54 protein-coding genes and 1 other RNA gene (1 of these 55 only partly in view) are annotated in these 57,671 nt (G+C 35.8%); 16 read left to right on the forward strand and 39 right to left on the reverse strand.

From position 1 onward, the window contains the following. From BW936_RS13755 to BW936_RS13795, 9 genes are all read right to left on the reverse strand, one after another. A protein-coding gene (locus BW936_RS13755) for an Ig-like domain-containing protein (protein ID WP_076549042.1) crosses the window boundary here: on the reverse strand, positions 1 to 4,151 show its 5' portion. 1,885 nt of this gene lie to the left of the window's left edge; 4,151 of the gene's 6,036 nt are visible here — the first part of the coding sequence; it begins with the start codon at positions 4,149 to 4,151; its stop codon lies beyond the left edge, outside the window. Between the two features lie 84 nt (positions 4,152 to 4,235). Beyond that, complete coding sequence (locus BW936_RS13760; RefSeq protein WP_076549045.1) at positions 4,236 to 4,700, reverse strand: phage tail protein; 465 nt, start codon at positions 4,698 to 4,700, stop codon at positions 4,236 to 4,238. A 12-nt stretch (positions 4,701 to 4,712) separates the two neighbouring features. Continuing rightward, positions 4,713 to 5,273, reverse strand: coding sequence for a peptidase associated/transthyretin-like domain-containing protein (locus BW936_RS13765; protein WP_076549049.1), 561 nt, complete (start codon positions 5,271 to 5,273; stop codon positions 4,713 to 4,715). A gap of 530 nt (positions 5,274 to 5,803) precedes the next feature. After that, on the reverse strand, positions 5,804 to 6,331 hold the full coding sequence (locus tag BW936_RS13770) for a 1-acyl-sn-glycerol-3-phosphate acyltransferase (RefSeq protein WP_076549052.1): 528 nt from the start codon (positions 6,329 to 6,331) through the stop codon (positions 5,804 to 5,806). 65 nt (positions 6,332 to 6,396) lie between these two features. After that, complete coding sequence (locus tag BW936_RS13775; protein WP_076549364.1) at positions 6,397 to 7,524, reverse strand: iron-containing alcohol dehydrogenase family protein; 1,128 nt, start codon at positions 7,522 to 7,524, stop codon at positions 6,397 to 6,399. Between the two features lie 2 nt (positions 7,525 to 7,526). Then, on the reverse strand, positions 7,527 to 8,228 hold the full coding sequence (locus tag BW936_RS13780; protein ID WP_076549054.1) for an HAD family hydrolase: 702 nt from the start codon (positions 8,226 to 8,228) through the stop codon (positions 7,527 to 7,529). After that, positions 8,219 to 8,932: a 3-deoxy-manno-octulosonate cytidylyltransferase gene (kdsB, locus tag BW936_RS13785; protein ID WP_208611130.1), complete on the reverse strand. Its 714-nt coding sequence runs from the start codon at positions 8,930 to 8,932 to the stop codon at positions 8,219 to 8,221. The genes BW936_RS13780 and kdsB overlap by 10 nt, the downstream gene beginning before the upstream one ends. A 26-nt stretch (positions 8,933 to 8,958) precedes the next feature. Further along, on the reverse strand, positions 8,959 to 9,528 hold the full coding sequence (locus tag BW936_RS13790) for a DUF4126 domain-containing protein (RefSeq protein WP_076549059.1): 570 nt from the start codon (positions 9,526 to 9,528) through the stop codon (positions 8,959 to 8,961). Positions 9,529 to 9,591: 63 nt separating this feature from the next. Beyond that, positions 9,592 to 11,025, reverse strand: a complete 1,434-nt coding sequence (locus BW936_RS13795) for an ATP-dependent DNA helicase (protein WP_076549062.1) — start codon at positions 11,023 to 11,025, stop codon at positions 9,592 to 9,594. 101 nt (positions 11,026 to 11,126) lie between these two features. On the opposite strand from BW936_RS13795, the gene BW936_RS13800 reads away from it, so the two are divergent. From BW936_RS13800 to BW936_RS13810, 3 genes are read left to right on the forward strand one after another with little or no spacing between them, the layout of a single operon-like run. Further along, positions 11,127 to 11,777: a hypothetical protein gene (locus BW936_RS13800; protein ID WP_076549064.1), complete on the forward strand. Its 651-nt coding sequence runs from the start codon at positions 11,127 to 11,129 to the stop codon at positions 11,775 to 11,777. Further along, entirely contained in the window at positions 11,755 to 12,591 is an 837-nt protein-coding gene (locus tag BW936_RS13805; RefSeq protein ID WP_076549067.1) for a DUF3822 family protein, read from the forward strand. The genes BW936_RS13800 and BW936_RS13805 overlap by 23 nt, the downstream gene beginning before the upstream one ends. Further along, complete coding sequence (locus BW936_RS13810; protein ID WP_076549070.1) at positions 12,591 to 13,127, forward strand: RsmD family RNA methyltransferase; 537 nt, start codon at positions 12,591 to 12,593, stop codon at positions 13,125 to 13,127. The genes BW936_RS13805 and BW936_RS13810 overlap by 1 nt, the downstream gene beginning before the upstream one ends. A 97-nt stretch (positions 13,128 to 13,224) precedes the next feature. On the opposite strand, the gene rnpB is transcribed toward BW936_RS13810, so the two are convergent. Next, an RNA gene (gene rnpB, locus BW936_RS13815) (RNase P RNA component class A) lies at positions 13,225 to 13,533 on the reverse strand. A gap of 110 nt (positions 13,534 to 13,643) precedes the next feature. Here rnpB and BW936_RS13820 point away from each other — a divergent pair. Further along, entirely contained in the window at positions 13,644 to 15,485 is a 1,842-nt protein-coding gene (locus BW936_RS13820) for a DNA polymerase III subunit gamma/tau (protein WP_076549073.1), read from the forward strand. Here BW936_RS13820 and BW936_RS13825 read toward each other — a convergent pair. The 7 genes from BW936_RS13825 to BW936_RS13855 are packed head-to-tail and all read right to left on the reverse strand — an operon-like array spanning position 15,480 to position 22,238. Continuing rightward, positions 15,480 to 15,827 carry a transmembrane 220 family protein gene (locus BW936_RS13825; protein WP_076549076.1) on the reverse strand — a complete coding sequence of 116 codons (348 nt, stop codon included), beginning with the start codon at positions 15,825 to 15,827 and terminating at the stop codon, positions 15,480 to 15,482. The two genes, BW936_RS13820 and BW936_RS13825, sit on opposite strands and share 6 nt — an antisense overlap. A 6-nt stretch (positions 15,828 to 15,833) precedes the next feature. Continuing rightward, positions 15,834 to 17,207, reverse strand: coding sequence for an alkaline phosphatase family protein (locus BW936_RS13830; protein WP_076549079.1), 1,374 nt, complete (start codon positions 17,205 to 17,207; stop codon positions 15,834 to 15,836). A 1-nt stretch (position 17,208) separates the two neighbouring features. Then, positions 17,209 to 18,402: a metabolite traffic protein EboE gene (gene eboE / locus BW936_RS13835; RefSeq protein ID WP_076549081.1), complete on the reverse strand. Its 1,194-nt coding sequence runs from the start codon at positions 18,400 to 18,402 to the stop codon at positions 17,209 to 17,211. Between the two features lie 5 nt (positions 18,403 to 18,407). Then, positions 18,408 to 19,568, reverse strand: coding sequence for a 3-dehydroquinate synthase (locus BW936_RS13840; protein ID WP_076549082.1), 1,161 nt, complete (start codon positions 19,566 to 19,568; stop codon positions 18,408 to 18,410). A 7-nt stretch (positions 19,569 to 19,575) separates the two neighbouring features. Continuing rightward, positions 19,576 to 20,475, reverse strand: a complete 900-nt coding sequence (gene eboC, locus BW936_RS13845) for a UbiA-like protein EboC (protein WP_084182091.1) — start codon at positions 20,473 to 20,475, stop codon at positions 19,576 to 19,578. Between the two features lies 1 nt (position 20,476). Continuing rightward, the gene (locus BW936_RS13850) at positions 20,477 to 21,385 is read right to left on the reverse strand and encodes a TatD family hydrolase (protein ID WP_076549084.1); all 909 of its coding nucleotides are present in this window, start codon (positions 21,383 to 21,385) and stop codon (positions 20,477 to 20,479) included. A gap of 1 nt (position 21,386) precedes the next feature. After that, a complete protein-coding gene (locus BW936_RS13855; protein ID WP_076549087.1) occupies positions 21,387 to 22,238 on the reverse strand; it encodes an EboA domain-containing protein in 852 nt (283 codons plus the stop codon). Between the two features lie 122 nt (positions 22,239 to 22,360). Here BW936_RS13855 and miaE point away from each other — a divergent pair, with 122 nt between their 5' ends. Beyond that, entirely contained in the window at positions 22,361 to 22,942 is a 582-nt protein-coding gene (gene miaE / locus BW936_RS13860; RefSeq protein ID WP_076549089.1) for a MiaE family protein, read from the forward strand. A gap of 7 nt (positions 22,943 to 22,949) precedes the next feature. On the opposite strand, the gene BW936_RS13865 is transcribed toward miaE, so the two are convergent. The 12 genes from BW936_RS13865 to BW936_RS13920 form a co-directional block, all read right to left on the reverse strand. Then, a complete protein-coding gene (locus BW936_RS13865) occupies positions 22,950 to 23,840 on the reverse strand; it encodes a Ppx/GppA phosphatase family protein (RefSeq protein ID WP_076549091.1) in 891 nt (296 codons plus the stop codon). A gap of 21 nt (positions 23,841 to 23,861) precedes the next feature. Beyond that, on the reverse strand, positions 23,862 to 25,919 hold the full coding sequence (gene ppk1, locus BW936_RS13870; protein ID WP_076549093.1) for a polyphosphate kinase 1: 2,058 nt from the start codon (positions 25,917 to 25,919) through the stop codon (positions 23,862 to 23,864). Continuing rightward, the gene (locus tag BW936_RS13875; RefSeq protein ID WP_076549371.1) at positions 25,916 to 26,404 is read right to left on the reverse strand and encodes a SixA phosphatase family protein; all 489 of its coding nucleotides are present in this window, start codon (positions 26,402 to 26,404) and stop codon (positions 25,916 to 25,918) included. Before BW936_RS13875 ends, ppk1 begins: the two co-directional genes overlap by 4 nt. A gap of 14 nt (positions 26,405 to 26,418) precedes the next feature. Further along, positions 26,419 to 27,066 (reverse strand): pyridoxamine 5'-phosphate oxidase, encoded by a 648-nt coding sequence (gene pdxH / locus BW936_RS13880; protein ID WP_076549369.1) that lies wholly within the window; start codon positions 27,064 to 27,066, stop codon positions 26,419 to 26,421. 77 nt (positions 27,067 to 27,143) lie between these two features. Then, positions 27,144 to 28,049, reverse strand: a complete 906-nt coding sequence (locus BW936_RS13885; protein WP_076549096.1) for a ribonuclease Z — start codon at positions 28,047 to 28,049, stop codon at positions 27,144 to 27,146. A 41-nt stretch (positions 28,050 to 28,090) separates the two neighbouring features. Beyond that, positions 28,091 to 28,423: a ribonuclease Z gene (locus BW936_RS13890; protein ID WP_076549099.1), complete on the reverse strand. Its 333-nt coding sequence runs from the start codon at positions 28,421 to 28,423 to the stop codon at positions 28,091 to 28,093. Between the two features lies 1 nt (position 28,424). After that, entirely contained in the window at positions 28,425 to 29,351 is a 927-nt protein-coding gene (locus BW936_RS13895) for an aspartate carbamoyltransferase catalytic subunit (RefSeq protein WP_076549101.1), read from the reverse strand. A gap of 4 nt (positions 29,352 to 29,355) precedes the next feature. Then, positions 29,356 to 29,895, reverse strand: a complete 540-nt coding sequence (pyrR, locus tag BW936_RS13900; RefSeq protein WP_076549104.1) for a bifunctional pyr operon transcriptional regulator/uracil phosphoribosyltransferase PyrR — start codon at positions 29,893 to 29,895, stop codon at positions 29,356 to 29,358. 113 nt (positions 29,896 to 30,008) lie between these two features. After that, positions 30,009 to 30,737, reverse strand: coding sequence for a LytR/AlgR family response regulator transcription factor (locus tag BW936_RS13905; RefSeq protein WP_076549107.1), 729 nt, complete (start codon positions 30,735 to 30,737; stop codon positions 30,009 to 30,011). After that, positions 30,734 to 31,768 carry a sensor histidine kinase gene (locus BW936_RS13910; RefSeq protein WP_076549109.1) on the reverse strand — a complete coding sequence of 345 codons (1,035 nt, stop codon included), beginning with the start codon at positions 31,766 to 31,768 and terminating at the stop codon, positions 30,734 to 30,736. The genes BW936_RS13905 and BW936_RS13910 overlap by 4 nt, the downstream gene beginning before the upstream one ends. A 7-nt stretch (positions 31,769 to 31,775) precedes the next feature. Then, positions 31,776 to 32,117, reverse strand: a complete 342-nt coding sequence (locus BW936_RS13915) for a DUF4907 domain-containing protein (RefSeq protein ID WP_076549112.1) — start codon at positions 32,115 to 32,117, stop codon at positions 31,776 to 31,778. Positions 32,118 to 32,191: 74 nt separating this feature from the next. After that, positions 32,192 to 33,184: a Kelch repeat-containing protein gene (locus tag BW936_RS13920; RefSeq protein ID WP_076549115.1), complete on the reverse strand. Its 993-nt coding sequence runs from the start codon at positions 33,182 to 33,184 to the stop codon at positions 32,192 to 32,194. A gap of 241 nt (positions 33,185 to 33,425) precedes the next feature. Here BW936_RS13920 and BW936_RS13925 point away from each other — a divergent pair, with 241 nt between their 5' ends. Then, the gene (locus tag BW936_RS13925) at positions 33,426 to 34,766 is read left to right on the forward strand and encodes a DUF4270 family protein (protein ID WP_076549117.1); all 1,341 of its coding nucleotides are present in this window, start codon (positions 33,426 to 33,428) and stop codon (positions 34,764 to 34,766) included. Next, entirely contained in the window at positions 34,756 to 36,006 is a 1,251-nt protein-coding gene (locus BW936_RS13930; RefSeq protein ID WP_076549120.1) for a BamG family beta-barrel-assembly machinery protein, read from the forward strand. The genes BW936_RS13925 and BW936_RS13930 overlap by 11 nt, the downstream gene beginning before the upstream one ends. A gap of 363 nt (positions 36,007 to 36,369) precedes the next feature. On the opposite strand, the gene rpsA is transcribed toward BW936_RS13930, so the two are convergent. Next, positions 36,370 to 38,205, reverse strand: coding sequence for a 30S ribosomal protein S1 (rpsA, locus tag BW936_RS13935; protein WP_076549123.1), 1,836 nt, complete (start codon positions 38,203 to 38,205; stop codon positions 36,370 to 36,372). A gap of 264 nt (positions 38,206 to 38,469) precedes the next feature. Here rpsA and BW936_RS13940 point away from each other — a divergent pair, with 264 nt between their 5' ends. Continuing rightward, positions 38,470 to 38,850, forward strand: coding sequence for a LysM peptidoglycan-binding domain-containing protein (locus BW936_RS13940; protein ID WP_076549126.1), 381 nt, complete (start codon positions 38,470 to 38,472; stop codon positions 38,848 to 38,850). Positions 38,851 to 38,899: 49 nt separating this feature from the next. Here the strand turns inward: BW936_RS13940 and cmk are convergent, their stop codons facing one another. Further along, the gene (gene cmk / locus BW936_RS13945; RefSeq protein ID WP_076549128.1) at positions 38,900 to 39,595 is read right to left on the reverse strand and encodes a (d)CMP kinase; all 696 of its coding nucleotides are present in this window, start codon (positions 39,593 to 39,595) and stop codon (positions 38,900 to 38,902) included. Between the two features lie 28 nt (positions 39,596 to 39,623). Further along, on the reverse strand, positions 39,624 to 42,074 hold the full coding sequence (gene lon, locus BW936_RS13950) for an endopeptidase La (protein ID WP_076549373.1): 2,451 nt from the start codon (positions 42,072 to 42,074) through the stop codon (positions 39,624 to 39,626). 244 nt (positions 42,075 to 42,318) lie between these two features. On the opposite strand from lon, the gene BW936_RS13955 reads away from it, so the two are divergent. Genes BW936_RS13955 through BW936_RS13970 form a run of 4 tightly spaced genes read left to right on the forward strand, consistent with a single transcriptional unit; the run spans position 42,319 to position 45,257 of the window. Next, a complete protein-coding gene (locus tag BW936_RS13955; RefSeq protein WP_076549131.1) occupies positions 42,319 to 42,873 on the forward strand; it encodes an RNA polymerase sigma factor in 555 nt (184 codons plus the stop codon). Then, positions 42,873 to 43,436, forward strand: a complete 564-nt coding sequence (locus BW936_RS13960) for a hypothetical protein (protein WP_076549134.1) — start codon at positions 42,873 to 42,875, stop codon at positions 43,434 to 43,436. Before BW936_RS13955 ends, BW936_RS13960 begins: the two co-directional genes overlap by 1 nt. Continuing rightward, complete coding sequence (locus BW936_RS13965; RefSeq protein WP_076549137.1) at positions 43,417 to 44,508, forward strand: DUF4097 family beta strand repeat-containing protein; 1,092 nt, start codon at positions 43,417 to 43,419, stop codon at positions 44,506 to 44,508. Before BW936_RS13960 ends, BW936_RS13965 begins: the two co-directional genes overlap by 20 nt. A 23-nt stretch (positions 44,509 to 44,531) precedes the next feature. After that, a complete protein-coding gene (locus BW936_RS13970; RefSeq protein WP_076549140.1) occupies positions 44,532 to 45,257 on the forward strand; it encodes a head GIN domain-containing protein in 726 nt (241 codons plus the stop codon). 47 nt (positions 45,258 to 45,304) lie between these two features. Here the strand turns inward: BW936_RS13970 and BW936_RS13975 are convergent, their stop codons facing one another. The 4 genes from BW936_RS13975 to glgB form a co-directional block, all read right to left on the reverse strand. Beyond that, positions 45,305 to 46,636, reverse strand: a complete 1,332-nt coding sequence (locus BW936_RS13975; RefSeq protein WP_076549143.1) for an MFS transporter — start codon at positions 46,634 to 46,636, stop codon at positions 45,305 to 45,307. 60 nt (positions 46,637 to 46,696) lie between these two features. Then, a complete protein-coding gene (locus tag BW936_RS13980) occupies positions 46,697 to 47,506 on the reverse strand; it encodes a M48 family metallopeptidase (protein ID WP_076549146.1) in 810 nt (269 codons plus the stop codon). A 36-nt stretch (positions 47,507 to 47,542) separates the two neighbouring features. Next, positions 47,543 to 49,945, reverse strand: coding sequence for a glycoside hydrolase family 31 protein (locus BW936_RS13985; RefSeq protein ID WP_076549149.1), 2,403 nt, complete (start codon positions 49,943 to 49,945; stop codon positions 47,543 to 47,545). Between the two features lie 83 nt (positions 49,946 to 50,028). Then, entirely contained in the window at positions 50,029 to 51,924 is a 1,896-nt protein-coding gene (glgB, locus tag BW936_RS13990; RefSeq protein WP_076549151.1) for a 1,4-alpha-glucan branching protein GlgB, read from the reverse strand. Between the two features lie 174 nt (positions 51,925 to 52,098). On the opposite strand from glgB, the gene BW936_RS13995 reads away from it, so the two are divergent. The 4 genes from BW936_RS13995 to BW936_RS14010 all read left to right on the forward strand — a co-directional run bounded on the left by BW936_RS13995 (position 52,099) and on the right by BW936_RS14010 (position 55,215). Continuing rightward, entirely contained in the window at positions 52,099 to 52,662 is a 564-nt protein-coding gene (locus tag BW936_RS13995) for a hypothetical protein (protein WP_076549154.1), read from the forward strand. 158 nt (positions 52,663 to 52,820) lie between these two features. Then, on the forward strand, positions 52,821 to 53,318 hold the full coding sequence (gene msrB, locus BW936_RS14000) for a peptide-methionine (R)-S-oxide reductase MsrB (RefSeq protein WP_076549156.1): 498 nt from the start codon (positions 52,821 to 52,823) through the stop codon (positions 53,316 to 53,318). A 196-nt stretch (positions 53,319 to 53,514) separates the two neighbouring features. Further along, positions 53,515 to 54,906, forward strand: a complete 1,392-nt coding sequence (gene lpdA, locus BW936_RS14005) for a dihydrolipoyl dehydrogenase (RefSeq protein ID WP_076549159.1) — start codon at positions 53,515 to 53,517, stop codon at positions 54,904 to 54,906. A gap of 21 nt (positions 54,907 to 54,927) precedes the next feature. Continuing rightward, a complete protein-coding gene (locus tag BW936_RS14010; protein ID WP_076549162.1) occupies positions 54,928 to 55,215 on the forward strand; it encodes a DUF3817 domain-containing protein in 288 nt (95 codons plus the stop codon). On the opposite strand, the gene BW936_RS14015 is transcribed toward BW936_RS14010, so the two are convergent. From BW936_RS14015 to BW936_RS14025, 3 genes are all read right to left on the reverse strand, one after another. Continuing rightward, positions 55,212 to 56,399 (reverse strand): PQQ-dependent sugar dehydrogenase, encoded by a 1,188-nt coding sequence (locus tag BW936_RS14015; protein WP_076549164.1) that lies wholly within the window; start codon positions 56,397 to 56,399, stop codon positions 55,212 to 55,214. The two genes, BW936_RS14010 and BW936_RS14015, sit on opposite strands and share 4 nt — an antisense overlap. Positions 56,400 to 56,464: 65 nt before the next feature. Then, positions 56,465 to 56,881, reverse strand: a complete 417-nt coding sequence (aroQ, locus tag BW936_RS14020) for a type II 3-dehydroquinate dehydratase (protein ID WP_076549166.1) — start codon at positions 56,879 to 56,881, stop codon at positions 56,465 to 56,467. Positions 56,882 to 56,950: 69 nt separating this feature from the next. Continuing rightward, positions 56,951 to 57,469 carry an outer membrane beta-barrel protein gene (locus BW936_RS14025; RefSeq protein ID WP_076549169.1) on the reverse strand — a complete coding sequence of 173 codons (519 nt, stop codon included), beginning with the start codon at positions 57,467 to 57,469 and terminating at the stop codon, positions 56,951 to 56,953. Between the last annotated feature and the right edge of the window lie 202 nt (positions 57,470 to 57,671).

Here is a 57,671-nt window from a genome sequence, read left to right on the forward strand (position 1 = left end):
GCAACGCCATCTGTAGTCTCATGGTCGGTGGTTAATTTAACTTGTACAATATTGGACGTAAAGTCGTTACAGTTCCCAGTATTCGGCTCAGTAATAGTCACACTACATTGAGATGTTGCCCCCTTGGCATCGGTAATGATCACTTCATGAGATCCTACCGTTAACGCCGTATTCAGCTCATCCGTAGAACCATCGCTCCAAAGATAGGTGAAAGGCTTAAAACCTCCATGTCCATGTACACGGGCAGCTCCATCCTTGCCGCCACGCACGCTAACATTTTGTACCAAATTGGTCCAACAATATAATTCTTTAGCTATATCTATCTGACAAGTGGTCTTACAACCGTTAGAATCGATGACCGTTACACTATGCATACCATACGTTAATGCAGTAGCTGTCTGTGTTATTTCACCATTGTCCCATATATAGGTGAATTGATCCGTACCGCCTTCAGTATTTACGGTGGCAACACCATCTGCCGTCAAATGATTTGTACTCAATACATCTTGTTGAATAGAACACACCAACGGTTGATTATTGGTAACCGTGAAGGTTTCCGAGGTCATCGTACACCCATTTTCATTAGTCACCTCTACGGTGTAGCTACCCTCCAGAGCGGTGATAGTCTGTGTAGTCTCCCCACTAGGAAACCATAGGTAACTGGAATACCCCGCACCGGCATCAAGGACCACCCCATCACCGTCATGGCAATAGCTTTTATTTCCTTCAATTTCAACTAAAGGTGTAGGATTCACCGTCAAGGTCGCCACTTCACTAATAACCGAACAATCATCGGTATCATCGTCTGGAGTACCGTTGTCCGAAGTTACTATGACCCTATACTGGTTGCCATTTGCTATTGTACCTGGTCCTGTGAAAAGCCAGTTTGGCAAGTCTCTATTTAAATTGGAAAAACTACCAGTACCTTGAAAATTTAATTGCCATTGATAGCTCAAAATACCATTACCAGTAGCCTTTATAAAAATCTCCCCTTCATTACCACTACATAATGATATATCTAGAGGTTGTGTTTCAATGGCTACGCTGCACGGTTCTACCTCATGTTCTACCGTTACCGTTGATGTACAGATGGCCACATTACCTGCTTCATCTACAACAAGTAGTTCCACTACATTGGTTCCAATATCGGCAGCTGTAAAGTCTATACGCTGTGGCAACATCCCAGGTGCTCCTCCATTACCGACTACTATGGTAATCTTGGTTTCACCTACGTTGGCACCGCTGCCGTCAAATGCTTTTAAGTATATCTCATAGGTACCATCTACATTTGGATCAAAGGCCTTACCGGCCTGTTCATTGAAGAAATCAAGGTTCCATGAGTTCTGTGCAACATTGTTTGCTGCCAATAATCCTACATAAGATGCTGGGCCCGCAGCCGTAGTACCGCCGCCATTGACCGTCATATTATTACCAATGGCATGGTCTGCTAAAGGTAAATTAATAGGATCAAATATATAATAATCAGTGCCCGTACTGGCATCATAATCAATACCCATTTCATAGGTAAGACCGTTTAGCTTATTACCCAAAGTGCCCGTAGGGTCTGTGTTTATGCTCCACTCAAAATTCCAACTTGCCCTGGTCAACGATGTTCCGCCCGCTATGGCTGCATGTAAGTATGTACCATCTCCGTTGCTATTAAATGTGTTCTGTGGACTTGGATAACGCACCTTTGCCCGAAGCCCTAGTTCCACACTGCCCGTTTGATTCACTGTAAAACCGCCGTTTGCATTCCCGGACCCGAAAATGACCTCCGGAACAATGTTCTTGTCAAATACTCTTGCTACCCTACGCTGAACGCCGTATGAAACAATGGCAACATTATCTGTTGAACCGTTATCTATTTGTGAAATTTCCAAGGTTGCATTGTCAAATTCGTCAAGCACAACGGTAACGTCCTGGCACGCAGCCATTGGGGGAATGTTATCTATTGGCGCAACAGTTGTAAAGTGCCAATCAACCCCTGCATTTAAACCTCCAAAACCATTGCCTTCTACATCTTCAAGTGCTCCAGCTGACACCCCCACCGATATATTAGCATTTGCTGGCAGATCTAACTCTGGATCTATAGTTAAGACATTTCCACTTATAGTCACTTGAGAATCGGTTAAAGGAATAACTCTAAGCAAACCTGCATCTTGATAAATTGAAATAACTCCTCCAGCTCCCTGTATGGACTCATTAAAAGTAATTATTAAATTAGCATCAACGGCAACATCGATTGCTCCGTTTAAAGGAGAAAGGGATACAACCGTGGGTGGCGTAATGTCTACACTACTTACTACAACATCAAAAGAACAACTATACGTTCCACTGGTCATGGTCACTGGTGTAGTACCTAAACCAATTGACGTACCTGGTGCAGGAGATTGTACAAGTGAGCCCAATATCATAGTACTGGTGACCTCTTGTCCAAAAGCAAGTGACCATAGGACCCAACTAGGTTCAGTACTGACTGTAGTTGCCCCTGCCCCAAAGTCTACCGTCACTAAATGGGTAAAATCAGGTAATGCCACCGTACCGCTTGCATCGGCATAAAGGCTTTGGTTATCGGGACAAATTAAATTTCTATCGGTTATTATAACTGTTATCAGTTGAACACAGCTTGAAGAATTTCCATTAGTATCAGTGGCGGTCCAAGTTCTAGTTAAAAGGCTTTCAGTAGTCCAGCTATCGGAATTGGTGACAGTAAGCACTCCGGTGCCACCAGTTGCGGTTGCCGTTCCTATACTGGAAGGATCTATTGAATCGCCCACATTTACAGTAACATTGGTTGGACATATAATTATAGGGGAATTGTTAATAACGTGAAAGGTCAGCACCACATCCTGCTCTTCCTTAAGGCTCACCCTAACTCCGTTTGTAATTGGATTGGTTGTAGCACCAACACTTACATCAATCAGATCTATTTCCCAATTTACTGGTAAAGCGGTTGTTATATCGTAATCCCCAACCACAAGTGACAAAATTTGAATATTATTAGTACGCGTTGGGTTCGAGGTATTATCATCATCCAAGATAACATTCACATCGCTAAGACCGGGTCTTGTTAAATTAAAAGGAAAGTCCGTTCCATCAGAAGGTGTTGATTCTAGCAATACACGTATGCTCCCCAATTCCACAACATTGGTCACCGTAATTAAAATATTCTGAACTTTATTTAAGCCTCCGCTATCGGTCACAGTTACCTGAACCTCATATACATTATCGCCAGATGCATCAGTTGGTATTTCAAAGTCAGGGCTGCTATTAAACGTTATAATACCTGTATCGGCATCAATGGTAAAAAAAGCTTGATCTGCACCGCCTGATAAATTATAAGTTAAACCTGCACCTTCTGCATCATTATCATCTGTTGCGTTTATATCAATAGCTCCTACTTGGTTTTCTTCCGCATTTGCAGTATCTAAACTTGTTACTAAAGGCGGTGTATTTACTGGACTTACGGTTATTGCTCCTAGATTAACATCTATTGTTCCTGGAAATACATTATCATTATCACTAATCCAATTTGCGGGATTATGCAGAATAGCACGTATCTCTTCAAGAGTTCCTGTCAATGGACATAAACCTATGGAACAACTAAACTGCCAATTATCTTGTTCTATAGGAAACCGTATTGCTGTATCACCAGTAGTCAGCGCATCTGGTAAAGCTGATGTTGTATTGGTCGTTGCAGCACCGTCCCAATTAGCATCGTCACTACCATTATCAACAACATTTAAATGTAGTCCCGCAACAAAAATAGGGTTAGCTATTGTACCTTGGATAGCGAACAGTTGGTCTCCCCTAACAGTAAACGCAGCTGCTGGTGGGCTTAAATTCTCAAAACTCAGAATTACAACCTCACCAGCACTAAATGCAGACTCAGCTGTCCAAGTAAACTCACCATCACCACGTGCTAAGGGTTGTACAAAGCCCGAACCATCATTCCAACCCCTATCCGTAAAGGTTATGGTAGTGTTAGTTGCTATGTCTTTTAGTATTACAAACGCGAAAAAATCGTTAAAATCTTGATCACCATCCGTGCTTACGCCTATAAAAGCTATGTCGCCTGCAGATAACGAAGTCTGCGCAAATGCAATGCATGTAGTTAGGCAAAATGCCAATAATAACATAATATTTTTCATATTGTTGGGTTTAGGTTGGTGAGTTGAACTCTTTTTTTAGCTTCTGGATGGAAATATGCCTACTACTGCTATAATAAAGTTTACCTATTGATATGGTTGCATATTATTTACTGGTTGATTACCACCCACATTATTTTGTGGCAAAGCCCCCATTATGGTATCTGAAATGGTACCGAAACCATCAAAACCTGCACCTGCTATAAAGTTATTAGCAGGTACTTCCGCATTAGCCTCTTCTTTCGCAGGCAAGGATACAGCATGGTTATGTGCCGGTAACTGATTTTCATTTAATATATTTATTTCAGCCCCTGATTTCTGTCCTAACGGTCTTGGTACCAAGCCTGGTCCTTGGCCTGCATGCATAGGAAGCCTACCTCGCAAATCTGGGAGTCCGAATGTAGTTCTTCCGTCACCTCCATAGATGGTCCCCAATATTGAAAAAAGTGCCGTGTTTGAATTAATAGCTAAAAGTTGCCCGTCACATAGTGCCCAACCTCTTGGTGCAAAGTTTCCTGCGAACATGATTATTGTTCCTAAAATAGGGTCCATAGTTATTTAGATTTAATGGTTAATTGTAAAATTGAAATTGATTATTGATTTATTTAAGACAGTAGAGAACGTAGGAAAACGCATATTTTCAGCTAATTGCTGATTATTCTCCCAGTGTTCTCCAGTAATATGTGCCCCCAGATCACTAAACAACAGTTCTGTAAACATGCTTCTACCTTCATGTGAAACTTTAAAATAAATACGGTGTTTTTTTCCTGGTTCCCGGTTGGGCCAATCCGTAATAAATGTATAGGCACCATCATCATCTGTAAACATTTTACCGCGATGTCTGTAAACCATCTTTTCCGGAGATAAATGCCATACCTCTATCATGGCATTTGGAATAGTAGTTTTTCCTGTGGCATCATATAATTTACCGTATACCGATACTTCTTTACTTAAATTAGATGTTCGTAAATCTGTTTTTACATCTGTATACGAGGTATAACCCTTAAATGGTAAGCTATTAGCTCCTATTTCTTTTGCTATTGCTCTGGTTGGAACACAAATAAGACCTGTTGCCATCAACAAAGACTTACCAAGAAAAAGACGTCTTGGGTAATTTTTTTCCATTCTAGTTAATTTAGGTTAATAGATAACTAGACCAATTTCAAGGATGATGTGGGTTTAAAATAAAATATGCATAAACAAGTCCATCGAATTATGGAAGGAGGGAAAAACCAGTTCTAAATAGTTTAATTTAATTATTCTGAATTTAACATTAAAAAAGTGTACCCTAATGACCAAAAGATGTATTTTTCGACGAACGGCTCATAAAACAAGTTGAAAAACATGTCTTAGAAGTAATAATTCCACTTTTCCAAAAAACAAAAACCATTAGGAATTCTGATTAAATAAAATTACCCCGCTGTAGCACAATTTTTGTAAAGCACCCTGAATTAAGTTAACATAGGCGTTATAAACGACTAAATAAGCATAGCAAAGAAACTCAGGACAAGCTCGCGAGGCATGAAATTGAGAACATAATTAATATTTCCAAGGAAGCGTCTGAGAATTTACATCTCAATTATCAAGTAAAAAATGGTCGGTCAAAAAAGTTATAAGTCTAGCTGCTATAAAACATCTTAAAAGCACATATGGAATCAATGTTTTCCTTCTACTCCATTAAAAAAAGCATGGTACTTTTTGAAATCGGCTTCCTTATCTTCTGTTGGGAATAGAGGTTCTGACAATTTTATTTCTTTCTTGCCGTAGTCAAAAGCAACAAGTAAAATAGGGACATTGGCGGTTTTGGCTATATAGTAGAATCCTGTTTTCCATTTTTCTACTTTTTTTCTGGTTCCTTCCGGAGAAAGTGCCAACCTAAACTTTTTTCTTTGGCTGAAAATCTCTGCTGTAGCTTTTACTGTGTCATTAGTTTTCCTGCGATCTATAGGTGCACCGCCTGTACACCGAAAAAACCAACCAAAAGGTGCCTTGAACAAGCTCTTCTTTCCTACATAATTTATTTCTTCATCCCAAACTGCACGTACTAATAATCCCAAGAGAAAATCATACCAGCTGGTATGTGGCACTACAATAGCTACAAATTTATCTAAATAGGATGGAAAGGTTCCTTTCAGCTCCCATCTCAAAATTTTAAAATAAATAAATTTAGCTATTTGCTTCATATAATTAAAATGAGGATCCACCTATTAAACAACCCCTACCGATTAAATAACCGAAGCCAAACGCTTTAAATTTTTTGATAAATAGTTTTTAGCTTTTCGGGGGTAATTATGGATTTCCACTGTTTGCCTAATGCATTTTCCCATAAAGGCTCCATACCTAAGGCAACTGTAGTCATCGTATTCATTTCTTCATCAGACAAGTTAGCACAAACTCCTTTTGGCAACTTTACTTGATGTTTTTGGAGCATTTTATTAAAAATTTCTACTCCCTCTGAATAAAATTCTTCTAAATATTGAAAAACCAAACAATTACCTATGCCGTGTTTTACTCCCAACACATACCCCAAACCATAACTCATTGCATGCGCTACACCAACTTGCGAATAGGCTATGCTCATACCACCATGCCAAGATGCCATCATCAACTTCTCTCTACTTTCAGATTCTTCTATATCTTCTAAAAATACTTCTTTACAGAGTTCTAACGATTTCTCTCCATAACTTTGACTGAACGCATTTAAAAATGTTCCATTTAGTGATTCAACACAGTGAATGTAACAATCCATACCAGTATAAAACCATTGTTCTTTTGACACTCCCTTAGTTAAATCTGGATCTAATAAAACCTGATCAAAAGTAGTATAATCTGAGTTTATTCCTAATTTCTTATCTGGCCCCAATAACACCGTAGTTCTGGATACTTCTGCTCCAGTGCCACTTATAGTTGGTATACCTACATGATAGATTGAAGGTTTATTGACCAAATCCCACCCTTGATATGCTGATGCACTACCCTTATTGGTTAGCATAATTGCAACCGCTTTTGCCAAATCTAACAAGGTACCGCCGCCAATACCGATAATACCCGATGGCAATTCAGTAAACTTTTCTTGTATCATTTTAACAAGAGCATCTACTTGTTCTGTTTTTGGCTCTTCTTCAGCAGAAATCAAAATAATTTGATCACAAAAAATGCTAGGTATTCTACCAATAAGTTCCGTATTTTCAAAAACATCATCTACCAAATAAATCATTGGTGCTTCAGAATGTTTTCGTTTTGTCATTAAAATATCGCCTAGAGTGTTAAAACTTCCTTTACCATAGACAACTCTTGGTACCATTGGGAAATTTCTAAACTCTTCAGAAGCCTTTGTTGGTATTTTCTTCAATGCCATTTGTTTATTCACGTCCATTTTCATTTAACATATTCCAAAATATCCATCAACGTAGATATCGTAATATATCCTTTATTCTCTACCGGTGCGTTTACCTCTTCATGTTCCCATGTGGTATGAAATGGTACATGTACAGCTCTCGCTCCTATTTCAACTAGCGGTAAAACGTCTGACTTTAACGAATTTCCTATCATTAAAAACTCACTTGGTGCTATTTGCAAATGTTCTAGCAGATCGGTATAATTCTTTTCCTTTTTATCACTCAGCACTTCTACATGATGAAAATATTCTGATAATCCTGACCGTTCTAATTTTCGTTCTTGGTCTAAAAGGTCTCCTTTTGTCAAGACAATTAATCTGTATTTACCTTTCAAGCTATTCAAAACATCTTCTACTCCATCCAATAATTCTACAGGCTGAGTGATCATTTCTTTGCCTAAATCTAAAAGCGCTCCAATGGTTTTTGATGATATCTGATTGTTTGAAAGCTCTAAAGCACATTCAATCATGGAAAGCACAAAACCTTTTATTCCATAACCATATAAATCTAAATTCTTTATTTCTGTTCTAAAGAGCTCTTGATCTATTTTATTTTTGGTTTCGTACTTTTCTAACAAATTGGCAAACTTATCTTCAGTATCCCTAAAATAGGTTTCGTTTACCCACAGGGTATCATCTGCATCAAAACCAATTACATTAATTCCGTCAAAATTTATTTCCATGCCGCTTGAGCTTTCTTTAAGTCCTCAGGAGTATCTATTTCTATGCCCTGAACATTCGTTTCTACCATTTTAATCTTCTTACCATATTCTAAATAACGAATGGCTTCAATTTTCTCCGTTGCTTCTAATTGTAACATTGGTAAACGTTGAAAATCCATTAAAGCACTTTTTCTAAAGGCATATATACCTTTATGCTTATAATAAACGGTGTGCTCACTTTTTGCTCTTGGATAAGGTATAGGTGACCGTGAAAAATATAATGCAAAATCTCTATTATCTACTATTACTTTTACGGTATTAGGGTTATTAATTTCTTCATCATCCGTGATTTTAACCATTAAAGATGCCAAATCAATTTCTTTATGAACGTCATCTTCAAAAACCTTCATTACCCCTTCTAAACTTTCTCTATCCGTAAATGGTTCATCTCCTTGTACATTGACAATTATGTCGACATCCATCTGCATTACGGCCTCTGCGATACGATCACTACCACAATCATGTTCTTTTTTACTCATGATTGCCAAACCACCTGCTTTAATGATAGTGTCATAGATAACATCACTATCTGTTACCACGTACACTTCATCAAATAATTTGGTATGCACTGCAGCTTGATATGTTCTTAAAATGACCGGTTTACCAGCTAAATCTTGCATTAGTTTTGCAGGAAATCTAGAGGCCGCATAACGGGCAGGTATCATTGCTATTTTCTTCAACTACTTCTATTTTATGTTTTTGCCTTTGGTCTTAAGCTTCTATATATCCTAAAAACGATCACCAAGATGATAATCACCAAAACCGCTGCTAAGATAGGTGCAAATATTGAGGCGACCGACACTACTACTGCGGTAGCGGTTTCTACCGTTGTTATCACCGGGTTAGCCAAGCCACCTGTTGTGGCGGTAGATGCCAATCTACCTGTTGCACCAGCTCCTTTTATAGCCGTTGCAGTTCCTCCACCGGCAATTATTGCCAATGACCAAGTAATTACAGGGTCTAAATCCGCTACTGTTGAAACCATTACCGCAGTACCTGCTATTGCTGCTAAAGGTACTGCTATACTATCTAACAAATTATCAAACCAAGGGATAAAATAGGCGAATATCTCTAACAATGTAGCTATTCCTAAAGTTAGTACAGCTACCAGACTTCCTATCCACTGCCAATGATCATTTAACTCCCATACGCCAAAATAGGAAGCCAAACTCAAGGCAAACAATGGTAGAAATACCCTAAACCCAACAGATGCGGCCAACCCTATCCCTAAAAATATACTTAAAACCGTATCTGTTGTCATATGCTATTTGTTATTGGGGAAATATTTTTTTTAGGCATCATTAATTACTAAAATAACGTTTTCTTAATCAAGAAAAAAATCGTCCTTAAAACCAATGAGATACAATTTACTCTTTGCCCTAGTAACTGCAGTATACAACCAACGCAAGTATTCTTTATCTATACCATTTGGCAAATAAGGCTGTTCTATAAAAACGGTGTTCCATTGTCCCCCCTGAGATTTATGACAGGTTATGGCATACGAGAATTTTACCTGTAAACCATTAAAATACTTGTTATTCTTAACCCCCAAAAACTTCTTGTATTTAGAACTCTCATGGGCAAAATCTTTCATTACTTCTTGGTACAGCCTATTACCATCTTCATAAGATAAGGAAGGAGATTCTGCGGTAATGGTATCTAACAACAATACTGTTTCAAACGGAGCCATGTTAGGGTAATCTACCATTTTAACTTTTACCTCTGCAAACTTAAAAGTGTAGATTTCCTTAATATCGAATATTTCCAGAATCTCAATAATATCTCCGTTTGCAATAAACCCCGCTTCTGTGCTTGGCTTTAACCAATAGTAGTTATTCTTAACTACCATCATAAAATCGCCAACGGCAATATCGTTCTCTAAAAACAGTATACGTTCTCTTATATTCTGATTGTAAAGATTTGCACGTTTATTGGAACGTACAATAAATGCCGTTTCCTCTTTCCCGTTTTCTGAATACGAACTATCAATGGCTTCTTGTATTTCATTACCATCAATTAATCGTACTATATCGGTAAAGGGATCTACATCAAATTTAAAATCTTCAAAGAAATCACTTTGCAATTGCTCTCTTAATAAGGTAGCATTTGCCAATATTCCAGAATCACCAGCTTGCCTTACTACTTCATTCAACTCTAGATGAACCACTTCTTTATTATAATTCAAGGATAGTTTATCGCCATCTAATGCTGGACTCAACACCAAATGAACAGGTGGCAATTGTGCGGTATCCCCTATTAATAATAATTTACACTTGTGACCAGAATACACGAACATCATTAAATCATCTAATAAAGAACCGTTCTCAAATAGTTTAGAATCGGCAGCCGTATCCGGTATCATAGATGCTTCATCTACTATAAATAAGGTATCTCTATGTTTATTAGGGGCCATTACAAACTGTACTCCACCCCCACTTTGTTTCTTTGGAAAATATATCTTTCTATGAATGGTAAACGCCTGCGTTTTTGAATAATTAGACATCACTTTTGCCGCCCTACCTGTAGGTGCCATAAGCACAGCTTTCTTCTGAACCTTCCATAAACTGTTAACTAAAGTGCCGATTAAAGTAGTTTTACCTGTACCTGCGTAACCTTTTAACAAAAAAACTTCATCCTTGACCGCTGACAGTGTAAACTCTGCTAACTTCTGCAAAGCCACTGATTGCGTGACAGTTGGTGTATGAGGAAATTTAGTTTCTAGTATACTATAGAATGATGCGGGTGTTGTTGCTTTCATGTGCCTTCAAAGATAAAGATGATTTTTAGCCTAAAAACTTTTACGATTAAAAAAAAATTGTAGATTTGTGAAGACCACTAAATAAAAATAACACATACGAAATGAAGACCATTATACAAATTGTACTTTGGATTGGATGTATCGCTTTAGGATACTTTATTTACAACTCCATAACTGGACCAATCAAATTTAAAGAAGTAAAAGAAGAGCGTTATTCGCAAGTTGTCGCCAAATTAAAAGACATTAAAAACGCTCAAGAAGCTTACAAAACAGTTAATGGCAAATATGCGAATGACTTTAATAGTCTAATTCGTTTTATTGATACTGGTAAATATGTGATTACCCAACAGAGAGATTCTTCTTTCATGGAGTTTGATAAAGCATATGGTATTGATATGTTGAAAGAATTTAAAATTATTGATACCTTGGGAACTGTTTCTGTTAAAGATTCACTTTTTAAAGCAGATAACAGATACAAAAGCTTAATGGATGTACCTACAGCTGCAAACGGTGAGAAATTTACCATGAAAGCTGGATTTGTAGAAAAGAGCGGATACAAAGCCCCTGTTTTTGAAGCAAAAGTTGATAAAGAAGTTGTTCTTTATGATCAACCTAAAGATTTATTATCTCGTGAAAAAGCAGCTTTAAGTGTAGAAGAAGTAAATGGACCATCAATTTACGTAGGTTCTTTAGACGAAGTTAGCACAAGCGGTAACTGGCCTCCTATATATGACAAAAAAGTTAAAAAATAATAGCTTAAATATAGCGGATAAAAATTTTAAGAAATTGTCCATTCAGGTTAGCTTGAATGGACTTTCTTTTTGTGTGGCAGATACTGTCTCACAAAAATTGTTGATTTCTGATAGGGTCAACTTTTCCGATGAAAAAAACCCAATGGCCGCTAAAGATGAATTGGAGAAGCTTTTTCAAAAGCATGATATAGAGAACATGCCATTTGATGAAGTCGTAGCCGTTCACAGAAATACCCTTTTCGGGCTTGTACCAAAGTCATTATTCAACCCTGATCATTTAAATGAGTATCTTAAATTCAATACCAAGGTATTAGCGAATGATGTTATTGCTTATGACGAAGTAGAAAACCATGATTTAGTCAATGTCTACGTACCTTACGTAAACATTAACAATTACATCTACGATCTTTTTGGCGAATTCGATTTTATGCACAATGGTACAGTATTACTGCAGTCTTTACTGAACAACCAAACTCAAAATCAAGAGATTACCTGCTTTGTACATGTCAACAAAGAACAGTTAGATATTACTGTCCTAAACCAACGTAAACTACTGCTTTATAATAGTTTTAAATATCAAACAAAAGAAGATTTTACCTACTACCTTCTTTTTGTAATTGAGCAATTAGAACTAGACCCTAAGATTGTAGTTGTAAAACTATTTGGAGATATTGAAGAGGACGACGAAATTTTTCAGCTGTGCTATAATTACATTCAGAACATTAGTATTTTTGAAACGTCTACCGCTCAATTATCCAAACTTGGAGAACCTTCAACAGGTTCTATAGATTTCACCCTTATTAATACAATATAATGCGCATCATATCAGGAAAACACAAAGGACGTCACTTAATGGCTCCTAAAAAACTACCTGTAAGGCCTACCAAAGACATGGCCAAAGAGAGTTTGTTCAATATTTTGAACAATAGTTACTATTTTCCAGACTTAAAAGTTCTTGATCTTTTTGCCGGCACAGGTAATATTAGCTACGAATTCTCCTCTAGAGGTGTTGCTGATGTTCTGGCTATAGACGCCCATTCTGGCTGTATAGAATTCATAGACAAAACCGTAGAATTGTTAGATATGAACATACGCTCGTTAAAAAGTGATGTATTTAGCTTTCTTCAAAGAAATACCGAGAAATTCGATATTATATTCGCAGATCCTTTCTATGATATGGAGCTAACCGATTTTGAAAAATTGCCCGAACTAGTTTTTGAAAATGACCTTCTATTGGAAGATGGTGTGTTAATAATTGAACATTCTAACCATACTAGCCTAGCCGAATTTCCATACTATAAAAATTCTAGAAAATACGGAGGGAGTGTCTTTAGCTTTTTTGAGAAGTAACTATTAAATACAAAGTCTTCATTTATTAAAATACAAAAACTCGTTGATTACGCATGTACTTATTACTGATGTGCAACTCCTAAATTTGTCATATCAGTAAAAAAGCAGGCCATAAGCCGGATTCTGTATTCCGAAAATATCAGAATTCCTTATCATTTATCTAGGCAATGGGTTACCCCAGGGCTCTAACCGCCTACCCTTCGATTTGGGCGTGCAGCCCTCAAACACCGATTTACATGACGTTTCACCGTATAGAGTTTACCTGGTTTCACTACAGCCGAACTGTACTTGCTTTCTGTTGCACTTGTCCTCACATTTCTGTGGACGGGCGTTACCCGCTATACTGCACTATGGTGTCCAGACTTTCCTCTCCCAATTACTTGGCAGCGATAAGGTGGCCTGCTGAGCGCAAATGTACTGTAATTGTTGATAACTAAGCATGATCTCTTTTCTTAATTCTCGTTAGAATTAAAGGCTATATTTATATTTGTAATAAGTTTAATCATAGATAGAATTTTGGAACCATTTATTGTATCGGCTAGAAAGTATAGACCCCAGACATTTAAAGATGTTGTGGGTCAGCAATCTATTACCAACACATTACAAAATGCAATAGACCAAAATCACCTGGCACAAGCTTTATTATTCTGCGGACCAAGAGGTGTTGGTAAAACTACCTGTGCCCGTATTTTGGCCAAACAGATCAATTCTGATGGTACAGAACAAGAAAATGAAGATTTTGCCTTTAATATCTTTGAATTAGATGCCGCTTCTAACAACTCAGTAGATGATATCCGTAATCTTATTGATCAAGTACGTATACCACCACAAGTTGGTAAATACAAAGTGTATATCATTGATGAGGTACATATGTTATCTCAGTCTGCTTTCAATGCATTTCTTAAAACTTTAGAAGAGCCACCAAAGCATGCTATTTTTATATTAGCGACAACAGAGAAGCATAAAATCATACCTACGATTCTTTCTAGATGTCAAATTTTTGACTTTAAAAGAATTACTGTTAAAGATGCTGCGGAGTATTTAAAATATATTGCCGAGAACCAAGGTGTAAATGCTGAAGATGATGCTTTACATATTATTGCACAAAAGGCTGATGGCGCTATGCGTGACGCCTTATCTATTTTTGATAGAGTCGTTAGTTTTTCTGGCTCAGAACTTACTCGTAAAGCGGTTACGGAAAATTTAAATGTTCTAGATTATGATACTTATTTTGAGGCTACAGATTTAATCTTAGAACACAATATCCCAGGATTACTGATATTGTTCAATAAGACATTATCTCTTGGTTTTGACGGTCACCACTTTATAGCTGGCCTAGCATCACATTTTAGAGATTTAATGGTTTGTCAACATCCTGATACGATTAACTTACTAGAAGTTGGTGAAGCCGCACAACAACTATATAGGGATCAAAGTAAAAATACAGCCCCCTCCTTTCTGCTGAAAGGTTTAGAGATTTCAAATGACTGCGATTTAAAATATAAAACGAGTAAAAATCAACGCTTACTCGTTGAACTTACACTTATGAAACTTGCCTCTATCAATTTTGATGGAGAAAAAAAAAATCCTGAATCCGTAGCTCTTAACAATAAGACTATTGATTTTATTGCTCCTTCCGCATTTTACAATCAAGTACCAACTAAAAAAAATGTAGTAAAACCAGTTACCGAAAATCAAATAGTTGGTACGCCATCAGAAGGTTCAAAAGAAACAATTGCTACAAATAAGTTTACCGGAACCCCATCAGCACCTAAACCGGGCCAAGCCACCGCTGAAGCCCAAGTAACACCTAAAGAACCTCAACAAAATACGAAAGCAACACCGACGGCAGAAAGTACTACCGATGTCAAAAAACCCATTATTAATCTTCCAAAGAAAAGGGTTTCAGGACTTTCAATTTCTAGCTTAAACGCTAAAAAACAACATGAGCTTAACAAGGTGGAGGTTGTTATTGATGAAAACAACCTACCTAAAGATGCTTTTACTGAAGAAGAACTTCGCAAGCATTGGGCAGATTTTATAGAGATAATAGACAAGAAAGGTCAAAAGATTCTTGCATCTAACCTGCATTCCGATATTCCAAAATTGAAAGAAGGCTTTGCTATTCACCTAGAACTTCCTAATGGTACCATGAAAAAGGAAATTGAGCGTGAGCAGTTTGAATTGATGGAATATTTACGCGCAAAATTAAATAATCACTTTGTTCATTTGGTTATTACTGTAAATGAAACCACTTCAACAAAATTTGCATTTACGCCCGAAGAGAAATACGAAAAGTTAAGACAGAAGAATCCGGTAATTGATTTATTAAGACAGGAATTCGATCTATTCTTATAATTTTTTCTTAATTATAAAAGCAAATACCAATAGTACCAGTGAAATTATCAGAAGTCCAAAAGCTTCTCTCCCCAATTCTACGGTAACAATATCTCCATCATTTAAATCAAATCCTTGAAAATTGGTAGGATAAAGATAAATGAAACCCATAAAAGCAAGTACTCCTAAAACCAAGGGCACAATGTATCCTATCTTGTTTAATGCGAACAATAGCGAGATTAAAGCTGCAATACCGTAGATAATAATCCAATGTAACGAGTCTGGATCATTGTATTGCAAAACGGCACCTACACTAAATAATACCACAAAAACGTAGCCTAATATCTTAAATAATAGATTCATTTAAACTTAGTTTAATAGGTGATCTTCAATAAGATCACGCACTTGTACTGCACTAATCCTCTGATTGTTATCACCACTTAAATGGTTACTTATAAATATTGGAAAATCTTCTTCGTCTTCTGTTAAGCGACCATGTGATCCTTTAATCAAAGTTGCATCGATCGGTATAATATCCATGACCGTTCTAAAGCCCATTTTCTTCTTAAGTAACTTGCCAACTACTTTAGCCATTACTAATTTATCTTTAGGGTCCGTCATCATTTCCACCGGATCATAACCTGGTTTTTTATGAATATCTACCATTCTTGCATAGTCTGGCGCCTTTGCATCATCTAGCCAGAAATAATACGTAAACCAAGAATCTTTATCAGCTACCACTACTATATCACCACAACGTTCATGTTCTATATGATATGTTTTTAAATCATTGCCATAAAGTACTTTTTCAACTCCTTCCACAGTTTTCAATAATGCAGCAACACGTTCTAAATCTTGGGTATTCTTGCAATATACATGTGCAATTTGATGGTCAGCTACGGCAAACACATCACTGGCTCCAGCATCTAATAATTCTAATCCTCTTTCTTCACGTACAGCAATAAAGCCTTCTTTTCGTAATATTCTATTTAAATGAACTGGTCTGCTAACATTTGTAATTCCGTATTCAGAAAGTAATATTACTCTGGTTTCTAATGCTTCATAGTGTCGTACCAACTGTTTTACTACAGCATCTATTTCATTCAAATCTTTTGAAATAACCTTAAAATCAAGACCATAACGTTGTAAATTATAATCTAAATGAGGTAAGTATATGAATGTCAAATCTGGATTATGCTTTTTATCTGTCAATAATGCAGCATCAGCAATCCATTTAGAGGAGTTTATAGTTGTTTTCGGCCCCCAAAACTCAAACAAAGGAAATGTTCCTAAAGCAGTTTGCATTTCATCTCGTAACTGTGCCGGATGTGAATACACATCTGGAATTTTTCTCCCGTCTGCTAAATAATTTGGTCTTGGTGTTAGACTATAGTCAACATTGCTATACATGTTGTACCACCAAAAGTGATTGGCACAAGTAAAATTAGGGTGTTGCTCTTTGATATCATCCCAAATTTTGGGTTGCCCTACCAGTTTATTCGACTGTCTCCAGAATTTAATTTCGCATTCATCTTTAAAATACCAGCCATTACCAACAATACCATGTTCTGATGGCCATTTACCGGTTACATAGGTAGACTGCACGGCACAGGTAACACCTGGTAATACAGGCGCTATGTATGATGCTTGACCTTTATCTAAAAATGATTTTATAAACGGAGTGTGCTCACCTATCAATCGTTTCGTTAATCCAACTACATTTATAACAACTGTTTTCTTCATATTACATGTGTGATTTAAACCACTCTATTTCTCGAATTATGGATATTGATAAATCTTGTTTTAGTTCTGCCGGAAGAACATCCCAAGTATAGGTTTCTATTTCTAAATGTTCTGATACCTGGTTCATTTTTAAATAATCTATTGTCTTTAAAATATGGTCTTGCGTTGAAAACAACGCACCATATTTTTCTAAAAAAATAGGAACATGGAAATGCGCCCTCAATTCTTTGTGATTTCTACTCCCTTCTAAAACCATCGGTAAGTCACTATAGGTCTTTACTTTTTCTTCTATTTTTTCAGTTACCTGATGTAAATAGGTAGGTTCATTAAATTGAGAAAGTTGATTCCAAATACGCTTATCATTTTCACCATTAAAAAGAATTTTCAATGCAGCGCTTACTTGAATTTTACCGACTCTAATATCGTTTGATTTCAACTTTGCAAAGGTGTCTTTTGGTTCCTCATAAGCTAATGCAAAATGGCAAACATCATAACAAACCGTGATGTATTTTTTAATTAAAGCTTCTGCATCATCTGAATTCAAACCCAATTCTTGCTTAAAATAAGGTATACCTAAAGGCATTAAATACGCCGAGTAAAACGCTAATACCTCATCACTATTTTCTAACAACCCGTCTGGTTCAGGCTCTATATCCAAATGTAGATAAGTACTGGTAGCTTGGTGTATTTCAAACAATTGTTTTGCAACCGCAAGCATGTTTTTAGCACCTATTTCAAAAGCTTTTTTTGTTTCAACTTCTGTCTTGTGCCAATATTTATAAGTAACTGGCGATGTTGATATTCCTCCATTCATTCCTGCCGGAATCAATTCTGATAATTGACGAAATAATCTTTTTGTATAGTTTAAACGATCATCTGTAGTCCAATCTGGAGCATGTACCATATCCTTTACACGTTCATCATGGAAATTCCCATAAGGAAATCCGTTCATGGTAAATACATAAAGATGATTATCATCTAACCACTTTTTAAAATCAGACATATTATCACCAAAATCAAGCTCAACACTTGCTTTATTAGACAAGCGAAGCCCCAGACCAAAAGGTTGCTCTGCTGAAACTTCCTGTTTTATACCAGGCACATGTTTTTTAATACTCTCAAAAGTACTTTTCCAATCTTGACCTGGATGAATATTTGTACAATAGGTCAAATGAAGGTTCTCTTTTAGTTGCATGCTACTTAATTTAATGCGAATTGATGATTCAACTTTGAAATTGCCTGTGCCATTAGCTCCATATCAATGGTATGAACATCATGTTTTACACCTAAATCAGAAATTAGGGTTATAGTCAGCTTACCTCCTAAATGCTCTCTAAATTCTTCTATACCGTCCAATAAAGATTGAATCTCAATAGGACTTTCAACCGGAAGAGAAAGATCAAATCCTATGGCAATCATTACATCTAAAATATGCTCTAAGTCTTCTTTTGAAATTAAGCCGGTTAGTTGTGCATAAGTGACATCTAGTGCAATCCCTTTTGCTACAGCTTCTCCATGCCGTAATTCATAATTGGTCATGAACTCCATTTTATGTGCTGCCCAATGACCAAAATCCAAAGGTCTAGATGACCCAGATTCAAATGGGTCTCCACCTTGGGCAATATGATCCATGTGCATTTCTGCACACTTATATATTACATATTGCATAGGTTCCATTTCTCTATTTTTCAATGCCGTGGCATTTTCCGAAATGTATTTAAAGAAAGCCTTATCCTTTATTAAAGCAACTTTTATTGCTTCGGATATCCCGGAAATCCAATCCCGTTGTTCTAGGGTTTCCAAAAAATTACTGTCGTTGATAATGGCAAATGGTGGAGCAAAAGTGCCCAGAAAATTCTTCTTCTTAAAAGCATTTACACTATTCTTAACACCAACAGCAGAATCGTTCTGAGATAAAACCGTAGTGGGTATTCTTATCAATTTTACACCTCTATGCGCAATTGCAGCTGCATAACCAACCATATCAATTACAGCACCACCCCCTATCACCACAACAAAAGAATGACGACAGATTTTATTATCATTTACCCCTTGCAACACGGCATCTATAGCCGCAGTACTATTCTTTACTTGCTCGCCACCAGGCAACACTAAGGTATTGGTAAACTTTATGTTTTGCTCATATCTATGACAATATGCTTCTATCTGATTTATTAAAGCAGGATGATGATTTTTAACGCCATCATCCACTACAAATAAAAGTTTAACAGGTTCAAAATCTTTATAGTCCGCAATTAGGTTTGCGAACAATGGGTTTTCTAAAGCAAATAGTCCCGTTGTAAAATACAATTGATAATCATATTGTACTTGAAAAGACTGTTTTATGGGTTGTAATTGCATATGTATTTTATGTTACCGCAAATAATTTGGACAGAAGCATTGATAGTGGTAATAGCAATAAAACTGCTAATGCCAAGTACCAGTTAGAAAAACCGGCTACCCAGCAAGCGTTCATTACCACTAGCGACAATACACCGCCCATTACCGCGTTCTTAATGTTTTTAGGTGAATTTTCTTTATAAGCTTTTAATAAAGGCTTAAATATCAAATAGCCGAATAAAATCAAGAAAGGTGCTAATATTACAGCATTGTCTTTCTCTTCTATTACAATTAACGCAATAGCTAGTATAACTATTGCGTACAAAATACCGGCCCAGACAATATGTTTTTTATTGTTTCCATGTACTTCTCCCCTACTGATCAATGTTATGGCAAAGATGTAAACTACAGGTACCAATGAAATGTACCAATGAGAAAGCATGCCCAAAATGGACATCCCCAATAAAAGATTTAATCCTCTGCAAATACCCATGTTCAAAGGCCCTGCAAAACCATACTGTTTAAAATACCCATCATATGATAAAATGGCAATGGTCAAGGCAACAGAGATAAACCCGGACAATATAGTACTTTTGAATGCCAAAGTAATTCCTATTAACATTAAAAAGGTTCCAAAATACACAGCTTCACGTTTTGGCACTAATCCACTTGGTATGGCTCTTTCCGGTCTTTCAATAGCGTCTAACTCTGCATCAAAAACATCGTTAAATACAACTCCGCCCGCATATAAGGCTATAGATGAAAAAACCAATAAAAGTACATCATTGCTTTGCTCTGCCAAAAAATTGAGTGCTTCAATATTTCTTAGGTATAAAGCAATAGTTATACCCGCCAATATATCTGCTGCTGCAGTTGGCAAATTTGCAGGTCTTGCCAAACGCACAAAACCCATTAATTTCTCTTTCATTTTAGGTGATTTGGTCTTCGTCTATTCTTGGTTTCTGACCTCTTAAAACACTATTATCATTAAATAGTTGCGATTGGTTAATGCTATCTGGTTGTAACCAGTGTGCTTCTTTCATTTTGCCGTTCTTACTAAAGGCATCTAACGCGTTTTGATAGCAGGTCTTTCTAACATCTTCCATTGAAATACCTCTTTTTAACATCAAAGAAGCGGTCTTTGGCACTGCTAATGGATCACTAACTCCCCAATCTGCAGAACTATCAACGATAATATTAGAACTACCGAATTTTTTAACCACCTCTACCATACGTTCATTACCCATCTTCGTTTTTGGGTAAATGGTAAAAGCTGCAATAAAGCCACGATCAAGAACTTCTTTTACGGTTTCCTCATTATTGTGGTCAATAATTACATTGGCAGGATTTAAACCATGCTCCAAACACACTTCCATGCTTTTAATGGTTCCTGCTTTTTTATCTCGGTGTGGTGTATGTACTTGTACGGTCATATCCAGTTCCTTGGCCATATCAAGCTGCATTCTAAAAAATTTGTCTTCAGCAGGTGTTTGATCATCATAACCTATTTCACCAATAGCTACAACGTTCTCTTTATGTAAATATAAAGGCAACAATTCAATAACTTGTTCTGCCAAAGCTTCATTATTGGCTTCTTTAGAGTTTAAACCAATTGTACAGTAGTGCTTAATGCCGAATTGACTAGCCCTAAAAGGTTCCCAACCTACCAAACTACTAAAGTAATCTTGAAAAGAACCTACTTGCGTTCTAGGCTGACCAAACCAGAACGATGGCTCTATAACTGCCACAACTCCTGCCGCTGCCATTGCTTCATAATCATCTGTTGTTCTTGACGTCATGTGCACATGTGGGTCAATAATCATCATTTTATCTTCCATTCTATTGTTGTTTAATCGTATTCCAAGTTAATTTGCCGTCCGCAATTTTATCCATTAGCTCAGGTCTACTTTTTAATATTGTAATTGCTTTATCGTTTTCAGACTGAAAACAACTTAATGCTCCTGCTCTATTTTCTATTACATCATCACTATTAAGAAGTGTCTTCATATCATTTAAAAGCGCTTCATTCAAAAATTTTGACACTGGTCTCCAAAATAACGGATCAATTTTTCTACCTGCCGCCCACCGTTCATGTGCATAATCAGATATTATTCTAGTTAAATCTGCGTTTGCCCGTTGATCTACAGATTCTATTTGCGAAAGGTCACGCTCCATAAATGCCGCTTTCAAATACATTTGGTTCCATTGTTGATCATTAAAATAGATAGCAGGATACGGATTGTTCATCGCTATGGCATCAAATATTGTGACAATATTAGTTCTCAATGCCTCTACAGCTGTTTGCTTGTACGCTTCAGGATTTGGCAACAACACCAAATATTTTAAAAAGGTCTCCAACTCTGCAGTATCTGCCACTTGAATGATATTAGCTACTTTTGGTGTGTAAAACTCCAAATCCTGCGCAAGAACTTCTGACAATAAATAGATCCGTGCTATTTGTAGAATATTTGCTTTATGACCACTAAAATAACGAACATTTTCAGCATCTGATTGTTCAAAAGAAATTGGGAGTGTTGCTTCAAATTTTACATTTAATAAGCTATAGGTCATAAATAAATCTTTTGAAGATTTATCACTTGCCAATTTCTCAATTTTATCCTTTAACCAAGTAACACTCTCTGCATTTCCATAATTGATTAATATATTCTTAATATCTTCTTGATTGTTCATTTTAAAATATAGGATTGATGTTACCTCAAAAATAATTATTATTCAGCAGTAAGTCGTCTAGGTTTTTAATTAAAATTGGTGTGGTCTTTAAAATCTTTCTAATTTTGAAAAAAAAGTAGACTATGCTAGGTTTAAAATTACCCACTGACCCAAGATGGGTTAATATTGTTGAGAAAAATATTGATGAAATTCTTACAGACCATGCATATTGTGAGCAAAAAGCTGCTAGTACGGCAATCTCTTTAATAGTCTCTTTCCCTGAGTATACAGAGCTTGTAACAGAAATGGTTGCTCTATCTAGAGAAGAAATGGGGCATTTTAAAATGGTACATGACCTTATTCTAAAACGCGGGAAAACCTTAGGTAGGGACCGCAAAGATGATTATGTAATTGAGCTCATTAAATTCTTTCCAAAAGGAGGAAGTAGAACCACCCAATTGGTTCATAGACTGCTTTATGCCGGACTAATTGAAGCTCGTAGTTGTGAACGTTTTAGATTGTTATCCGAAGAATTGGAAGACAAAAAATTAGCCGACTTTTATCATAAATTAATGATTAGTGAAGCCGGACACTATACCATGTTCTTAAAATTTGCCCGTAAGTATGGGGAACTAGAAGAAGTCAATAAAAAATGGGACAGCCTTCTAGAATATGAAGCTAAGATCATGAAAGATTTAGGCACTAAAGAATCTATTCACGGTTAATCTAAACTTAATTATTTTCAGAATTGTACAAATCTTTAATTATACCATCTGAAAGTCCAATTTTAGGTACATGAATTTTCTTTGCCCCGCTCCATTTAGCTGCTGAAAGAAATATTTTAGTTGCTGGTATAATAACATCTGCCCGATCTGGATTTAACCCCAATTCTGATATTCTATCATCATAACTTAAGCTATCTAAAAAATGATATTGGGCATTTAACCAAATATAAGATAATGGTTCACCTTCTTTTCTACCTGATAGTTTATGCAACTTGTTAATATTGCCACCAGAACCTATTATGGATAATTTAGCCTTGTCTTTTACGTTTATTTTAATCCATCCTTCTAACTTATTCCAAGTCTCTGGTTTTACCATATTATTCAAAAGCCTAACGGTGCCTAACTTAAATGATTTGGAAACTTGAATCTTACCTTGAGAAAACAAAGTAAACTCGGTACTACCTCCCCCAACATCAATATATAAATAAGATTGATCATCAGTAATTAGATTTTTCAAATCTGTTGAAGCTATTATTGCAGCTTCTTGCTTACCGTCTATAAGGTCTATTTGAATATTAGATTCTTGCGTTATCTTTTTTATGATCTCATTTCCATTATTTGCCTCTCGCATTGCAGAGGTAGCACAGGCTCTATACTTTTCAACTCCTGCGACCTCCATCAACAGTTTAAAAGCTTTCATGGTGTTTATTAATCGTTTTTCATTTATTTCAGATATTTCACCTACAGTAAACGAATCTTCACCTAGCCTAACTGGTACTCTAATCAAAGAGCTTTTTCTAAACTGAGTCTTTTTTCCCTTGTCCTCTATTACGTTGTGCGTTAGTAACCTAATAGCATTGGATCCTATGTCTATCGCTGCAAATTTTCTTACCTTCAAAAAATATCTTTTTTAAGATTCTTATTTATTCGCATAATACTCATAAGTAGCAAATTGCGACCTAATTCTAGGTAACGATGTCTTTCTGTATGCATTATCTTGGGCAGCGTTGAAGACACGTACTTTCATATTATCTCTCCAACAGATATCAAAAGTATCCATTAATTCTTTTTTAATATCCTTATCATATATTGGGCATCCTACTTCAACCCTATAATCTAGGTTTCTAGTCATCCAATCTGCAGATGATATGAATATTTTAGTATCACCGCCGTTGGCAAAGGCAAAAAGACGTGTGTGTTCCAAGAACTTATCTATTACACTTATTGCTTCTATATTTTCACTCATACCCTTAACACCTGGTATTAAACAACATATACCCCTTATAATCAATTGGATCTTCACTCCCGCCCTACTTGCTTCATATAGTTTATCTATCATTTTATATGATGTAAAACTGTTCATCTTTATCTTGATAAAAGCTAGTTTACCTAATTTGGCGTTGGCAATCTCATTATCGATTAATTTTATAAAGGCATTTTTGGTATAATGCGGAGAAACGATAAGGTGCTTATATTTATTGATCTTATAGGTTGTCTCAAAAAAGTCAAATACCTTATTCAGCTCTTTTAGTATAGAGTCATCTGCCGTAAAGAGGGTGAAATCAGTATAAATCCTTGCAGTTGATTCATTAAAATTACCGGTACTAACAAACCCGTAACGCTTTATAGAACCTGCTTCTTCTCGTTCGATCAAACAAATTTTACTATGTACTTTTAACCCTGGTACTCCAAAAATAAGCTTTACCCCTTCTGCTTGTAATTGCTCTGCATATTCAATATTCGCTTGTTCATCAAAACGCGCCTGAAGCTCTATCTGTACCGTAACCTGTTTTCCATTTTTTACGGCGTTAATCAAAGATGCTGCAATTTGCGAATTACTTGCCAACCTATAAACCGTAATCTTAATAGTACGAACTTTAGGGTCTAATGCCGCTTCACGCAAAAACTTCAACACATAGGTAAACGTATGATAAGGAGTATATTGTAAGTAATCTTTCTTGGCTATACTTTCCAAAATACTACCCTCTACACTAAGACCTTTAACCGGTAACGGTGTTATTTTATCATACAACAAATCTTTTTTCCCCAAACTAGGAAAGCCCATATAATCTCTACGATTGTGATACCTACCACCTGGTATTACACTATCCGTATCTTCTATGTTCATTTTCTCTTTTAGAAAAGACAAAGTATCTTTACCTATACTCTTATCATAGACAAAGCGTACCGGATCCCCTATTTTTCTATGCTCTACGCTTGATGATATTTTCTCAATAAAACTCTTACTTAAATCATTATCAATATCTAGCTCGGCATCTCTTGTAATTTTTATCATATGCGCCGAAATAGACTCGTACTCAAACATGGTAAAAATATTGTCCAGACAATACCTAATTAGATCGTCCAATATAATAATATAACTTTTATCTCCTTCATTTGGCAACACCACAAAACGGTCTATCCCTTTTGGAATTTCAATTAATGCGTAACGTTTCTCTTTCTTACTTTCCTTACTTTTAATAACCATTTTAACCGCCAAATACGCGGCAGTATCCTTAAGGGTTGGAAAACGTGTAAGATCATTTAAAATAATGGTCATTAATTGCGGACTCACCTCTTTTAAGAAATAAGCTTTCACGAAATCTTTCTGGTTTTCGTTTAACTCTGTTTCCTTGATGATAAAAATATTCTTTCCCTCAAGCTCATGCTCTATTCTTCTTAGAATAGTTAAACTTTTTGTTTGCTGTTCAATTACAATATTTGTAATCTCTTCTAAAAGGTCTTTTGCTTTTTCTCCTCCCAATACGCTTTTTCCGGTTTTGCCCGCTTCAACTATACGCTTTACCGTTGCATAACGCACTTTAAAAAATTCATCTAAGTTGTTAGAAAAAATACCTAAAAAACGAAGTCTTTCTATTAATGGTACATTCTTATCTGCGCTTTCTTGTAATACACGTTCGTTGAACCTTAACCAACTTATTTCTCTATTTACGTACTGGTTGTTATTTTTTATCATGCTTTTAGTTGCTTCGGAAAAATGGTTTGTATTGTTGAGCCTTTTATTACCTTGGCCCAGGTATTTTCATTGAATTGCAAATGAACAAATCCGCTAGTTGGCACATTATCAATGTGCTTATCTCCCATAGAATTTGCCAAATGTGTAAAGGTGTGGTTGTGCCCAAAAAGAAGGACAGTGTCTAAACTATCATCTAAATCCTGAATAAACTGAAGTACTTGATTACCTGTAAAATCATATAAATCTGTAACGACATTACAATTCTCTAACGGATAATACATAGTCCGTAAACAAATCATACAGGTATGAAACGCCCTGTTTGCCGGACTGGTATACACATGGTCTATTTTTAAATTTAGTTTCGCAATTTCTTCACTTACCAAACGGGCGTCTGAAATTCCTCGTTGCAACAACGCCCTATCTTGATCACTAACATTTAGCTCCCAAGATGATTTACCATGGCGCATTAAATATAGATTCTTCATATAGTTTACTTTTTTTAAGGAGCCAATCGTTCCATTTTCCAATCGTATTCTTCTGTTAGTGTGTACAAAATACGATCATGTAACCTGTTGGGCCTGCCTTGCCAAAACTCCATAGAAACCGGTCTTACCAAGTACCCGCCCCAATGGTCCGGCCTCTCAATTTCCTTTCCTTCATATGCTTTCTCTAGCTTGGTAAGTTTATCTTCTAAAACAGCTCTAGAATCTATGACCGTACTTTGATCAGAAACCAATGCACCTAGTTTACTTCCGTCTGGTCTTGAGTCAAAATAACCGTCAGATAAATTCTTTGCAAGTTTTTCCGCAGTGCCTTTTATAATGACCTGTCGTTCTAAATTTGCCCAAAAAAAAGAAATACAAATATTAGGGTTATCACTAATGGCGCGGCCTTTCTCACTATTATAATTCGTGTAAAAAATAAAACCTTCGTGTGTGTATTTTTTTAGAAGTACCACCCTACTTTTAGGAAAACCATCTAGACCTATCGTAGAAACCGTCATGGCATTAGGTTCATCTACTCCATCAGATTTTTCAATCTCATAGAACCATGTTTGAAAAAGTTGAATGGGATTATCAGATATACTATCCTCCATCAACGCACTTTTCTCATAAGATTTCCTATAATCCCCTAAATCTTTTTGCATCATTTTCGTGTTAAAAACAAGATAAACAAAGTACTAAAAAGAAAGGAAAATAAACAGTATAAAATGTATTAAAAGACTTAAAAATTAAAAGTCTTACCATCATTGGCAAGAAGCACATTAGGGAAAATTGTTGAAGCCTCCTCTTTAAACAATTCTATAGATTTATAACGTGTAGAATAATGCCCTAGCACTAAGGTTTTTACATTGGCATCTCTAGCTACTTTCGCTGCCTGCATAGCTGTAGCGTGTTTGGTTTTGGTTGCCAATTCTAACTCTGACTCTAAAAACGTAGATTCATGGTACAAAACATCAACATCCTTGATTTTTTCAGCCAAACTTTCATCATAGACCGTATCACTACAAAAAGCGTATGATTTTGGTTTAGGAGGGTCAAAAGTTACTTTACTATTGACAATTACCTCTCCGTTATCTAAAGTAACATCCTTACCATTTTTTATATTTTGATAATACGCTTTATCAATACCATATTCTGTGGCAGCCTTAATATTTAGTTTACGCTTCCCTATTTTTTCCTCAAATAAGTAACCATTGGTATAAATCCTATGATCTAGTGGAATTGTGGCAACACTAATCTTACTATCCTCAAAAACAAGTTCTGACGCTTTACTAGAAAGCTCATGAAACAGCAGAGGATAGTTGGTCCAAGAATCTCCCAACTTTAAAAGCAAGGTTATTGCTTCTTTTATTCCCTTTGGACCATAAACATGTAGCTCTTTCTCCCTACCCAACAATCTCATGGTAGAAATAAAACCCGGCAGCCCAAAAAAGTGGTCTCCGTGTAAATGTGAAATGAAAATATGGTTAATTCTAGAAAACTTTATTTTATGCCTTCTTAGTTCTACCTGAGTACCCTCCCCACAATCAATTAATATAATATGGTTATTGATTTCCAGCACTTGAGATGTTGGGTTCGTAAGTGTTCTTGGTGTTGCTGCATAACAACCCAATACAGTAAGCTGCATAAATAAGTACTTAAGTATTCTTATTCGTTCTATAGATATTCTTAAATACCCAAATCACGTTCTATTTCTTCCATTTCAATAATATCCCTGGCTTCTTGAAGTGTAGGTACTAAATTGATTTCTTCGGGTATATCATCATAAGAAACCTTATCTGACACCAAAACAAAAGACTGCTCGTTCTCTTTATGTTTTCTCGCAATTTCTAAAAATGAAATAACATTATACGGTGTAAGTTCAGAGAAACTTAACAAATCTAAAATTAGATTTTCATTCTTTAATTTAGCGTATTCATTCTCTAATTTTTCCAAAAAACGTTCAATAGAAATTTCTTCCTGAGAGACGATAATCAACGATCCTTCTTTAGTAAAAATCATTTCATTTAATTTTAGATGCTAATAAGTATATTACCGCCATACGTATGGCTACTCCGTTTTCTACCTGATTCAATATTATAGATTGTTTTGAATCGGCAACATCACTGGTAATTTCAACACCCCTATTTATTGGTCCGGGATGCATGATTACAATTTCTTTATCTAAACTATCAAGCAACTTTTTATTTATTCCAAACTGCTGGGTGTATTCTCTTGTTGTTGGAAAATAAGATATGTCTAATCTTTCGTTTTGAATACGTAACATATTGGCTACATCACACCACTCAAATGCTTTTCTTAAATTAGTTTCCACACCTACCCCTAAAGATTCTACATACTTAGGCAACAATGTCTTAGGACCGCACACTTTCACGTTTGCTCCTTGTAATTTTAATGCAAATATATTTGAAAGGGCTACTCGAGAATGAAGAATATCACCGACGATTACTACATTTTTACCTGCAACATCTCCCAATTTTTCACGAATGGAATAAGAATCTAATAATGCTTGTGTTGGATGCTCATGCGCCCCATCACCCGCATTGACAATAGCTGCATTTACATGCTTTGACAAAAATATACCTGCCCCAGGGTTTGGATGCCGCATGACCACCATATCTACTTTCATAGATAATATGTTATTTACGGTATCTATTAATGTTTCCCCCTTTTTAACCGATGACTGACTGGCAGAAAAATTTAGTACATCTGCAGACAATCTTTTTTCTGCAAGTTCAAAAGATAATTTTGTTCTGGTACTATTCTCAAAAAAGATGTTGGCAATCGTAATATCCCTAAGCGAAGGAACTTTTTTAATTGATCGGTTGATCACTTCCTTAAAATGATCGGCAGTTTCAAAAATAAGCTGAATATCGGTTTCCTTTAGATATTTAATTCCCAGTAAGTGTTTAACACTCAGTTCGCTCATTTTCTTATCTATTTACTAAATATATAATATCTTCCCCATCATTTTCCTCCCACATCACCTTTACTTTCTCGTCGTTGATAGCATCTACTTGACGACCTCTGTAATTTGGCTGTATGGGCAAATGCCTGCTAAATCTACGGTCTATTAAACACAACAGTTCTACATCTTTTGGTCTTCCAAAAGATTGCAAAGCAGTCAATGCGGCATTTATACTTCTACCCGTATATAAAACATCATCTATCAGAACCACATTCTTATCCTCTATCAAGAAATCAATTTTGGTTTTTGTAGCTTCTAAGGTCTTTTCCCCCCTTCTAAAATCATCACGATAAAAAGTGATATCCAAGAAACCTAAATTAATCTGATTTACTTTATATTCTTCTTTTAGAATCTTAGTTAAGCGCTGGGCAAGAAACTTACCTCTAGGCTGAATACCTATTAATACGGTATTTTCAAAACTTAAATGGTTTTCAAGAAGCTGACAAGCCAATCTATGCAGGATAATATTTATTTCTTTGGAAGAGAGTAAAACTTTTTGACTCATAATGGGCATCCGTGCTTTTAGCTACACAAAAATAGATAATTCTTACTAAACTTTAGTAGCTTAAACTATGAAGTAAATTTGAAATAATAAATTTAGCACTACATCACCAAACCCTATAAGCCCAAAATAGAGAAAAAAGCTTCTTTATGACTCTCACCAATTGGTATACGCATATCGTTTATAACAATTCTATTGCGCTGAACGGTTTTAATATAATTTACATTTACAAGATAAGATTTGTGTACCCTAAGAAATTGATTAGAAGGCAATTTACTCATTATCTCTTTAAAGCTCATTAAAGTAAGAATAGTCTTATTGGTATTGGCAATATGTATCTTTAAATAGTCTTTTAACCCCTGAACATACTCAATTTGATCCAAATCTATTTTTATACTTTCATATTCCGCTTTTACGAAAATGAACTTTTTATCTACAGAATTATCTCCGGTAGATGAGAAAACATTAGCCTCCATAATAGGTTTTTGTTTTTTAGAAATTAAATCTTGCACTCTTGATACTGATTTTATAAAACGATGATGCGGTATTGGCTTTACCAAATAATCTACAGCATTTAGCTCAAACCCATCTACGGCATATTGAGAATAAGCTGTTGTAAAAATGAACAATGGCCTATTATCTAAAGTACCCATGAAATCTATTCCATTGATTTGCGGCATTTCTATATCACAAAATATTAAATCGATTTTTTTCTCTTTAATCTCTGTTATGGCATCTAGCGGATTGGTATAGGTATTTACCAATTCTATAAAATCTAACTTTTCACAATAGCCCGAAAGTATTTCAATCGCTAATGGCTCATCATCTATAATTATACATTTCATAGGCTAGATTGTTTTTGGTAAATAGTTAATGATACTTCGTAATTTTTTCCATCATTATCTACTTCAAGATGGTGCAAACCCGGATAAATCAATTCTAATTGATTTCCTATATTTTCTAAACCAATACCTGAGTTTTTGGTAGGCTCCCTAAAGATTCCAATTTTATTCTTTACATTTAAATAAATGGAGACATCCGTAATGGTCAATGTTATTTTAACATACGTTTTACCTTTATAGTCCGTTCCGTACTTGAAAGCATTCTCTATAAATGAAATAAATAGCAAAGGAGGCACTGCCCTCCCCCTATCTTCTCCGGTTATTTTTAAGGATACATTTTCACTATCAGATAACCTTAAGCGCTGTAATTGAATATAACTCTTTATATAATCCAACTCTTTATTTAAGGGGACCAGGTCCTTATCTGCCTCATAAATCATATACCTCATCAACTCAGACAGATCCACTATAGCCTCAGACGTATCTGGAGATTTTTTTACGGAAAGCGCGTAAATTGTATTTAATGTATTAAATAAAAAATGTGGATTTAACTGTGCTTTTAAAAACTGTAATTCAGATTTAATACTCTCTTTTTCAACTGACAAGCGTAAAGTCTCGTTACGTTTCCATTCTACATACATCCTTAAAATAGCACTAATTACATAGGGTATACCAAGGCTAACGAAAGACCTATAATAGGGAAAAACACCAAAACCTCTTACACCTTCTCTATCCATGAAAAAACGCCCTGGAAACCGTGGCTCATAAAAATGATTCAGTAGTAAAGTCGAAACAATTAACAAACCCAATGAAACAACAAAGTAAAATAGCACACTTTTTTTTAATAAATACTCTGGCACCAGATAGAAATAATTAAAATAAAAAAGAACGATTATAACATTCAACTTTGGAAATACATCTGAAGGAATAGGTCTCATAACATTTAAAACAGGGTAAAATGTAAGTCCGTACAACAACAGCCATACACTAATATGAACAAGTATTTGAACCCTATTTTTAATGATCGATTTCATAAAGAAACTAGTGACTTACCTTACTAGAAATATGTAATTTTTCCAAATCTGATGGTAATAAAATTGGAGATTCTCCATTTTCTAATTTTGAAATTACCAGGTTTGCTGTTTTCAGTGCTTGTTCTTCAGATACAAAGTTTTGCTTCCCCGGAAAACCAGGTATGTATTCTTGCAAAATCACTATCTTTTTTCCTCTCATTATCTGATAGCCAAAACCATCATTTAAATGTACCACTTGACAATGTAAAAGTTGATTTTTGTCAATTGTAGATTGATTACAAACGGAATAGATAAAACCTAGTGTCAAAAATAGCACAAGAAAGACCCAATATTTTACAGTAGAACTCATAAATAAATGTTTAAAAATGGGCCAATCCACAGAGATCGACCCAAAAAATTAACAATTACACTCACTATAAAAAATTAATCTTCCTCTTCGTACTCGTCTTGAGGAAAGAATTCATCTAAATCATCTAGGTATAACGTACCGGTTCTACCCATACCAATAAATACACGATTACCATTAGAAAATGCTATCGCATCTTGTCTTGTTGCCCCTTCAAAAGAAGTTTTTCGCTCCCATTCATCTGATGCTGGGTCGTACTCCCAAACCGTATTGGTAGCGCCACCTATTTCACCAGTTGCTATATACCCGTAACCATCTAAAGTAAACCCAACGGCATTACTTCTTTGAATACTGTAATCATCTTCTTCATCCAAATCTAATTTCTTTGTCCAACTTTCCGTAGTTGGATCAAATACCCAAAAATCATCTAGGTACACTCCGTTAGAAATTCCGGTTCCTAAGTACACCAAACCATCTATAGTAAATGTTGTAGCAGACCTCCTTTTATTACCTCCAAAACCTACTAGCTCTGTCCAAGCATCATTTACTGGGTTATATTTCCAGAAATCTTTTCTATCGTTTTCTCCATCATACCCGGTACCAACATAACCAAAACCATTAACACCAAAACCAACAGCACTTCTTCTAGCAGTTGGTAAAGAAGCAATTTCCGTCCACGTATTAGATGCTGTATTATAACTATAAAAGTCTGTTAGTTCATCAACACCATCATAACCAGAACCAATGTAACCAGTACCATCTATTTCAAAACCTACCGCTGCGTTTCTAGCAACACCAGGAAAATCTGCTTTTTGAGACCAGTAATCACCTTCCATATCATATGCCCAAAATGAAGCTAGGTAATCATCACCATCATACCCTACGCCCATGTAACCCACATTATCAATTGTAAAACCAGAAACACTACTTCTTGGGCTACCATCAAATACAGATTTATCTACCCAGTTTCCTAGATCGTCACCATCATCATCACTTGAACAACTTGTAATTACCAAGGCCAATAGTGCCACACCAGTAATTTTGTACACATTCGATTTTCTTTTATTCATTACTTTAATATTTTAAGGTTCTTTCGTTTCAAGACCAAATCTACTAGAGACCCTAGTGTTCAAAAAAACACAATAGATTAAGATTGATTTTTAACATACCAAACCCAAGTTTTCATCTACCAACACAAACTTTTCATTAATAGTCTAAATAACAGAGTTCATCCCTTAACATTCATCATTGGTCTATTTGGGTTTTTACAACCACACTTGGTATTTAGTTTTGAGAAAAATCAATTTCTAAATGAAGGTGTTAATAAACCAAATACGTGCGCTCTACATCCTTATAGTAGGCGGTTTCCTCACTATTACTGTTCATTCTTGCAGCGACGATATTTATAATAATTCAGAGTTTGTAGCTGGCGAAACTTTCACGGATAGCAACATTCGCCTTATTCTGATAGATACTTTAACCGTAAGTACATCTACCATGAAGTTTGACAGCCTTGTCACTTCTGAATCTACCAGAATACTAGCGGGAAAATATACCGATGAAGTTTTTGGCACCGTAACCGCCTCTAGTTACATGCAATTTTTACCAAAATCTTACACCATAGATTCAGAAGCGGTATTTGATAGTATTGTTATGGTGTTGAGCTATGACAACTATTATTACAATGACACACTACAGAAAAACACCTTACGCATAAAAAAAATAGCTGAAAACCTAAATCCAGAAAGTGATGATTACTTCTACAATACCAGTAGTATAAGCTATGATGAAGCTGATCTAGGGTTTCATGAGTACAATCCTAGACCGTTGGCGGGCGATTCTATAATCATAAAGCTGGTAGATGATTTTGGAACAGATGTATTCTCTAAACTTCAGGAAAAAAAAATTATAAATTCTGATGAATACCGAGATTACTTTAAAGGCATTGGTATTTTACCTGACGATACGGACAACGGTTCTATAATAGGCTTTTCTAAATCATCTGAAAACACATACATGCGGCTGTATTACAGTACCGATACCGAATATGAGTCTAAGCAAGATTATTTAGATATTCAACTAAACGCTTTAACAAGCCCAATACCATTCTTTAACAGCATTACGGCAGAAGATCCTATTTCTCCGTTACAAACCCTAACCAATAGTAAGATAAATTTAGAAAGCTCAGATTCTTACAACCAAAGTTATGTTCAGTCTGGCGTAGGTATTGCCATGCGCATACAATTCCCTAGTATCCTCAGTCTTTATGATATACCTGGTAACGGTACTATTTTAGATGGTACTCTTAAAATAAGACCTGTAGCCCAGTCTTATAATGACAATTTAAAACTAAGAGATACCCTTGCCGTGTATGTGGTTAACCAAAAAAATGAATTAACCGAAACCTTATCAACAACTTCTTATGCCATTCTTAATAGAGATAATCAAGAATTCAATGATATCTATTACGAAATACCACTAGCCTACTATTTAGAAGAATTACAGTTGAGAGATAGGGATTTAGACGATGCGTTAATTCTACTTCCTACAGATTATAATACCTCTGTTGATCGGTTCATTATGAGCGGGAACGGAAATGAAGAAAACGAAACAATTTTAGAATTAACATACGGTATTTACGATGAAGATTAAACAAATTATTCTTAGTACCATAGGAGTTCTATTTGCAATTCAGCAATCTTCGGCACAGTCTGAAGCCTTAACCAGCTCACCCTATTCATTATACGGGTTAGGGGTTGTTAACCAAACAAGTATTGGCAAATTCAATAGCTTAGGCTACAGCGGTATTGGTATAAAATCTCCGTATGAACTCAATAACTTGAATCCTTCAAATTATGCCTTAATACCTCAAAACTCTTTCTTATATGATATTGGGGTTAAGGGTGAGATTAATAGCTACAGTAATACTTCTTCGACCGAAGAGAAATCTAATGTAAATTTTTCCAACCTAGCTTTCGGCTTTAGAATAATGGAAAATTTAGGCGCAGGTATTACCATGGTCCCCTATAGTGACGTTGGTTACTCAATACTTGGTGTAAGCAGCAATATTGAAGGATCAACAGACTCTTTTGAAAGCAATATTACGGGATTAGGTGGTCTCAACGATATTAAGCTTAACGTTGGTTACGCCATTATCCCGAAATTAAGATTAGGTTTAAGTGCTTCATTTCTATTTGGCAACATAGAGGAAACCGAATCTTTCATCTATAACTCATCCACTTTTGAATCTGTTGAAAAAACAAATTATAGCGGAGCTAGATTAGGCTTTGGGTTTCAATATGATATTAACCACAAAATAACCATTGGCAGTACCGTTCAATTACCTACAAGCTTAAATGGTAACCTCACGAGGTCTGTAGACAAAACGATATCTGGAATAGCAATTTCTGTTGAAGATGAGAGCTCTGATTATGTATCTGATTTTAAGCTACCTTTTGAATTAGGGTTTGGCATGAGTCTAAAACCTATTGAAGAACTGACTTTTAGCGCAGATTACAAGAAGAACTTTTGGACGGACACCAATCAATCAGAAAATATTGGCAGCTATGAAGATCAAGATATTTATGCTTTCGGGTTAGAATTTATCCAAGATCCTACCAGTTATAAATACGGTCAAAGAATTGCCTATAGATTAGGGTACAATTATGACAACGGATACTTGGCCATAGGCGATAATAAAGTGGAAGGTTACAATTTTACCGCGGGCATAGGTATACCAATAAGTAGAAGCACACACTCTATGATAAATCTATCTTATAGCTATGGCTCTAAAGGACTTTTGCAAAATGTACTGGTAAAAGAGAACTTCCATCTTGTCACCTTAAACTTGAGCCTAGAAGACATCTGGTTCGTAAAGAAAAAAGTGTTTTAATTTAAGTATTGCACCAAATAGCGTATAAAATAAATTGAGAAGTTAATTAAGACCTCCATTAGTAATTCATTTTTTTTAGACCCCTAATAGGAACTAAAATTGTGGATATTAAAAAAAGCCTAGATAAATAATCTAGGCTTTTACTTTTGATACTTTTCTATGATATCTATTGTTAAATTAAGGCAAGAAAATATTGAAAATTACCATCAATCTATCGCTACAGTAATTCACACTTCTATATCAACATTTATTATAACAATTCTCTTTTTCATAACATAAAAGTGAAAATATAAAAAACAGAAAAGCCCGGATGTATATCCGGGCTTTTACTTATGACCTTAATAAAAGATCTATATTATGAAATTACTTCTTCTTAGAATCAGCTTCCATTTTATCTTTCAACGCTTGTAGTGCATCATTAGCATCACCTAAAGTTGGCTTAGCTTCATCTGCGCTAGCTGCTTGTCTTTTGACAGCTGCCTTTACGTTACGTTGCTCTTCTTCACGGAAAATAGCGGTATGACTAGCTACTACACGTTTAAAGTCTTTATTGAACTCAATGATCTTGAATTCAGCTTCATCGCCTTTACCTAGTTTTTTACCATCTTCTTTCTCTAAATGACGTTGAGGAATGAATGCAGTAATATCTTCGTTAAATTCAATTGTTGCACCTTTATCAACTACATCAGAAATGGTTGCTGTATGAACTGTACCCAAAGCGAATTCAGTTTCGTACTTATCCCATGGGTTTTCAGTAGTTTGCTTATGACCTAAGCTCAACTTACGACCATCAACATCTAATTCCAATACTTCAATTTCTAAAGTATCACCTACGTTAGTAAACTCAGATGGATGCTTGATTTTCTTAGTCCAAGAAAGATCAGAGATGTAAATTAAACCGTCAATACCTTCTTCTAGTTCAACAAAAACACCAAAGTTTGTAAAGTTTCTTACAATACCTTTATGCTTAGAACCTACAGGGTATTTCGTAGTAATATCAGTCCAAGGATCTGGAGTCAATTGCTTGATACCAAGAGACATCTTACGATCTTCACGATCCAATGTCAATACAACTGCTTCAACCTCATCACCAACTTTTACGAAATCTTGAGCTGAACGCAAGTGCGTAGACCAAGACATTTCAGAAACGTGGATAAGACCTTCAACACCTTCAACAACTTCAATGAACGCGCCGTAATCAGCTATAACAACTACCTTACCTTTTACTTTGTCACCAATCTTAATTTCATCAGACAAAGCTTCCCAAGGGTGCTTCTCTAATTGCTTAAGACCTAATTGAATTCTAGATTTGTTTTCATCAAAATCAAGAATTACAACATTTAATTTCTGATCCAATTCAACAACCTCGTTCGGGTGGTTGATTCTGCTCCAAGAAAGGTCAGTAATGTGAACTAAACCATCAACACCACCAAGATCAATAAACACACCGTAAGAAGTAATGTTTTTAACAACACCTTCTAATACTTGTCCTTTTTCTAATTGGCTAATGATTTCTTTTTTCTGTTCTTCAATATCAGCTTCAATAAGCGCTTTATGAGAAACAACAACGTTCTTAAATTCGTGATTGATTTTTACAACCTTGAATTCCATTGTTTTGTTAACATACTGATCGTAGTCACGAATAGGTTTAACATCTATCTGAGAACCTGGTAAGAAAGCTTCAATACCAAATACGTCAACGATCATACCACCTTTAGTTCTGCACTTAACAAAACCACTAACGATTTCTTCTTTGTCATGAGCCGCGTTAACACGGTCCCAAGCCATAATAGTTCTCGCTTTTCTGTGAGACAATACCAATTGACCACTTTTATCCTCACGAATATCGATCAATACCTCTACTTTGTCACCAACTTTTAAACCTGGGTTGTAACGAAATTCGTTTAACGAAATTACACCTTCAGATTTTGCATTGATATCAATGATAGCTTCTCTATCAGTAATATAAACAACCTTTCCTTCTACTACTTCCTCATCAGCAGTATCTACGAAGTTTTCGGCAACTAATTCTTCAAATTCCTTTAATTTAGAATCATCAACACGCTCAATTCCTTGCTCGTATTTTTCCCAGTTAAAGTTTTCTAAGAATTCTTTTGGATCTTGCTGTGGAGTTTCAACAGCTTGTTGTGTTGCTTCGGTAGTAGCTTCTACCTCTGCGTTTGTTTTTTCTTCAGCCATTTGCTGATTAATAATTTGTATTCCATAATCTTATCAAGACTTAAGCAACGACTATGAAAGTAGTTATATTTATTTGTTTATCTAATCCCTTTTTCTCTTGACTTCCTTGCAAAAAAGGTGTGCAAAAATAATCATTTTATTTAAATTAGACAACACAACTACTTATTACACCTTCATTTATGGATTATGGCATGATTTTAGGGCTATACATCTTAAATATGTCTATATTAGAAGTATTAATTAACCATTAAAAAAAGTGAAATTATGAGTGTTAAAGCAAAATATCAAGGGGTTTTAGATCTTGGTGAGCAATTAAGTATAAAAGACGGTAACGTGACTGTTGAAGGTGATGTTCTTAAAATTAAAGGACAAGCAAAAACACCTTACGAAAAAGACCTAATGTGGGATAAAATCAAAGCTATTGGCGGTGAAAGCCCATCTGACATCAAAGCCAACATTACTGTTGAGGATGACTCTGTTTATCACAGACATGTAGTTAAAAGTGGCGAGTCTTTAAGCAAAATAGCAAAGCACTATTATGGTGATGCTATGAAATACAAAGCTATTTTTGAAGCGAATACAAGTATCTTAAAAAGTCCAGATGTTATTCATCCTGACCAGGTTTTGGTTATACCAAACAAATAGTATCCAAATTATATAAATGAAAAGAGGTTAGCATTGCTAACCTCTTTTTTTATGCTTGTTTTTCTATAACGCGTAGCGAGTGCTCATAGATTCTTTGAAATTGATCTTCTAATCCTAAATCACTATTATCAAACTCAATAGCATCTTCTGCCCTTTTCAGGGGAGAAATGGTACGGTTACTATCTATATGATCTCGTTTTTGAACATTTTCAAGAATATCCGCATAGACCACATCTTCTCCCCTATCCAACAATTCTTTATATCTCCTAACCGCTCTCTTCTCAGGTGAAGCCGTCATAAAAATTTTAAGTTCTGCATTAGGAAACACTACGGTACCAATATCCCTACCATCCATTACTATGCCTTTATCAACTCCCATAGCTTGTTGCATGGCTACCAATTTCTCCCGCACACCCTGTATTACAGACACCTGACTTACATTCTTAGATACCGGCATGGTTCTAATATCTTTCTCTACATTTTCACCATTTAAATACATTTCGGCAAAACCTAGATCCGAATTAAAAATAAAATTCAGTTCTATATCACCTAATGATTTTACCAATGCATCTTCATCAACTTCACCCGCATCTACAAAACCAGATTTCATAGCAAACAAAGTAACCGCACGGTACATTGCACCTGTATCTACATATACATATTCTAATTTTTTAGCTAATTGCTTAGCCAAAGTGCTTTTTCCCGTGGAAGAGAATCCGTCAATTGCAATGGTTATTTTTTTCATTGGTATAAAAATATAAAGAAAAGCTATATTATAACTCCTTCGCGTTTTTTACGTTGACATCGGTAATGGCTATATCTATTACTTCAGACATTTCTTTTACATAGTGGAACGTTAACCCTTTCAAGTAAGATTCTTTGATCTCCTTAATATCACGCTCATTATCGGCACAAAGAATAACCTCTTTGATCTTTGCTCTTTTTGCTGCAAGAATCTTTTCTTTTATTCCGCCCACTGGCAATACTTTACCACGCAACGTAATCTCACCCGTCATTGCCAAACTCTTTTTAATACGTTTTTGCGTAAATAACGAGACCAATGAAGTTAACATGGTAATACCTGCACTAGGTCCATCTTTTGGCGTTGCTCCTTCTGGTACGTGAATATGTACGTTGTACTTTTCAAACACAGACGGATCAATACCAAAACGCTCAGCATTAGATTTTATATATTCCATGGCAATGGTAGCAGACTCTTTCATGACTTTACCTAAGTTACCGGTAATACTCATGGATCCTTTACCTTTAGAAAGTATAGATTCAATAAACAAAATATCACCACCTACGCTTGTCCATGCCAAACCGGTAACTACACCGGCAACTTCATTATTTTCATATTTGTTACGCTCCATCTTTGGCGCACCCAATACTTCAATAATATCTTCATTACTTACTTTGATGTCGTACTCTTCTTCTGTAGCAATAGATTTTGCTGCATAACGCACCATTTTTGCTATTTGCTTTTCTAAAGATCGCACTCCGGATTCGCGTGTATACCCCTCTACAATTTTTTCTAATTGTGGTTTCCCTATTTTTAGGTGACTAGCATCTAAACCATGCTCTGTCAATTGCTTTGGCAATAAATGCTTTTTGGCAATTTCTACTTTTTCTTCAATGGTATAGCCACTCACATTAATGATTTCCATACGATCCCTAAGTGCCGGTTGTATGCTACCCAAATTATTTGCGGTAGCTACGAACATTACTTTAGAAAGATCATAACCCAACTCCAAGAAGTTATCATGAAAATCACTATTCTGCTCAGGGTCTAAAACTTCTAGCATTGCTGAAGAAGGGTCTCCTTGGTTACTATTAGATAATTTATCTATCTCATCTAATATGAACACAGGATTTGAAGTACCTGCTTTTTTAAGGCTCTGGATAATCCTACCCGGCATTGCACCTATATATGTTTTACGGTGCCCTCTAATTTCGGCTTCATCTCGTAACCCACCTAAAGACATACGTACATATTCCCTGCCCAAGGCCTCTGCAACAGATTTACCCAAAGAAGTTTTACCAACTCCCGGAGGTCCATAAAGACACAAAATTGGAGATTTCATATCATTTCGCAGCTTCAATACCGCTAAATATTCAATGATTCTCTTTTTAACATCTTCTAGACCATAATGATCACGGTCCAATATTCTCTGTGCTCTTTTTAAATCGAACTTATCTTTAGAATACTCTTTCCAAGGCAATTCCAACAAAAGATCTAGATAATTTCGCTGAATAGAATATTCCGCTACTTGCGGATTCATTCGCTTCATTTTAGCTAATTCCTTATCAAAATGTTCCTTTACCTTTTTACCCCATTTCTTCTTCTTAGATTTGATTTTCATCTCCTCTAATTCTTCATCATAAGAAACACCACCCAATTCTTCTTGTATGGTTTTCATCTGTTGGTGTAAGAAATATTCTCTTTGCTGTTGATCTAGGTCATTTCTAACTTTAGACTGTATATCATTCTTAAGCTCCAGCTTTTGCATTTCAACATTCATATATTTCAATGTTGCCAATGCTCTTTCTTGTAAGCTACCAATTTCTAATAAATCTTGTTTCGCCTTCACATCTAAATTTAAATTAGACGATACAAAGTTGATTAAGAAAGAATCGCTTTGAATATTTTTAATGGCAAAAGATGCTTCACTTGGAATATTAGGATTGTCCCTAATTATTTTTAGTGCCAATTCTTTAATAGATTCAATAATAGCCAAAAATTCCTTATCGTTCTTTTCTGGTCTTATTTCTTCCGTTTCTCTAACCGTAGCTGTTAAATATGGTTTTTTAGTCAAGATTTCAGCAACCTCAAAACGTTTTTTACCTTGAATAATTACTGTAGTATTTCCATCGGGCATTTGCAGTACACGTAATATCTTGGCAACAGTACCTAAGGTATTTATATCCTGCACATCAGGGTTTTCGGTTTCCTCGTCCTTCTGTGAAACTACACCAATGACTTTAGAGCCATTATTGGCATCTTTTATTAATCGGATACTTTTATCTCTACCTGCGGTAATAGGAATTACCACTCCAGGAAAAAGCACTGTATTTCTTAAAGGTAATATTGGTAAAGTTTCTGGCAAAGTTTCACTATTCATTTGCTCCTCATCTTCAGGGGTCAGTAGTGGTATTAGCTCAGAATCTTGATCTATTCCTTGTAAAGACATATTGTCAAAATTTGAAAATTTAGAATCTCCCATACTCATATATCGGTCATTCTGTCATTAAACAAACAGAATTTTATTTTTATAAATTATACATAAACGCTACAATAGCAATGAAAACAAAGCGGATACAGCTTATTACATCTTCATTTGCATAAAGGTATTTCAATTCTTGTGCCAACTGAATTATTTCATTTTAAAAATTAGAATTTATATTAATAATTCTAACAAACTGTAACAAACCGTAAATTGAACCATCTTTCAATAAACCAATTACTTTTTGAGCCAACAAAAGGAACATATTGATGAGCTAGTGCAATTGTGCATAGCCGGTAAACAAAGTGCACAGCTAGAAGTGTACAACAGGTATTACAAGGCCATGTTCAATATAGCACTCAGAATTGTAAAAGACACTGCCCAAGCAGAAGACATTATGCAAGAGTCGTTTTTAAGCGCATTTACGAAACTGCATACTTTTAAAGGGGAAGTAACTTTTGGATCCTGGTTAAAACGTATTGTTATCAACAACAGCATACATCAATATAGAAAGCAACAGAAAAAGAATGAAATTGCTTTAGATGAAGTATTGTACAAGGTCGAAGATAATGACGGAATTGCATCTGATCATGTGTTTACAGAACTAAAGGCTCAAAAAGTGATGGAAACCATGAAAGATTTAAAAGACAATTACAGAATTTCTTTGACCTTACATCTAATTGAAGGGTTTGATTATGATGAAATTTGCGAAATCATGAACATTAGTTACGCCAATTGCAGAACTACTGTTTCAAGAGCTAAAGAAAGTCTTAGAAACAAATTAATACTCGCGGTCTAATGAAGAAAGATACTATTGACGAGCTTTTTATTGAGCTACAGGACAAAATGGATTATGCGGAACCCACTACTGGGCACCAACAACGTTTTTTAGAAAAACTAAATGAATCCAAAGGTGTGGCAACGCTTGCAACCAAGAAAAAGAACTCTTGGATGTTATTTTTGTCTGTTGCCGCTTCTTTTGCCATTCTATTATCTGTTGGTTACTTTCAACTTAACACGCCAAGCAGTATTGAAGAAAAAGTTGCTGAGATTTCCCCTGAAGCTTCTAAGACCCAATTCTATTTTGCAAACTTAATTGAAGAGCAGATCAACAAACTTAATTCTGAAAAATCACCAGAAACAGAAAAAATTATAAATGATACCATGGCCCAATTGAAAAAACTTCAATTGAACTATACCAAAATGGAACAAGACCTCATAAACGGTGGTAATAGCAAATTGATATTAAGCGCTATGATCACAAACTTTCAAACTAGAATTGACCTTCTTAACGAAGTAATGATACAGATTGAAAATATTAAATCAATAAAAAAATCAAATGATGAAAACTATACTATATAAATATACTTGGCTTTTACTGATTGCATTCACAACGGTTGCTACCGCCAATGACACTGCTATTGACGGTAAGCACACCAGAGAAAAGACCATTAAAAAAGAATTTAATGTCAATGCAAACGCATTGCTTAAAATTGACAATTCTTACGGTAACTTAAATATCACTTCTTGGAACGACAATAGAGTGGTCATTGAAGTTCATATTAAAACCAATGGTAACAACGAAGATAAGGTTCAGAAAAAATTGGATGAAATTTCTGTTGATTTTGAAGCTAATAGCGATCGTGTATCTGCAGAAACTATTTTCAACAAAAGTAGTAATGGTTGGGGCTGGAGCTGGGGAAACAACAACAATGTTAACATGCAGATCAACTATACCATCAAAGTTCCGGTAAAAAACAACGTAGACCTAAGTAATAATTACGGCAATATAAGCCTAAATAGAATTGATGGCCACGCTAGAATTAATTGTGACTATGGAAGGTTAGATTTAGGGGAACTTAGAGGTCGTAATAATCGTTTAAATTTTGATTATACCTCAAAATCTACAATTGGGTATATCAATAGTGGGGAAATTAGAGCTGACTACTCTGGTTTCACCATAGATAAAGCGGGCGATCTTGCGATCAATGCCGACTACACCAACGCTAGTATTGGCACTATGGGAAATTTAGAATATACCAGTGATTACGGCAACATGGATATTGACGAACTAAAAAGTATAGATGGAAATGGCGATTACATTACCGTAAAATTAGGTGTTGTTCATGGCAATGTATCAATCACCGCAGATTATGGGTCTATTCGTATAGACGAACTAGCCGCAGATGCTGGAAACGTTGATATTAGAACTGATTACACAGGTATAAAAATTGGATACCATAGCGACTATCATTTCGATTTTGACATTTCAACAAGTCATGCAAATGTTAGTGGAAAAGATGATTTTACCATTAATATTAGTACGGAAAAATCTTCTGATAAACATTATGAAGGCTTTTATGGTTCTAAAGGAAGTGGAAATAGAATAATGCTTTCTAGTGAATATGGCAGTATAAGTTTTACCAAAAAATAATCAATCAATTAAATAAGAAAATCATGAAAAAATTAAGTGTATTAGTATGTGCAGGTTTGATCTCCCTGTCATGTTCAGCACAATGGGGAAAAACCATTAAAGGAAATGGCAACAACGTAACTATTGAGAGAAGCACGGGAGATTATTACGGAGTAGCGGTATCTGGATGGTTTGATGTTGACTTAGTTTCTGGCAACGAAGGTGAGCTCACCTTAAAAGGTGAAGAGAACCTTTTAGAATATATTATTACCGAAGTAAAAGATGGTAAATTGATTATTAAGACCAAGAAAGGAGTCAATCTAAAATCAAGTAACTGGAAATCTGGAATTCACATTACAGTACCTGTAGAATCTATCAGTTATATTGCCATGTCCGGTTCTGGTGATATCGTTGGAAAAACAAAAATAAAAGCCGATCAATTCAGTACCGCAATGTCCGGTTCAGGAGATATTACTTTAGATATCGATTCTAATTCTATTTCAGCATCAATGTCGGGATCCGGAGATATTTCATTAAGTGGAAGAACTACGGACTTTGAAGCAACCATATCTGGAAGTGGCGATATTGAAGCGTATGACCTTGAAGCTGATAATGTTGAAGCCACTGTTTCTGGTTCTGCCGATATACAAGTAACCGCAAAAAAATCTATTAAAGCTCGTGTATCTGGCTCTGGAGACATTTCTTATAAAGGAAACCCTGAAAAGGTAAACACTAAAACTTCTGGCTCTGGAGACATTTCCAAGGGATAAAAAATAAAATCAAAATAGCGAACAATCAAATCAAAAAAAAGTCTCTTTTATAGAGGCTTTTTTACTTCTTTAACCCTGGTAAGCATGAACATTCCTATTAAAAAGAAAACTCCCAAGAATATTATTGAACTTCTCATGCTACCTGTTCTCTGGGCTATAATACCATAAAGAAAAGTACCAATGATAATTCCTATTTTTTCAGCTACATCATAAAAACTGAAGAATGAAGTGGTGTCAGTAGTATCTGGTAAAAACTTAGAATACGTTGACCTCGACAAAGCTTGAATACCGCCCATTACCAAACCAACACAACCGGCGGCAATATAAAAGTCTGTTGGTGTTATTACGAAATAAGCATATATACAAATGCCTACCCACAATGCATTGACCACTATCAAAGTTTTAATGTTACCATAATTTTCTGACACTCTAGCGGTTACCGTTGCACCTAATATGGCTACAATTTGTATGACCAATATACTCACGATCAACCCTGTTGTTCGCTCGCCATCTGTACCCCAAGCTATTTCTTCCTCACCAAAGTAAGTGGCAATAAGCATTACCGTTTGTACCGCCATACTATACACAAAAAAAGCACCTAGATATCTTTTCAGTTTTACCTGCTCACCAAGTTGGTGCCAAACAAGTTTCAATTCTTTAAAACCATTTAGGATAACATTCCTTCTCTCCCCTTCTTTTTTATAACCTTGCGGCAAATAATAGAAACTGTATTGAGCAAAAAGTATCCACCAAATTCCTACGGTAACAAAAGAATATTTCATCGCCTTTATTTCAGCTGCACCAGCTTCATCAGTGGTAATACCAAACAAATCTGGCTTCATAACCATAGCTAAGTTAAAAACCAAAAGAATAACACTCCCTACATACCCAAGTGTAAACCCCTTGGCACTTATTGCATCTTGCTGTTTTGGAAAAGCTACATCTGGCAAGTATGAATTATTAATGGCAAAGCTTACCCAAAAGCCCACTAACCCGAAGAAATAGCATGCTAATCCTATATAAATATTCTCTAGAGAAAACCAGTATAAACCAATACATGATAGTCCTCCTAAATAACAAAAGAACTTCATGAACACCTTTTTGTTTCCTAAATAATCTGCAATACCAGAAACCAAGGGAGTTATGATCGCTATAAAAACAAATGCCAATGAAGTGGTGTAACTAATTAAGGGAGCACGAGCTATTTCTCCACCAAAAACGGTGACCTTCTCTATGCCGGCAACCCTAAACAGCGCTCCATAAAATATTGGAAAAACTGCCGAAGAGATTACTAAACTATATACTGAATTTGCCCAGTCATAAAAGGCCCATGCGTTCAATAATTTTTTACTTCCTTTTAAAACCAGTGTCTTCCCCATATACAAAAATAAAAGCCGTTCATTTCTGAACGGCCTCAATATACAATAATCCCTAACGTTTTACTGGAATTTGGTTACCCCAAATTTTGCTGCCTCAGCCGCGGCATCTGGCGCCCAGACAGTTAAATTATTTATTCTTGTATCATTAGAAGGGTGTGTACTCATGAATTCTGGCGGAGCTTCTCCTCCACTGTTCGCTTTCATTCTTTTCCATAACTCCGCAGCTTCATAAGGATCATAACCCGCAATGGCCATAATTTGAAGACCAATTCTATCTGCTTCTGTTTCGTGACTTCTACTAAAAGGCAACATTCCTAAGTACTGCGTACCTACACCATATGCTTGGTTAAAAATACCCAATGTCTGTTGGTCCTTAATTGCCACGTTTCCAGCAACAGCACCTAGTTGCTGTAAAGTACCGGCACTCATGCGTTGCGCTCCATGATCGGCCAAAGCGTGAGCTACTTCATGGCCCATGACTACAGCTACACCAGTTTCACTTTGGGTAATTGGTAATATACCGGTATAAAAAACAATTTTACCTCCTGGCATGCACCATGCATTTACCGTTTCATCTTTCACTAAATTATATTCCCATTTATAGTCTGCTAAATAACCTGGATGACCATTTGCGGTCAACCAACGCTCTGCAGCAGAAGAAATACGTTGCCCTACCCTGGTAATCATTTGAGCATCTGCTGTACCAGTTACTACATTATTTTCCGTTAAAAACTGATCATATTGAGCGAAGGCAGAAGGAAACACCTGACTATTAGGGTAAAAGTTCAAAGTTTTTTGTCCGGTAAATGGGTTTACCTTGCAGGCAGAAACCCCCATAAAGACGAATGCAATTAATATTAATTTTCTCATTTTATCAATTTTAGTTAATGGTATTAAGCTACAAAGTTATTGTTTTCCTGATAAATGCAATAGCGTAAAGTTTTTGTCTATTAGCAAATCATTATCAGTATTAACCGATATGGTTTGCAACGACACTTCTTCATTATCTATCATTACCTTTTCTATTTCAAAGGGCAAACCATGAAAGCTAAGTTTCATTTTATCATATTCCGTATTGTAGGTACCGTCTTTAAATAATTGAATGGTCAGTGAATTATCCTTACCTGTTAACTTATAATTACTTAATGAATAGCGTCCTTTTTTATAATCATAACCATTGGTAGCATCTTCATAAACTTCTGATGTCTCTGTGCCTTCTTTGTAATATACCTCTAAAATTAATTCTTCTATTTTCTTTTCTCCAACGTATTGCTGAATAGGATATTTTGGAATTATTGCTCCTGCCTTTACAAAAATTGGCAGCATATTTAACTCTGCCGCTACCCATTTCTCTTTACCACCTACAACATGTTCGTTGGTCCAAAAATCATACCACTCTCCACGAGGTATATACATTCTACGACCCTGTGCATTAGGCTCTTGAATAGGACAAATCAATATTTTTTCACCAAAAATAAATTCATCTGTTCTAAAGTGTGTTTGATTATCTTCTTGGTCAAAGAATACCAAAGATTGCAACATTGGTACATTTTCTTTCGTGTACTTATAAAACATGGTGTATAAATAGGGTAACAACTGATAGCGTAGATTTACAAATTTCCTGACAATATCTGTAATTTCCACACCAAAGGACCATGGTTCTTGATCACCATGATCACCACTTGAATGCACTCTACAAAACGGATGAAAAATTCCTAATTGCACCCATCTGGCAAATAATTCGCCGTCAGGTTGTTCTGCAAACCCGCCAATATCTGACCCCACAAAGGAATACCCACTTAAACACATACGTTGCGCCTGAACGTTGGCAATCCACAAATGTTCCCAAGTAGCAACATTATCTCCTGTCCATGTGGAAGAATAGCGTTGTGTCCCTGCAAATGCAGCTCTAGTTATAACAAATGGCCGCTTAGGGTAAACGTACTTCTTTACACCTTCATAGGTAGCCCGCACCATTTGCATGCCATAGACATTATGTGCTTTACGGTGTGTACATGGGTGACCATCATAATTATGACGCGTATCTAAAGGTGCCGTTTTTGTTGGCACTTCCATTACTGCAGGTTCGTTCATATCATTCCAAACAGCATGTACACCTAATTCTGACATAAACTCTTTATACAACTCTGCCCACCATTCACGAACTGCGGGATTGGTGAAATCTGGAAAATTACATTCTCCAGGCCATACCTTACCATGCATTAATGGTCCATCTCCTCTTTTACAGAAATAATCATTTTCCAAGGCTTCATTATAAACCCAGTAATTGCGATCCACTTTTATACCCGGATCGATCATGACCACGGTCTTAAATCCATCTTGCTCCAATTCTGAAATCATTCTCTTTGGATCAGGAAAATGATTTTTATCCCAAGTAAAACATCGAAACCCGTCCATATAATCTATATCTAAATAGATAGCATCACAAGGTATTTGAAGTTTTCTAAACTCACTGGCCACCTCTTTTACATTACTCTCCGGATAATAACTCCATTTAGATTGATGAAAACCCAAAGCCCACATGGGCGGCAACTCTGGTGTACCGGTAAGGCTAGAATAAGAGCTTACTACTTTTGGCATATCTGGGCCAAAAATGAAGTAATAATCCATTTCACCCCCATCTGCCCAAAAGCTCGTTATATTTCTTCGTTCTTGTGAAAAATCGAAACCTGTTCTAAAACTATTGTCAAAATAAATACCGTAGGCCTTGCCTTTGTTCAAGCCTACATAAAACGGTATTGCTTTATAAAGCGGGTCCTGTTCTTTTGCAAATGCAAATTGATCGGTTACCCAATTCTCTACTCTTTTGCCTTTAAGATTACTATGCATGGCTTTATCACCCATGCCATAAAAACTCTCTCCTGATTGCGTTATTTTACTCAATTTCACGGTATTACCACCGTACTCATAGTTCTCTTCCCAATGAAAACCCAATTCGTCTTCACAGATTATATTACCCTCTAAATCAGAAATTTGAGTTCTTAAGGTCATTTTATCCACTAATACACTTAATCTTGCCGTAGAAATAATGTATTCTGTATCATTCTCTACAACTTCTAGTTTACTATAACCCATAGTAGCACTTGGGTCTATAGCATATGAGAAATCGGGTTCAAAATTATAATTTGTAGCATATCTAAAACGAATAATACTACCTCTTAATATGGTTATCTGCAAAACAACACCGTTGGCTGTGGTGAAGTAAAATTTATCTGAGTCTTGTGAAAATTCAACGATATGGTTTGGGTATAAATTACCTTTATACTCAAGCTCTGTATTTGTGATCATGAACTTATAAATTAAAAAATATCAAATTATTAGCACTACAGAAATACCTTTAAATTGCCTCTATATTGTGCAAATGTTTTAAGTTATTTCAGTATAACAATACCTAAAGGCGGTACTGTAATTTCAATGGATTTTTTATAACCATGAGACGATTTGGCAGACGATTTAACTACGCTATTTACGTTACCGCCGCCACCATACTTGGCGTCATCACTATTTAGAACTTCTGTTAATTTTCCTTTTTTAGGATTCCCTATTCTATAATTTTCTCTTGGTACGGGAGTAAAATTACAAACAATTATTAAATCATTTTCCGCATCATGACCCTTACGAATATAGGTAAGAACCGAATTTTCGTGGTCACTATAATCTATCCATTGAAAACCTTCTGGACTAAATTGCTTTTCATATAATGCCGGCGCACTTTTATATAGGTGATTTAAATCTTTTACAAAATCCTGAATGCCTTTATGACCATCATATTGCAACAAATGCCAGTCTAAACTTTGCTCAAAATTCCACTCTGCGGTCTGACCGAATTCCCCGCCCATGAACATTAATTTAGTGCCTGGGTGCGTAAACATATACCCGTATAACAATCTTAGATTTGCAAATCGCTGCCACTCATCACCTGGCATTCTATATACCAATGACTTTTTACCGTACACTACCTCATCATGCGAAAAAGGTAGCATAAAATGCTCAGTAAACGCATAGGTCATACTGAAGGTTAAATCATTCAGGTGATGTTTTCTATAAACTGGTTCTTTTTGAAAGAATTGTAGCGTATCATGCATCCAACCCATCATCCATTTCATACCAAAACCTAAACCGCTATCCTCAACGGGCTTTGATACGCCCGTAAATGCGGTAGATTCTTCTGCAATGGTCTGTACACCATCAAAACTAGAATAAACGGCCTGGTTCAACTCTCGTATAAACGACATTGCCTCTAAATTCTCATTATTACCGTACATATTAGGTTCCCACTCTCCATCTTCCCTAGAATAATCTAAGTACAACATAGACGCCACAGCATCCACCCGAAGACCATCTACATGAAATTGATCCAACCAAAATATAGCATTACTTATTAGAAATGCTCTAACCTCATTTCTACCATAATTGAATATCAAGCTCTTCCAATCTGTATGATATCCTTTTCTTCTATCTGGGTGTTCATATAAGTTGGAACCGTCAAAGAAGCCAAGGCCGTGAGCATCTTCTGGAAAATGAGAAGGTACCCAATCTAAAATTACACCTATATCGTTTTGATGAAAAGCATCTACCAAAAACTTAAATTCTTCTGGCGAACCAAATCTTGATGTAGGCGCAAAATAACCGATTAGTTGATACCCCCAAGATGGATCATACGGGTATTCCATAACAGGCATAAACTCTACATGGGTATACCCCATTTCCTTTACATAATTAACAAGGTCTATTGCAAACTCTTTATAGGTCAAAAACTTATTTTCCGCATTTTTTTTCCATGACCCTAAATGTACTTCATATACGGAATAAGGTTTATCCAATCCGTTTTTATCTTTTCTGTAGCCCATCCAAGCATCATCTTTCCAATCATGCTCAGCTGTCCATATGATAGACGCTGTATTTGGCGGGTGCTCACAATATCTTGCAAAAGGATCTGCTTTTTCTGTCCAGATATCATTATTATTGGACTGTATCTTATATTTATAAATCTCACCCTTTCCAATATTAGGAATAAAGCCTTCCCAAATACCACTAGCATCCCATCTTACATTTAGTTGGTGCTCTTCTACTTTCCACGAATTAAAATTACCAACCACAGCTACAGATTTTGCGGACGGAGCCCATACGGCAAAGTATGTACCGGCTACCCCATCTACTTCTACTAAATGTGAACCTAACTTTTCATACAGCCGATAATGCTTTCCTCCTTTAAAAAGGTTAATGTCAAAATCAGTGAAAAGTGAGTGAACTTGTACGTTAGGCATAAAGCGTATTTATTTTTGTAAAGCTAATCATCTTTTAAAGACGACCCACTCCAATTCTTTTTTCGTTGAAAATATAGCAGTTAATATCCGATATAAATTAATAAATACCAAAAATGGAACGCTTTTTGAAACAACATTTTAAAATTTAAACGTAAACCAAAAAATTATAACATTATGAAAAAACTACATTTATGTATAGGCGCGCTGGCAACACTATTTATTATATCTTGTGAAGGACCACAAGGACCTCCAGGATTTGATGGTGTAGATGGATTTGATGGAATAGATGGCGCAGACGGCATAAACATATTAGGTCAAGTAATGGATATTGAAGGTACCTTTACTTTAGATAATGACTATTCTATATTTTACGAGTTTCCACAAACTATAGAAGTTTTTGAAACAGACGTTGTTTTGGTTTACATGCTTTGGGATGTAACTGAAGATAGCAATGGTGAATCTGTTGATATATGGAGATTGATGCCACAAACGAGAATTTTGGATCAAGGCTTACTACAATACAACTTTGACTATACCTTTCTAGATGTTAATATTTTCTTGGAGTCAGATTTTGACCTATCAACCTTACCAGCAGGTGATACTGACAATCAAGTTTTTAGAATTGCAGTTTTACCGGCAGAATCAACAACTGGTAAGCTAGATACTTCTAATATTAACGCTGTAATGGCACATTTAGGTATGACAGAAGAAAACATACAGAAAGTAACCCTAGAATAATACCTCTGGGCAATTAACTTTTTAAACTATAGCCTTTGAGTATTCTTCAAAGGCTTTTTTTATACTTAATGGCAAAACCTTAGCATTAGAAATTGCCTGAGAACCATACATTGAAAGGAATACATAATTAATTCGACAGAACTAAAAAAATTGAAAAGATGAAAATAAATATTGTAATTGCATTACTGGTACTTTTTGTTAGCTGCAAAGGTACCTCTCAAGAAAAAGAAATGGCTAGCAGCACAAAAGCAACTGCCAAAAAAGAATTTGCCGTTCAGAAAACAAACAGCGAATGGAAAAAAGAGTTGACCGATGCTGAATATTACGTACTTCGTGAAGCTGCTACTGAAACCCCTTTTTCCAGCGAACTTTTGAAGAACAAAGTAAAAGGAACCTACGTTTGTGCCGCATGCGCCACTCCTCTTTTTAAAAGTTATACAAAATTTGATTCTGGTACCGGATGGCCAAGTTTCTATGAAGAGATCAAAGGTAACGTTGCTTATGATGTAGATTACAAAATTGGTTATAAAAGAACAGAAGAACACTGTGCTACGTGCGGTGGTCATTTAGGTCACGTTTTCGAAGATGGACCAGACCCTACCGGATTACGCCATTGTATTAACGGTGTTGCCTTAAATTTTGTACCCGCAGAATAATTTTTATCTCAGTAACCATACAAATAAGAGGTCTTACCAGACCTCTTATTTGTTTCTACAACCCTCATATTTAACAACCTACAACCTTTTACAGTGTCATAAATTCATATAAAAGTTCATATTTTAAAATCCTACAATCAATCTCAATTAGGTTTTGTATTTTTGCTCCTCAATTAAAACTACAAAAAATCAAAATATGAGCACTTTCGATATTATTGTATTAGGTAGTGGTCCCGGTGGCTATGTTACCGCTATTAGGGCTGCACAATTAGGCTTTAAGACTGCCGTTATTGAAAAAGAAAATTTAGGTGGTGTTTGCTTAAATTGGGGTTGTATACCAACCAAAGCCTTATTAAAATCTGCACAAGTATTTGAGTACTTGAAGCATGCAGAAGATTATGGTTTAAAAATTAATGGTGCCGATAAAGATTTTGATGCTGTAGTAAAAAGAAGCCGTGGCGTTGCCGAAGGAATGAGCAAAGGTGTTCAGTTCTTGATGAAAAAGAACAAAATAGAAGTAATTAAAGGGTACGGTACTTTAAAAGCAGGAAAGAAAGTTTCAGTGAAAGCTGAAGACGGTGCTACAACTGAATACAGTGCTAATAATATTATAATTGCAACTGGAGCAAGAAGTCGCGAACTACCTAGTTTACCACAAGACGGAAAGAAAATTATTGGGTATAGACAGGCAATGACCTTAGAAAAGCAACCTAAGAAAATGATTGTTGTGGGTAGTGGCGCAATTGGTATTGAATTTGCTTACTTCTACAACTCTATGGGGACCGAAGTTACCGTTGTTGAATATTTACCAAATATTGTACCGGTTGAAGACGAAGATGTATCCAAGCAATTAGAAAGAAGTTTCAAAAAAGCAGGAGTTAAGATCATGACCTCTGCAGAAGTTACTTCTGTTGACACTTCTGGTGATGGTGTAAAAGCTACGGTAAAAACAGCAAAAGGAGAAAAAGTACTTGAAGCTGATATCGTATTATCTGCAGTTGGTATTAAAACAAATATCGAAAATATAGGATTAGAAGATGTTGGTATCGCTACCGACAGAGATAAAATTTTGGTAAATGATTATTACCAAACGAACATCCCTGGATACTTCGCAATTGGTGATGTTACACCAGGACCGGCACTTGCACACGTTGCATCTGCAGAAGGTATTTTATGTGTTGAAAAATTAGCAGAAATGCATGTAGAGCCTTTAGATTATGGCAACATACCTGGCTGTACATATTGTTCTCCTGAAATTGCTTCTGTTGGTTTAACCGAAAAACAAGCTAGAGAAAAAGGTATCGATATTAAAGTTGGTAAATTTCCTTTCTCTGCCAGCGGAAAAGCTAAGGCTGCAGGTGCTTCTGAAGGATTTGTTAAGGTTATATATGACGCCAAGTACGGCGAATGGCTAGGCTGCCATATGATCGGTGCAGGTGTTACCGATATGATTGCTGAAGCAGTTCTTGGTCGTAAACTAGAAACTACCGGGCATGAAGTACTTAAAGCTATTCACCCACACCCAACTATGAGCGAAGCTGTAATGGAAGCTACCGCAGCAGCTTATGACGAGGTTATTCACTTATAATTAATTAAAATACAGCATAACATGTTAAAATTATTTCGAGCAACGGCAATTTTAGAAGGAATCTCATATTTGGCGTTGTTCGGGGTAACCATGCCTTTGAAATATTGGGCAGAAATACCTGAACCCAATAAATTGGTAGGCTATGCTCACGGTGTACTTTTCATTGCATTTATAGTACTAACCCTTATTATAGGATTTACCCATAAATGGAGTTTCAAAAAAATATTTATTTTCGGTATTGCGTCTCTGCTACCCTTTGCCACTTTCTACGTAGAAGAGAAGTATTTAAGACCTGAGGATAACGCTTAAGGCTGCACCTCTACTACCGTTGATAGTTCATAGATTTTTCCATCAAAAGCGCATATATACAATTCATTATTGGCATCTGTACCAAATGAAGAAATAGCTAAATTACTTTCAAATATCAAGGTATTAGTACCAGCTTGATCTAAAGCCCATATTCTACCGGATACAAAATCACCATAAATATATAATCCTTGTAATTCTGGTATGGCATCACCTCTATACACATACCCACCGGTAACCGATTTATCGTTTTCTGTGCGACCGTATTCATAAAGGGGAGCTATTAAATCTGTGGTATCACAATCATCTTCAAGAAAGCATGACGTACCTTCTGCTATATTCCATCCGTAGTTACCGCCTTTTACTACTACATCTATTTCCTCCTTCTTATCTTGTCCTACATCAGCTGCCCAAAGAGTATTTGTCTCTTTATCAAAACTAAATCTCCATGGATTTCTAAATCCGTAAGCATAAATTTCACCCCTTGCGTTTTCTTTTTCCACGTATGGATTATCCGAAGGAATAGCATAATTTAATCCTTCGTCCATACCATCTACATCAATACGTAATATTTTACCTAGCAAGCTTTCCAAATTCTGTGCATTACCATCTGGATCACCAGATCCACCGCCATCACCAGAGGCTATATATAAATATCCGTCAGAACCAAACGCCAACTGCCCACCATTATGATTGGTTGCAGGCTGTGGAATTTCCAGTAAAATGGTTTCGCTAGCATCTTCTACCATAGCAGCATTGGTTTCTGAAACCTTAAAACGAGATACCACAGCAAGTTCATCATTTGGAGTGTAAGTGACATATAAAAAGCCGTTAGATGCATATTCTGGATGAAAAGCAAAACCTAACAAACCAAGTTCACTAGCAGTTGCCGTTCTAGCCGAAATATCCAAAAAAGTAGTTACCTCTTCTGTTGTAGCATCATTACTGAAGACTTTAATAACTCCGCCTTTCTCGGCAACAAAGAGTCTAGTACTATCAGCACCAGCTGATTGAAGATCTATAGGTTGATTGAAAGTTAAATTGGAAAAAGCATTATTTACATCAAAACTTACCAAAGAATCAATTTCTATTTCAGGACTAGAAGTAAGTACCAATTCATCTTTATCACTACATGATATAGAAAGTAACGTGGTAATACCCAATAAAACAAAAGCAATTCTTTTCATAATAACGTCTTTGTTATTACTTACGAACTAATGCCTTGCTATAGATGTTAAAATTGTTTTTTGGGTTAAAACAAAAAACTCTCAATAGCCAAATCATAACTTTTTAACCCAAAACCAAGTATTACACCGCTAGCTGCTGGGGATATATAAGATAAATGCCTAAATTCTTCGCGCTGATGGGTATTGGAAATATGAACTTCTATCACTGGCGTTTCTACTGCCTTTACCGCATCGCCAATACCTACTGACGTATGCGTATACGCTGCCGCATTCAATACAATACCATCATAAGAAAAGCCGGTTTCTTGAATTTTAGAAATCAACTCCCCTTCTATATTAGATTGAAAATATTCCAATTCAACATCTTTAAACTTAAATTGCAATTTTGAAAAGTAATCCTCAAAAGTTTCTGATCCGTATACTTCTGGCTCCCTTTTTCCTAATAGATTTAGGTTAGGACCATTTATAATGATAATCTTCATACATCAAAAATAATGAATGTTACCGTACAATGAATTAGAAATGTTACAAGTAAATTTTAAAGCATTTCTTTAGCGACGAGTTCTATATTTAGGCTCAAAATTGTAAACGATACCCAAGGTAACTGTAGACCATGTAGTTTCTTCAATATCTATACCTGTGTAAGAGAAATTAACCTCAACACTAGAACTCATTAAATAAGCGACCGTAGGCCTATAATAAAGCCCTCCTTCATTACCATCATTTATTCCCATTGCATAACCTATATTTCCACCAAATGAAAAATAGTTTGATGTCCAAAAGCGAACACCTGCAGACAGGGGCATAAATTGTACAGCTTCTTGCTCTTCCCTAATAATTGTTGTTTGAAAGGTTTCTGCAAAGCCATGAATATAACCCACTGCGGGTCCTACATCTACTACTTCTCCTAACGGATACATGTATGAGAAATCTGCTCCAAGTACCACACTTACCGCTTCATTGTAATCCTCTAGTGGAATACCTCCCTGTATCCCGAACTTGAAGCCTTCTTGAGCAAAAATTCCGGTTGAAAGACATAAGGCAAATAATAAAATGAAATATTTTTTCATAGTTTGGTTGGTTTATTTCATTCAAAAATAAAGGGAAGACTAAGCTTACGGGCATCTTTGTTGTGAATACCATAAAAGTAGTTGCACACTATGCAATTGGGTAGGTCATTACATATTTAATGTACAAAAATATGCTCTATTATTCCTTTTTCATTTCTATCCACAATACTTTATGCTCTGCTGAATTAATGTATTCTTTATC

The organism is Maribacter ulvicola, from assembly GCF_900155985.1.
GTDB lineage: Bacteria > Bacteroidota > Bacteroidia > Flavobacteriales > Flavobacteriaceae > Maribacter > Maribacter ulvicola.

Excerpts from the sequence above, each read along its gene's own strand:
- BW936_RS13975 (WP_076549143.1), bottom strand. The coding sequence starts at position 46,636 with ATGGGGAAGACACTGGTTTTAAAAGGAAGTAAAAAATTATTGAACGCA.
- BW936_RS13830 (WP_076549079.1), bottom strand. The coding sequence starts at position 17,207 with ATGAAGAAAACAGTTGTTATAAATGTAGTTGGATTAACGAAACGATTG.
- BW936_RS13760 (WP_076549045.1), bottom strand. The coding sequence starts at position 4,700 with ATGGACCCTATTTTAGGAACAATAATCATGTTCGCAGGAAACTTTGCA.
- BW936_RS13795 (WP_076549062.1), bottom strand. The coding sequence starts at position 11,025 with ATGAAAGCAACAACACCCGCATCATTCTATAGTATACTAGAAACTAAA.
- BW936_RS13850 (WP_076549084.1), bottom strand. The coding sequence starts at position 21,385 with ATGGAAGATAAAATGATGATTATTGACCCACATGTGCACATGACGTCA.
- BW936_RS14010 (WP_076549162.1), top strand. The coding sequence starts at position 54,928 with ATGTTAAAATTATTTCGAGCAACGGCAATTTTAGAAGGAATCTCATAT.
- BW936_RS13780 (WP_076549054.1), bottom strand. The coding sequence starts at position 8,228 with ATGGAAATAAATTTTGACGGAATTAATGTAATTGGTTTTGATGCAGAT.
- BW936_RS14015 (WP_076549164.1), bottom strand. The coding sequence starts at position 56,399 with ATGAAAAGAATTGCTTTTGTTTTATTGGGTATTACCACGTTACTTTCT.
- BW936_RS13920 (WP_076549115.1), bottom strand. The coding sequence starts at position 33,184 with ATGAATAAAAGAAAATCGAATGTGTACAAAATTACTGGTGTGGCACTA.
- lpdA (WP_076549159.1), top strand. The coding sequence starts at position 53,515 with ATGAGCACTTTCGATATTATTGTATTAGGTAGTGGTCCCGGTGGCTAT.
- BW936_RS13930 (WP_076549120.1), top strand. The coding sequence starts at position 34,756 with ATGAAGATTAAACAAATTATTCTTAGTACCATAGGAGTTCTATTTGCA.
- pdxH (WP_076549369.1), bottom strand. The coding sequence starts at position 27,066 with ATGCAAAAAGATTTAGGGGATTATAGGAAATCTTATGAGAAAAGTGCG.
- aroQ (WP_076549166.1), bottom strand. The coding sequence starts at position 56,881 with ATGAAGATTATCATTATAAATGGTCCTAACCTAAATCTATTAGGAAAA.
- BW936_RS13995 (WP_076549154.1), top strand. The coding sequence starts at position 52,099 with ATGAAAAAACTACATTTATGTATAGGCGCGCTGGCAACACTATTTATT.
- BW936_RS13890 (WP_076549099.1), bottom strand. The coding sequence starts at position 28,423 with ATGATTTTTACTAAAGAAGGATCGTTGATTATCGTCTCTCAGGAAGAA.
- BW936_RS13810 (WP_076549070.1), top strand. The coding sequence starts at position 12,591 with ATGCGCATCATATCAGGAAAACACAAAGGACGTCACTTAATGGCTCCT.
- BW936_RS13895 (WP_076549101.1), bottom strand. The coding sequence starts at position 29,351 with ATGAGCGAACTGAGTGTTAAACACTTACTGGGAATTAAATATCTAAAG.
- BW936_RS13970 (WP_076549140.1), top strand. The coding sequence starts at position 44,532 with ATGAAAAAATTAAGTGTATTAGTATGTGCAGGTTTGATCTCCCTGTCA.
- BW936_RS13770 (WP_076549052.1), bottom strand. The coding sequence starts at position 6,331 with ATGAAGCAAATAGCTAAATTTATTTATTTTAAAATTTTGAGATGGGAG.
- BW936_RS13765 (WP_076549049.1), bottom strand. The coding sequence starts at position 5,273 with ATGGAAAAAAATTACCCAAGACGTCTTTTTCTTGGTAAGTCTTTGTTG.
- BW936_RS13775 (WP_076549364.1), bottom strand. The coding sequence starts at position 7,524 with ATGGACGTGAATAAACAAATGGCATTGAAGAAAATACCAACAAAGGCT.
- BW936_RS13855 (WP_076549087.1), bottom strand. The coding sequence starts at position 22,238 with ATGAACAATCAAGAAGATATTAAGAATATATTAATCAATTATGGAAAT.
- glgB (WP_076549151.1), bottom strand. The coding sequence starts at position 51,924 with ATGCCTAACGTACAAGTTCACTCACTTTTCACTGATTTTGACATTAAC.
- miaE (WP_076549089.1), top strand. The coding sequence starts at position 22,361 with ATGCTAGGTTTAAAATTACCCACTGACCCAAGATGGGTTAATATTGTT.
- BW936_RS13960 (WP_076549134.1), top strand. The coding sequence starts at position 42,873 with ATGAAGAAAGATACTATTGACGAGCTTTTTATTGAGCTACAGGACAAA.
- BW936_RS13925 (WP_076549117.1), top strand. The coding sequence starts at position 33,426 with ATGAAGGTGTTAATAAACCAAATACGTGCGCTCTACATCCTTATAGTA.
- kdsB (WP_208611130.1), bottom strand. The coding sequence starts at position 8,932 with ATGATACCTGCCCGTTATGCGGCCTCTAGATTTCCTGCAAAACTAATG.
- BW936_RS13805 (WP_076549067.1), top strand. The coding sequence starts at position 11,755 with ATGACAAAAAAGTTAAAAAATAATAGCTTAAATATAGCGGATAAAAAT.
- BW936_RS13910 (WP_076549109.1), bottom strand. The coding sequence starts at position 31,768 with ATGAAATCGATCATTAAAAATAGGGTTCAAATACTTGTTCATATTAGT.
- BW936_RS13915 (WP_076549112.1), bottom strand. The coding sequence starts at position 32,117 with ATGAGTTCTACTGTAAAATATTGGGTCTTTCTTGTGCTATTTTTGACA.
- BW936_RS13985 (WP_076549149.1), bottom strand. The coding sequence starts at position 49,945 with ATGATCACAAATACAGAGCTTGAGTATAAAGGTAATTTATACCCAAAC.
- BW936_RS13940 (WP_076549126.1), top strand. The coding sequence starts at position 38,470 with ATGAGTGTTAAAGCAAAATATCAAGGGGTTTTAGATCTTGGTGAGCAA.
- lon (WP_076549373.1), bottom strand. The coding sequence starts at position 42,074 with ATGGGAGATTCTAAATTTTCAAATTTTGACAATATGTCTTTACAAGGA.
- BW936_RS13885 (WP_076549096.1), bottom strand. The coding sequence starts at position 28,049 with ATGCAGCTTACTGTATTGGGTTGTTATGCAGCAACACCAAGAACACTT.
- BW936_RS13800 (WP_076549064.1), top strand. The coding sequence starts at position 11,127 with ATGAAGACCATTATACAAATTGTACTTTGGATTGGATGTATCGCTTTA.
- pyrR (WP_076549104.1), bottom strand. The coding sequence starts at position 29,895 with ATGAGTCAAAAAGTTTTACTCTCTTCCAAAGAAATAAATATTATCCTG.
- BW936_RS13840 (WP_076549082.1), bottom strand. The coding sequence starts at position 19,568 with ATGCAATTACAACCCATAAAACAGTCTTTTCAAGTACAATATGATTAT.
- BW936_RS13790 (WP_076549059.1), bottom strand. The coding sequence starts at position 9,528 with ATGACAACAGATACGGTTTTAAGTATATTTTTAGGGATAGGGTTGGCC.
- BW936_RS13965 (WP_076549137.1), top strand. The coding sequence starts at position 43,417 with ATGAAAACTATACTATATAAATATACTTGGCTTTTACTGATTGCATTC.
- BW936_RS13980 (WP_076549146.1), bottom strand. The coding sequence starts at position 47,506 with ATGAGAAAATTAATATTAATTGCATTCGTCTTTATGGGGGTTTCTGCC.
- cmk (WP_076549128.1), bottom strand. The coding sequence starts at position 39,595 with ATGAAAAAAATAACCATTGCAATTGACGGATTCTCTTCCACGGGAAAA.
- ppk1 (WP_076549093.1), bottom strand. The coding sequence starts at position 25,919 with ATGATAAAAAATAACAACCAGTACGTAAATAGAGAAATAAGTTGGTTA.
- BW936_RS13875 (WP_076549371.1), bottom strand. The coding sequence starts at position 26,404 with ATGAAGAATCTATATTTAATGCGCCATGGTAAATCATCTTGGGAGCTA.
- BW936_RS13905 (WP_076549107.1), bottom strand. The coding sequence starts at position 30,737 with ATGAAATGTATAATTATAGATGATGAGCCATTAGCGATTGAAATACTT.
- BW936_RS14025 (WP_076549169.1), bottom strand. The coding sequence starts at position 57,469 with ATGAAAAAATATTTCATTTTATTATTTGCCTTATGTCTTTCAACCGGA.
- eboC (WP_084182091.1), bottom strand. The coding sequence starts at position 20,475 with ATGAAAGAGAAATTAATGGGTTTTGTGCGTTTGGCAAGACCTGCAAAT.
- msrB (WP_076549156.1), top strand. The coding sequence starts at position 52,821 with ATGAAAATAAATATTGTAATTGCATTACTGGTACTTTTTGTTAGCTGC.
- eboE (WP_076549081.1), bottom strand. The coding sequence starts at position 18,402 with ATGCAACTAAAAGAGAACCTTCATTTGACCTATTGTACAAATATTCAT.
- BW936_RS13825 (WP_076549076.1), bottom strand. The coding sequence starts at position 15,827 with ATGAATCTATTATTTAAGATATTAGGCTACGTTTTTGTGGTATTATTT.
- rpsA (WP_076549123.1), bottom strand. The coding sequence starts at position 38,205 with ATGGCTGAAGAAAAAACAAACGCAGAGGTAGAAGCTACTACCGAAGCA.